This window comes from Burkholderia arboris, assembly GCF_902499125.1.
GTDB lineage: Bacteria > Pseudomonadota > Gammaproteobacteria > Burkholderiales > Burkholderiaceae > Burkholderia > Burkholderia arboris.
Window position 1 is genome coordinate 57,672 of sequence record NZ_CABVPX010000023.1, and the last position, 57,671, is coordinate 115,342.

General features: G+C 65.4%; 47 protein-coding genes and 4 pseudogenes (2 of these 51 cut by a window edge). 34 read left to right on the plus strand and 17 right to left on the minus strand.

Annotation, left to right across the window (positions count from 1 at the left end; translation table 11 throughout):
* From BLA15945_RS25290 to BLA15945_RS25300, 3 genes and pseudogenes are all read right to left on the minus strand, one after another.
* Positions 1-315 carry the start of an aldehyde dehydrogenase family protein gene (locus BLA15945_RS25290; RefSeq protein ID WP_174993645.1) on the minus strand. 1,158 nt of this gene lie to the left of the window's left edge, so the window shows 315 of its 1,473 coding nt (coding positions 1-315); the start codon lies at positions 313-315; its stop codon lies beyond the left edge, outside the window.
* Positions 312-2,006 carry a 5-guanidino-2-oxopentanoate decarboxylase gene (locus tag BLA15945_RS25295; RefSeq protein ID WP_217468168.1) on the minus strand — a complete coding sequence of 565 codons (1,695 nt, stop codon included), beginning with the start codon at positions 2,004-2,006 and terminating at the stop codon, positions 312-314. The genes BLA15945_RS25290 and BLA15945_RS25295 overlap by 4 nt, the downstream gene beginning before the upstream one ends.
* A gap of 253 nt (positions 2,007-2,259) precedes the next feature.
* Positions 2,260-2,493 (minus strand): annotated as a pseudogene (locus tag BLA15945_RS25300) (integrase core domain-containing protein); the annotation flags it as partial.
* Between the two features lie 128 nt (positions 2,494-2,621).
* Here BLA15945_RS25300 and BLA15945_RS25305 point away from each other — a divergent pair.
* From BLA15945_RS25305 to BLA15945_RS25345, 9 genes and pseudogenes are all read left to right on the plus strand, one after another.
* Positions 2,622-2,873: pseudogene (locus BLA15945_RS25305) on the plus strand (UTRA domain-containing protein); the annotation flags it as partial.
* Positions 2,874-3,261: 388 nt separating this feature from the next.
* A complete protein-coding gene (locus BLA15945_RS25310) occupies positions 3,262-4,758 on the plus strand; it encodes an MFS transporter (protein WP_174993646.1) in 1,497 nt (498 codons plus the stop codon).
* Between the two features lie 8 nt (positions 4,759-4,766).
* Positions 4,767-5,354 carry a hydrolase gene (locus BLA15945_RS25315; RefSeq protein ID WP_048246495.1) on the plus strand — a complete coding sequence of 196 codons (588 nt, stop codon included), beginning with the start codon at positions 4,767-4,769 and terminating at the stop codon, positions 5,352-5,354.
* A 58-nt stretch (positions 5,355-5,412) separates the two neighbouring features.
* On the plus strand, positions 5,413-6,576 hold the full coding sequence (locus BLA15945_RS25320; RefSeq protein ID WP_059242533.1) for a quinone oxidoreductase family protein: 1,164 nt from the start codon (positions 5,413-5,415) through the stop codon (positions 6,574-6,576).
* 103 nt (positions 6,577-6,679) lie between these two features.
* A complete protein-coding gene (locus BLA15945_RS25325; RefSeq protein WP_155627366.1) occupies positions 6,680-7,918 on the plus strand; it encodes a CaiB/BaiF CoA transferase family protein in 1,239 nt (412 codons plus the stop codon).
* The gene (locus BLA15945_RS25330; protein WP_059242321.1) at positions 7,915-8,787 is read left to right on the plus strand and encodes an HpcH/HpaI aldolase/citrate lyase family protein; all 873 of its coding nucleotides are present in this window, start codon (positions 7,915-7,917) and stop codon (positions 8,785-8,787) included. Before BLA15945_RS25325 ends, BLA15945_RS25330 begins: the two co-directional genes overlap by 4 nt.
* The gene (locus BLA15945_RS25335) at positions 8,784-10,265 is read left to right on the plus strand and encodes an MmgE/PrpD family protein (RefSeq protein WP_174993647.1); all 1,482 of its coding nucleotides are present in this window, start codon (positions 8,784-8,786) and stop codon (positions 10,263-10,265) included. The genes BLA15945_RS25330 and BLA15945_RS25335 overlap by 4 nt, the downstream gene beginning before the upstream one ends.
* Positions 10,262-11,281, plus strand: a complete 1,020-nt coding sequence (locus tag BLA15945_RS25340) for a cyclase family protein (protein ID WP_174993648.1) — start codon at positions 10,262-10,264, stop codon at positions 11,279-11,281. Before BLA15945_RS25335 ends, BLA15945_RS25340 begins: the two co-directional genes overlap by 4 nt.
* A gap of 292 nt (positions 11,282-11,573) precedes the next feature.
* A complete protein-coding gene (locus BLA15945_RS25345) occupies positions 11,574-12,503 on the plus strand; it encodes a LysR family transcriptional regulator (RefSeq protein ID WP_174993649.1) in 930 nt (309 codons plus the stop codon).
* 20 nt (positions 12,504-12,523) lie between these two features.
* Here the strand turns inward: BLA15945_RS25345 and BLA15945_RS25350 are convergent, their stop codons facing one another.
* From BLA15945_RS25350 to BLA15945_RS25360, 3 genes are all read right to left on the minus strand, one after another.
* Positions 12,524-13,993 carry an MmgE/PrpD family protein gene (locus tag BLA15945_RS25350; RefSeq protein WP_174993650.1) on the minus strand — a complete coding sequence of 490 codons (1,470 nt, stop codon included), beginning with the start codon at positions 13,991-13,993 and terminating at the stop codon, positions 12,524-12,526.
* Positions 13,994-14,037: 44 nt separating this feature from the next.
* Positions 14,038-15,120, minus strand: a complete 1,083-nt coding sequence (locus BLA15945_RS25355) for a porin (protein ID WP_059242314.1) — start codon at positions 15,118-15,120, stop codon at positions 14,038-14,040.
* Positions 15,121-15,310: 190 nt separating this feature from the next.
* Positions 15,311-16,213 carry an HpcH/HpaI aldolase/citrate lyase family protein gene (locus tag BLA15945_RS25360; RefSeq protein ID WP_174993651.1) on the minus strand — a complete coding sequence of 301 codons (903 nt, stop codon included), beginning with the start codon at positions 16,211-16,213 and terminating at the stop codon, positions 15,311-15,313.
* Positions 16,214-16,445: 232 nt separating this feature from the next.
* On the opposite strand from BLA15945_RS25360, the gene BLA15945_RS25365 reads away from it, so the two are divergent.
* The 4 genes from BLA15945_RS25365 (at position 16,446) to BLA15945_RS25380 (ending at position 21,238) form a co-directional block, all read left to right on the plus strand.
* Entirely contained in the window at positions 16,446-17,210 is a 765-nt protein-coding gene (locus BLA15945_RS25365; protein ID WP_059242310.1) for an IclR family transcriptional regulator, read from the plus strand.
* 70 nt (positions 17,211-17,280) lie between these two features.
* Positions 17,281-18,561, plus strand: a complete 1,281-nt coding sequence (locus BLA15945_RS25370; protein ID WP_174993652.1) for a CaiB/BaiF CoA transferase family protein — start codon at positions 17,281-17,283, stop codon at positions 18,559-18,561.
* An 86-nt stretch (positions 18,562-18,647) separates the two neighbouring features.
* Positions 18,648-19,667 (plus strand): cyclase family protein, encoded by a 1,020-nt coding sequence (locus BLA15945_RS25375; protein ID WP_174993653.1) that lies wholly within the window; start codon positions 18,648-18,650, stop codon positions 19,665-19,667.
* Between the two features lie 83 nt (positions 19,668-19,750).
* Entirely contained in the window at positions 19,751-21,238 is a 1,488-nt protein-coding gene (locus tag BLA15945_RS25380; RefSeq protein ID WP_174993654.1) for an MFS transporter, read from the plus strand.
* Between the two features lie 57 nt (positions 21,239-21,295).
* Here the strand turns inward: BLA15945_RS25380 and BLA15945_RS25385 are convergent.
* From BLA15945_RS25385 to BLA15945_RS25395, 3 genes and pseudogenes are all read right to left on the minus strand, one after another.
* A pseudogene (locus BLA15945_RS25385) lies at positions 21,296-21,571 on the minus strand (Rieske 2Fe-2S domain-containing protein); the annotation flags it as partial.
* Between the two features lie 129 nt (positions 21,572-21,700).
* On the minus strand, positions 21,701-22,015 hold the full coding sequence (locus BLA15945_RS25390) for a hypothetical protein (RefSeq protein ID WP_174993655.1): 315 nt from the start codon (positions 22,013-22,015) through the stop codon (positions 21,701-21,703).
* 251 nt (positions 22,016-22,266) lie between these two features.
* Entirely contained in the window at positions 22,267-23,169 is a 903-nt protein-coding gene (locus BLA15945_RS25395) for a LysR family transcriptional regulator (RefSeq protein ID WP_174993656.1), read from the minus strand.
* 99 nt (positions 23,170-23,268) lie between these two features.
* Here BLA15945_RS25395 and BLA15945_RS25400 point away from each other — a divergent pair, with 99 nt between their 5' ends.
* Both BLA15945_RS25400 and BLA15945_RS25405 read left to right on the plus strand, forming a co-directional pair.
* Entirely contained in the window at positions 23,269-23,991 is a 723-nt protein-coding gene (locus BLA15945_RS25400) for an SDR family oxidoreductase (RefSeq protein WP_174993657.1), read from the plus strand.
* 26 nt (positions 23,992-24,017) lie between these two features.
* Positions 24,018-24,791 (plus strand): annotated as a pseudogene (locus BLA15945_RS25405) (oxidoreductase).
* 52 nt (positions 24,792-24,843) lie between these two features.
* On the opposite strand, the gene BLA15945_RS25410 reads toward BLA15945_RS25405, so the two are convergent.
* On the minus strand, positions 24,844-25,446 hold the full coding sequence (locus BLA15945_RS25410; protein ID WP_174993658.1) for a LysE family translocator: 603 nt from the start codon (positions 25,444-25,446) through the stop codon (positions 24,844-24,846).
* Between the two features lie 50 nt (positions 25,447-25,496).
* Positions 25,497-25,925: a hypothetical protein gene (locus BLA15945_RS25415; protein WP_174993659.1), complete on the minus strand. Its 429-nt coding sequence runs from the start codon at positions 25,923-25,925 to the stop codon at positions 25,497-25,499.
* Between the two features lie 375 nt (positions 25,926-26,300).
* On the opposite strand from BLA15945_RS25415, the gene BLA15945_RS25420 reads away from it, so the two are divergent.
* The 5 genes from BLA15945_RS25420 to BLA15945_RS25440 all read left to right on the plus strand — a co-directional run bounded on the left by BLA15945_RS25420 (position 26,301) and on the right by BLA15945_RS25440 (position 32,918).
* Positions 26,301-27,917 (plus strand): tryptophan halogenase family protein, encoded by a 1,617-nt coding sequence (locus BLA15945_RS25420; RefSeq protein ID WP_059242296.1) that lies wholly within the window; start codon positions 26,301-26,303, stop codon positions 27,915-27,917.
* Positions 27,917-29,002 carry a monodechloroaminopyrrolnitrin synthase PrnB family protein gene (locus BLA15945_RS25425; protein ID WP_174993660.1) on the plus strand — a complete coding sequence of 362 codons (1,086 nt, stop codon included), beginning with the start codon at positions 27,917-27,919 and terminating at the stop codon, positions 29,000-29,002. The genes BLA15945_RS25420 and BLA15945_RS25425 overlap by 1 nt, the downstream gene beginning before the upstream one ends.
* Positions 29,003-29,060: 58 nt before the next feature.
* Entirely contained in the window at positions 29,061-30,761 is a 1,701-nt protein-coding gene (locus tag BLA15945_RS25430; protein ID WP_174993684.1) for an NAD(P)/FAD-dependent oxidoreductase, read from the plus strand.
* A gap of 24 nt (positions 30,762-30,785) precedes the next feature.
* On the plus strand, positions 30,786-31,922 hold the full coding sequence (locus tag BLA15945_RS25435; RefSeq protein WP_059242529.1) for a Rieske 2Fe-2S domain-containing protein: 1,137 nt from the start codon (positions 30,786-30,788) through the stop codon (positions 31,920-31,922).
* Between the two features lie 321 nt (positions 31,923-32,243).
* Positions 32,244-32,918, plus strand: a complete 675-nt coding sequence (locus BLA15945_RS25440; protein ID WP_059242527.1) for a lytic polysaccharide monooxygenase — start codon at positions 32,244-32,246, stop codon at positions 32,916-32,918.
* A gap of 414 nt (positions 32,919-33,332) precedes the next feature.
* On the opposite strand, the gene BLA15945_RS25445 is transcribed toward BLA15945_RS25440, so the two are convergent.
* The gene (locus BLA15945_RS25445; protein ID WP_059242290.1) at positions 33,333-34,736 is read right to left on the minus strand and encodes a GGDEF domain-containing protein; all 1,404 of its coding nucleotides are present in this window, start codon (positions 34,734-34,736) and stop codon (positions 33,333-33,335) included.
* A gap of 985 nt (positions 34,737-35,721) precedes the next feature.
* Here BLA15945_RS25445 and BLA15945_RS25450 point away from each other — a divergent pair.
* The 4 genes from BLA15945_RS25450 (at position 35,722) to BLA15945_RS25465 (ending at position 40,769) form a co-directional block, all read left to right on the plus strand.
* Positions 35,722-36,819 carry a glycoside hydrolase family 18 protein gene (locus BLA15945_RS25450; protein ID WP_407045113.1) on the plus strand — a complete coding sequence of 366 codons (1,098 nt, stop codon included), beginning with the start codon at positions 35,722-35,724 and terminating at the stop codon, positions 36,817-36,819.
* A gap of 58 nt (positions 36,820-36,877) precedes the next feature.
* Complete coding sequence (locus tag BLA15945_RS25455) at positions 36,878-37,138, plus strand: hypothetical protein (RefSeq protein ID WP_174993661.1); 261 nt, start codon at positions 36,878-36,880, stop codon at positions 37,136-37,138.
* A gap of 29 nt (positions 37,139-37,167) precedes the next feature.
* The gene (locus BLA15945_RS25460; RefSeq protein WP_174993662.1) at positions 37,168-38,049 is read left to right on the plus strand and encodes an endo alpha-1,4 polygalactosaminidase; all 882 of its coding nucleotides are present in this window, start codon (positions 37,168-37,170) and stop codon (positions 38,047-38,049) included.
* A 638-nt stretch (positions 38,050-38,687) separates the two neighbouring features.
* A complete protein-coding gene (locus BLA15945_RS25465; protein ID WP_174993663.1) occupies positions 38,688-40,769 on the plus strand; it encodes a bifunctional diguanylate cyclase/phosphodiesterase in 2,082 nt (693 codons plus the stop codon).
* 89 nt (positions 40,770-40,858) lie between these two features.
* On the opposite strand, the gene BLA15945_RS25470 is transcribed toward BLA15945_RS25465, so the two are convergent.
* From BLA15945_RS25470 to pdxR, 3 genes are all read right to left on the minus strand, one after another.
* Positions 40,859-41,269, minus strand: a complete 411-nt coding sequence (locus BLA15945_RS25470) for a cupin domain-containing protein (protein WP_174993664.1) — start codon at positions 41,267-41,269, stop codon at positions 40,859-40,861.
* Between the two features lie 4 nt (positions 41,270-41,273).
* Positions 41,274-41,753, minus strand: coding sequence for a carboxymuconolactone decarboxylase family protein (locus BLA15945_RS25475; RefSeq protein WP_174993665.1), 480 nt, complete (start codon positions 41,751-41,753; stop codon positions 41,274-41,276).
* A gap of 178 nt (positions 41,754-41,931) precedes the next feature.
* On the minus strand, positions 41,932-43,410 hold the full coding sequence (gene pdxR / locus BLA15945_RS25480; RefSeq protein WP_174993666.1) for a MocR-like pyridoxine biosynthesis transcription factor PdxR: 1,479 nt from the start codon (positions 43,408-43,410) through the stop codon (positions 41,932-41,934).
* A 194-nt stretch (positions 43,411-43,604) separates the two neighbouring features.
* Between pdxR and BLA15945_RS25485 the strand changes: the two genes are divergently transcribed.
* A complete protein-coding gene (locus BLA15945_RS25485; protein WP_174993667.1) occupies positions 43,605-44,348 on the plus strand; it encodes an SDR family oxidoreductase in 744 nt (247 codons plus the stop codon).
* A gap of 83 nt (positions 44,349-44,431) precedes the next feature.
* Positions 44,432-45,469 (plus strand): LysR family transcriptional regulator, encoded by a 1,038-nt coding sequence (locus BLA15945_RS25490; protein WP_059242276.1) that lies wholly within the window; start codon positions 44,432-44,434, stop codon positions 45,467-45,469.
* A 183-nt stretch (positions 45,470-45,652) separates the two neighbouring features.
* On the opposite strand, the gene BLA15945_RS25495 is transcribed toward BLA15945_RS25490, so the two are convergent.
* Both BLA15945_RS25495 and BLA15945_RS25500 read right to left on the minus strand, forming a co-directional pair.
* Positions 45,653-47,026: a DUF6687 family protein gene (locus BLA15945_RS25495; protein WP_174993668.1), complete on the minus strand. Its 1,374-nt coding sequence runs from the start codon at positions 47,024-47,026 to the stop codon at positions 45,653-45,655.
* Between the two features lie 69 nt (positions 47,027-47,095).
* The gene (locus BLA15945_RS25500; RefSeq protein WP_174993669.1) at positions 47,096-48,535 is read right to left on the minus strand and encodes an MFS transporter; all 1,440 of its coding nucleotides are present in this window, start codon (positions 48,533-48,535) and stop codon (positions 47,096-47,098) included.
* A 106-nt stretch (positions 48,536-48,641) separates the two neighbouring features.
* Here BLA15945_RS25500 and soxR point away from each other — a divergent pair, with 106 nt between their 5' ends.
* From soxR to BLA15945_RS25540, 8 genes are all read left to right on the plus strand, one after another.
* Positions 48,642-49,115 (plus strand): redox-sensitive transcriptional activator SoxR, encoded by a 474-nt coding sequence (gene soxR / locus BLA15945_RS25505; RefSeq protein ID WP_059242269.1) that lies wholly within the window; start codon positions 48,642-48,644, stop codon positions 49,113-49,115.
* 506 nt (positions 49,116-49,621) lie between these two features.
* Positions 49,622-49,810 carry a hypothetical protein gene (locus BLA15945_RS25510; protein WP_174993670.1) on the plus strand — a complete coding sequence of 63 codons (189 nt, stop codon included), beginning with the start codon at positions 49,622-49,624 and terminating at the stop codon, positions 49,808-49,810.
* A gap of 98 nt (positions 49,811-49,908) precedes the next feature.
* Positions 49,909-50,961, plus strand: a complete 1,053-nt coding sequence (locus BLA15945_RS25515; protein ID WP_059242267.1) for a sugar transferase — start codon at positions 49,909-49,911, stop codon at positions 50,959-50,961.
* 206 nt (positions 50,962-51,167) lie between these two features.
* On the plus strand, positions 51,168-52,787 hold the full coding sequence (locus BLA15945_RS25520; RefSeq protein ID WP_407045114.1) for a polysaccharide biosynthesis/export family protein: 1,620 nt from the start codon (positions 51,168-51,170) through the stop codon (positions 52,785-52,787).
* A 1-nt stretch (position 52,788) separates the two neighbouring features.
* The gene (locus BLA15945_RS25525; RefSeq protein WP_174993671.1) at positions 52,789-53,259 is read left to right on the plus strand and encodes an arsenate reductase/protein-tyrosine-phosphatase family protein; all 471 of its coding nucleotides are present in this window, start codon (positions 52,789-52,791) and stop codon (positions 53,257-53,259) included.
* Positions 53,246-55,468: a GNVR domain-containing protein gene (locus BLA15945_RS25530; RefSeq protein WP_059242263.1), complete on the plus strand. Its 2,223-nt coding sequence runs from the start codon at positions 53,246-53,248 to the stop codon at positions 55,466-55,468. Before BLA15945_RS25525 ends, BLA15945_RS25530 begins: the two co-directional genes overlap by 14 nt.
* 103 nt (positions 55,469-55,571) lie before the next feature.
* Positions 55,572-56,810 (plus strand): glycosyltransferase family 4 protein, encoded by a 1,239-nt coding sequence (locus BLA15945_RS25535; protein ID WP_155627363.1) that lies wholly within the window; start codon positions 55,572-55,574, stop codon positions 56,808-56,810.
* On the plus strand, positions 56,801-57,671 hold the 5' portion of the coding sequence (locus BLA15945_RS25540; protein WP_174993672.1) for a hypothetical protein. 518 nt of this gene lie beyond the right edge of the window; only the first 871 of its 1,389 coding nucleotides appear in the window; it begins with the start codon at positions 56,801-56,803; the stop codon falls past the right edge of the window. The genes BLA15945_RS25535 and BLA15945_RS25540 overlap by 10 nt, the downstream gene beginning before the upstream one ends.

The window sequence follows — 57,671 nt, forward strand, 5'->3', positions numbered from 1 at the left end:
TGGCTTGCCGTTGTTGAGCGACTGCAGTGTCGCGAGCCGCACGCGGCGCGCTTCGACACCGCGTGCGATCGCGCGGAGCAGGGCCGCGCGCACGGCGCCGGTTGTGCGTTTCCAGCCGGAAAACGCGCGCGATGCGGCTTGCACGGCACGCTCGACGTCTGCCTCGCCGCCCGCGCTAACGTCGGCGAGGACCGCTTCCGTCGACGGATCGACGACGGGCAGCGTCGCGCCGCTGAAGCTCGTGCGCCACGTACCGTCGATGAAATGGTGCGTGTGCAGAGGCGGATCGATCGCGAGATCGGGCGTCGTGCTCATTGCTGCACCTGACCGAACCAGGTTGCCTCGTCGATTTCGATCACGGTCGGAATCGCGCGTGTTGCGGCGTCGCGCAGCGCCATGGACAGCGCGTCGGGCGTCGCGGCTGCTTGCGCCGCGCAGCCGAAACCGCGTGCGAGTGCCTGGAAATCGGGCGTATAGGGATCGACGCCGACCGGCGTGATGTCGCGCGCGACCATGTATTTGCGGATCTCTCCGTAGCCGCGGTTGTTCCAGACGATCACGATCACCGGCACGCGTGCCTCGACCGCGCTCGCGAGCTCCGGCAGCGTGAACTGCAGGCCGCCGTCACCGATCAGGCATACGACCGGCCGCGCAGGCGCGGCAAGCTTGGCGCCGATCGCGGCGGGCAGCCCGTAGCCGAGCGTGCCGTAGCCGGTCGACGAGTTGAACCAGCTGCGTGGCGCCGGCGCATCGTGCGTGAAATTGCCGACGTAGACGGGGCTCGTCGAATCGCCCGCGACGATCGCGCCGGGCAGCGCCGCGACGATCGTGTCGATCAGCCGCGCCTGCGCGCGCGCGGGGCCGTCGTGGCCGGATGCGATCGCGGCGCGCACAGCGGCCACTCGAGGCGCGCCCCAGCCGGCCTCGGGTGTCGGCGCCGGCCGTTCGTGCAGTCGGGTCGACAGCGCGCCGAGCGCCAGCCGGGAATCGCCGGCGATGGCGATTTCCGCGCGTGCGTTGCGCATCAGCTGTTGCGCGTCGATGTCGATGCGGATCAACCGGCCGTCGATCGCGAAGCCGCCGTCGAACGTGACGTCGTAATCGGTTTCGCCAAGCTCGGTGCCGACGGCGAGCACCACGTCGGCGTCGCGGATCGCCGCGCGGGTGGCCGGCAGCGACTGGGTGGAGCCGATCAGCAACGGGTGGCCGGCCGGCAGCAACCCCTTTGCGTTGATCGTCAGCGCGACCGGCGCGTGCAGGCGTTCGGCGAGTTCGCGCAGTTCCGCCGCTGCGCGGATGGCGCCGCCGCCCGCGAGGATCAGCGGCCGGCGCGCGTGCGCGAGCAGGTCGGCGGCCGCCCCGAGCGCATTCGCATCCGGCGCGGGTCGCGCGGGCAGCGCGAGCGGCGCGGCGGGCAGCGCCGGTGCCGGCATCACGATCACGTCGAGCGGAATTTCGATATGCACGGGCCGCGGCCGCGCGCCTTCGAAAACCGCGAATGCGCGCGCGAGCACCTGCGGCAGGTCGGCCGCGTCGAGCAGCGTGTGCGAGAACGCGGTGAGTCCCGCAAACACGTCGCGCTGCGATGGCAGTTCGTGCAGGCGGCCGTCGCCGCTGCCGAGTTCGCGCCGTGCGTTGACGCTCGAGATCACCAGCATCGGGATCGAATCCGCGTAGGCCTGTGCCATCGCGGTCGCGATATTGGTCATCCCCGGCCCGGTGATGATGAAGCAGACACCCGGCCGGCCCGTGACGCGTGCGTAGCCGTCGGCCATGAAGCCGGCCCCCTGTTCGTGGCGCGGCGTTACATGGCGTATCGACGAGGCGGCCAGGCCGCGATAGAGCTCGACGGTATGCACGCCGGGAATGCCGAACACGCATTCGACGCCCTGGCGCTCGAGCAGGTCGACGAGCGCTTCGCCACAGGTGCGGGGGTGGGCAGTGAACGGTGCCGCCGTGGCCGTACGGGCCTCGGCGATGCAGGAGACGGTGGCAGGATGGTTCATGGATCGTGGGGTGTCGGTTGGGAGGGTGAGTGGCCCGTACCGCAAGCGAGGGGCATGAAGCGGATTGTCGGCGTCGATCCGGGGCGCCAACAATCGATTAGTTTTCATGCGCGGCATGAGCGCCGTGCATGGCGGAGACGACACATCGCCAAACCGCGGGAAAGTATTCCCGCGAAGAAATCACTGAACCGGCTTACGTCAGCAGCGTGCGCGCCCAGCGTGGATTTGACCTGCGGCGGAATTTTGTAGCCAATCAGGCAGTGAGTCTCGCGTCGATATTATCGGAATCCAGCCAGGCTCGACGGACCGTGGCGGGAGGTTGATAGCGATGTGCGCTATGGGGTCGACGCTCGTTGTAGAGCGGTCGCCAGCGTTCGATGAGCACCTTGGCTTCGGCGCGGCTGCGGAACCATTCCCGGTTCAGCAATTCGTCACGCAGTTTGCCGTTGAAGCTCTCGACGAACCCGTTTTGCCACGGACTGCCTGGCCTCTCGGCCTCTCGCAAGATGCGGATGATCTGCTCGTCGGTAAATCGCTTCTTCATCGAGTTCTCCTTGCTTCCAGGATAAAAGAGAACTCACTTGCCAAATGGCTACAAGAAACGCATCAGGTCATCCCGCGTATCTGGAACAGGACTTCACGGTCGAGACGCCGAATCACTACATGGTGCGGCTTGCGCCGATCCAGCGCGCGGAGTTCCGGATCTACGCGCAGAAGCCCGACGCGCAGGTGCGCCGGCGCCTCGTGATGGAAATCGGCGAGCCGTGTCTGTTATTGAGGCGCCCCACGTGGGTCGACGAGCATGTCGCGACGTCGGTGCGCTTGTGGCATCCGGCATCGCGGTTTCATCTGGCGGGGAAGGTGTGAGCCTGCAGGTTGCCACCCGGCGGCTCAATCCCACGTAGCGATATGCGTTTCATCGTGCCGGTCTAGAGCGACTGCTCTGAATTCTCGCCGCACTGCCGCATAAAACGGTCATCAGCCGGTGGGGGTACGCCGGGGCAAATCATTTCGTATGCACCCGGCAAGATTCGTCGCGCTCCCGGGATAAGGCCGTCCGACAAGGGGTACGGCGAGTTTTCCGTCGTTATTCCCGACCTGCCGTGGCCGCTTTTGCACATCCGGCTCGCGATCTGCATTCAAGCGACGAATCTGTGCATCGCAACAATCCATTTCATTCACGGCAATCGTCCCGGTAAGGTGAACGCACGTTCGAATTTGCTCGAACGAAGCGAATCCACTCCTTGACGATGCCATGAAAACGACTCCCGATCGACCAGCGGAAGCGTCACCCTCGCGCCCCGGCGTCCCGCCGGCAGGCGGCGGAAATGCACGCGCGGCGGGCCTGCGCCTGCCGACCCGGCTGGTGGGTCCGATTGTGCTCGGGACGCTGCTCAACGCGCTGAACTCGTCGATGATCGCGGTCGCGCTCGTCAGCATCCAGCAGGCGTTCAACCCGCAGGGGCATGAACGCATCGACACGATGTGGCTCGTGTCGGGCCTTTATCTCGCGACGGCGGTCGGCCAGCCGACGATGGGGCGGCTCGCCGACCGGTTCGGTGCGAAGCGGATTTTCTGCATCGGCCTTGCGATCGTATTGATCGCGTCCGCGCTCGCGCCGTTCGCGCCGTCGCTCGAGTGGCTGATCGCATCGCGCGTCGCGCTCGGCATCGGCACGTCCGCCGCGTATCCGGCCGGCATGGCGATGATCCGCACCTGGTCGCAGCGACACGCGAACGGCGCGACGCCGACGGGCGGCCTCGGCGCGATCTCGGTCGCGGCACAGGTGGCCGTCGCGTTCGGGCCGCCGCTTGGCGGCGCGCTCGTGCAGTTCGCCGGCTGGCGCGCGATCTTCTGGATCAACGTGCCGATCGTGCTGCTGGCCTTCGTGCTGGCGTGGCTGTGGATTCCGGCCGACGTCGTCCCGCGCGGCGCGCAGGAACGCCGCACGCTGCGGGGCACGCTGAAGGAGCTGGATCTGCCGGGCGTCGCGCTGTTCGTCCTGACGCTCGCGAGCCTGCTGCTGTTCCTGCAATCGGTAACGCACGAGCCCGACTGGCTGCTGCTGGTTGCGACGCTGGTTCTGTGCCCGATGCTCGTCGGGCGCGAGCGGCGGGCCGCGACGCCGCTGATCGACATCCGCATGCTGAGCGACAACCGTGCACTCACGAGCACGTACCTGCGCTGCGTCGGCACCTACGCGGTGTTCTACGCGATCTTCTATGCGCTGCCGATGTGGCTGCAGGAAGCCAAGCACCTGTCCGCCGCCGATGCCGGCCTCGTGATGCTGCCGGTCGCCGGGATCGGCACCGTGGCGACGATGTTCGCGACCCGCCTCGCACACCGTCACGGCTCGCGGCCGGTGCTGATCATCGGCTCCGCGATGCTGTGCGTCGGCAGCGTCGTGATGAGTCTCCTCACCAGCGCGATGCCGGTCTGGTCGATCGTGCTGCTGTCGATCGTGTTCGGCGTACCGAACGGCTTCAACAATCTCGGCAACCAGGCGGCGCTCTACCAGAGCGCGCCGCACGACCGGATCGGCACGGCCTCGGGGCTGTACCGCACCGCGCAGTATGTCGGCGGCAGCCTGTCGTTTGCGCTCGTCGGGCTGGCGCTCGGCCATCCGGCGAGCGATCGCGGCCTGCGCGAGCTGGCCATTGTCCTGGCGGTCATCAGCGTGCTGCTGCTGCTCAACGCGGCATCGAGCCGGCACCTGGATGCCGCCGCTTCTTCCATCTCCCAACAGAAGTGAGGTGTTACATGTCCATTCCGACGCTCAATCGCACGGTTGCCCTGGTCGCCATCGATCTGCAGAACGGCATCGTGTCGCTGCCGGTCGTGCCGTACACCGGTGCGCAGGTCGTGGCGAAGACGGTCGAGCTCGCGACCGCGTTCCGCGCGCTGCAGCTTCCCGTCATCTACGTGCACACAAGCTACCAGCCGGACGGCGGCGTGGCGCTGAAGGTCAAGACGGATGCGCCGTCGGCGCCGCCGAATCTCGATCCCGAATGGAGCGCGTTCGCGCCGGCGCTCGGCGTGGCGCCGTCCGACATCGTCGTGACGAAGCACCAGTGGGGCGCGTTCACCGGCACCGACCTCGACGTGCAGCTGCGCCGGCGCGGCATCACGGACATCGTGCTGACCGGGATCGCAACCAACATCGGCGTCGAATCGACGGCGCGCCAGGCATACGAGAACAACTACAACGTCGTCGTCGTCAGCGACGCGGTCAGCACGTCGTCCACCGACGCGCAGACCTTCGCGCTGACGCAGATCTTCCCGAAGCTCGGGCAGGTGGCCGCGACGGCCGACGTGGAGGCGGCACTGGAGCAGGCGTTTTCGCGCTGAACGAAGCGGCGTGTTCGGCGTGCACCATTCATACAGAGCCATTTAACGAGGCATGACGATGATCAAGACCGATGCATGGGTTCTTTACGCAGGACCGGAACCGAGCAAGAAGCAGGCGCCCGTGGCGGGCGAGCTGCGTCGCGAAACCTTCGAATTCTCCGATCTGGAAGCCGGCGAGGTGCTGGTCGAGCCGCTGTACGGATCGTGGGAAGCGAACCTCGACCACGCGCTGTCGCGCAATCCGGTCGACATCTGCCGGCAGCGCCGCGAGGACAAGATCGTGCTCGGCAACGGTGCGCTGGTGCGCATCGTCGAGCGCGGCCGCGGCGTGAAGACGCTGAAGGAAGGCGAGATCTGCATGGTGATGCCGTTCGGCAAGCGCGACGAATACGGGTTCGCCGAACTCGTCTACGCGTACGACGCGCCGGGCACGATCGGCGTGATGGCGCAGCGGACCAAGATGCGCGCCGACAACCTCGTGGCGGTGCCGACGGACAGCCGGCATTCGCTGCTGCAATGGGCGACGTACGGCCGCTACTTCACCGCGTGGGACAACTGGAAGGTGGCGTCGGCGTGCTGGCGCTCGCAGTTGCCGGACGTCGATCCGGCCGACTACCTGGTATTCGGCTGGGGCGGCGGCACGACGCTCGCCGAACTGCAGCTCGCGAAGCGCGAAGGCTTTCGCGTCGCGATGACGGCGAGCAACGACCGGCGCCTCGAGGAGCTCGCGAAGCTCGGCATCACGCCGGTCGATCGCCGCAAGTTCCCGAATCTCGCGTATGACGACGAGCGCTACAAGACCGATCCCGAGTATCAGGCGAGCTATCGCGAGTCGGAGCGCGTGTTCGCGGAGACGATCGCGGAACTGAGCGGCGGCCGCGGCGTCGCGATCTTCCTCGACAACCTCGGCGGCGCGCTGTATCGCTCGACGATGCGCGTGGTCGGCCGCACCGGCATCGTCACGACGGTCGGCTGGAAGACCGGGATGCGCCTGTGGAACCTGCGCGCGACGGAATGCATCAACCGCCGCCTGCACATCCACACGCACGCGTGGCGCTACGACGACAGCATCACGATCCGCGACTTCCAGGAAACGAGCGGCTGGATCGGCGAGGAGCCGACCGAGATCTTCGATTTCGACGAAGTGCCGAAGCTCGCGTCCGACTACCTGAACGGGAAGATCCAGACGTATTTCCCGATCTACCGGATCAACGCCGTCTGAGCGACAGGTCGCGCGCCGCGCCCCGCATCTTTGCATGTTGATTAGTCATGCAGACGATGCCGGCGCGCGGCGCGCCGTGCAATCCATTTGACTGGAGAACGGCATGGCCACTGTGGAAATCGGGGACGTCGACGCCGGCGCGGCGTCGGACACGTCCAAACGGGCGCCCCTCGACGGCATTCGCGTGATCGACGCCGCGACGCTGTTCGCGGGCCCGCTCTCGGCGACGATGCTCGCGGACTACGGCGCCGACGTGATCAAGGTCGAGCATCCGGACGGCGATCCGGCGCGCAAGTACGGCGCGCGTCGCGACGACGTGCCGTTGTGGTGGAAGGTGCTCGCGCGCAACAAGCGGGCGGTCACGCTGAATCTCGGCACGGCCGACGGCCAGCGGATCTTCCGCGAACTGGTGGCGCAGGCGGACGTGGTCGTCGAGAACTTCCGGCCCGGCACGCTCGAACGCTGGGGGCTCGGCTACGACGTGCTGTCCGCGATCAACCCGCGGCTCGTGCTCGTGCGGGTAACGGGCTTCGGCCAGTTCGGCCCGTATGCGAGCCGGCCGGGCTTCGGTACGCTGGCCGAGGCGATGAGCGGGCTCGCGTCGATCACCGGCGAGGCGGACGGGCCGCCGCTCCTGCCGTCGTTTCCGCTTGCCGACACGGTCGCGGGGCTGACCGCCGCGTTCGCGATCATGACCGCGCTGAAGGCGCGCGAGCAGACCGGGCGCGGCCAGGTCGTCGATCTCGCGATCATCGAGACGATGCTTGCCGCGATGGGCGCGCAAGTCGCGAGCTACGACCAGACGGGCCGGGTGCCCGAGCGTACAGGCAATCGTTCACCGAACAATTCGCCGCGCGGTGTCTACCGCACGTCGGACGGCAAGTGGGTCGCGCTGTCGACGTCTGCGCACAGCATCGCCGAGCGCGTGATGCGCCTCGTCGGCCGCGCGGACCTGATCGACGAACCGTGGTTCGCGAACGGCGCCGAGCGCGCGAAGCACGCGGACGAGCTGGATGCGGCGGTCGGCGGCTGGATCGGGCAGCGCACGCGCGACGAGGTGATCGCCGAATTCGAGCGCGCGCAGGCGGCGGTCGCGCCGATCTACGACGTCGCCGACGTGCTGCGCGATCCGCAGTACGCGGCGCTCGGCTCGGTCGTGTCGGTGCCCGACGCGGAGCTTGGCGCGTTCCGCACGCACAACGTGCCGTTCCGGCTGTCCGACACGCCCGGCGCGATCCGCTGGGGAGGACCTGCGCGCGGCACGCACAACGACGAAGTATTCGGCGCATTGGGACTGGAGCGGCGCGAGATCGCCGATTTGACCGAACGAGGCGTGATATGAAAACCAGCGCAACTTACCGCAGTTACCTTTACGTGCCCGCGCACAAGGCGCAGGTGGTGGAAAAGGCGTATGCAAGCGAAGCCGATGCCATCGTGCTCGACCTCGAGGATGCCGTGCCGGCCAGCCACAAGGCCGAGGCACGCCAGGCGGCCGCCGCGATTCTCGCGGAAGGCCCGCCGAAGCCGACCTACGTGCGGATCAACCCGATCGGCAGCCCGTGGTGCCGCGACGACGTCGAGGCGATCGCGCAGCCGGCGCTGCAGGCGCTGCGCCTGCCGAAATGCGACCTGCCGCAGCATATCCAGGAGGTCGCGGGCTGGCTCGACGCGCTCGGCTGCGAGGCTGGCATCCAGATCCTGATCGAGTCGGCGTACGGCGTCGAGACGGCTTACCAGCTCGCGACCGCGTCGCCGCGGCTCGAACGGATCGGGCTCGGCGAGAGCGACCTGCGCGCGGACCTGCAGATCGGCGTCGACAACTTCACGCTCGAGGTGTGCCGTGCGCGCTGCGTGGTCGTGTCGCGCGCGGCGGGGCTGAACGGGCCGATCCAGACGGTCTATCACACGCTGCCCGATCTCGACGGACTGAAGGAATCGACGCTGCGCGCGAAATCGATGGGGTTCCTCGGCCGCTTCGCGATCCATCCGTCGCAGCTCGCGGTGATCAACGAGGTGTTCACGCCGTCGGAGGACGAGATCCGCGCGGCCGAGCGCGTGCTCGAAGCGGTCGATGCGGCGGCCGGCAAGGCCTCGGCGTCGTCGGTGTTCGTGCTGCCGGACGGCCGCGTGGTCGCGCCGCCGCTGATCGCCAACGCACGCGTGACGCTCGCGCTCGCGAACAATCTTCGACTCAGTGGAGCACTGGCATGAGCACACCCGAAACGCTTTCCGCTCCGGCAGCGGCCGCGACGAACCGGCCCTTGCCGCCCGACGGCATCGTCGGCGCGCTCGGCCGCTTTGCGGCGGAGGTGCGCGCCGAAGGGCTGGAACGCAGGCTGCGCGTCGAGGCCGCCGCGCGCGTGCTGGACGTGGTCGGCAACAGCCTGATCGCGCACGACGAACCGGTCGCGCAGTCGGTGCTGCAGGTCGCGCGGCGCTGGGGCGGCACCGGCCCGGCGAGCGTGATCGGCGCGCCCGACCGGCTGCCGGCCGCGAGCGCCGCGCTCGTCAACGGCACGCTCGCGCATGCGATGGATTTCGACGATTCGCACATGCGCTCGGTGCTGCATCCGAGCGCGTCCGTGATTCCGGCCGCGCTCGCCGCCGCGCAGGCGAGCGGCGCGTCGGGTGCGGCGCTGCTCGATGCGATCACGGTCGGCACCGAGGTGTGCATCCGGCTCGGTGTCGCCGCTTACAACGAGCAGCTCGGCAATTCGGTGTTCTTCGAGCGCGGCCAGCACGCGACGTCGATCTGCGGCACGGTCGGCGCGGCGGCGGCCGCGGCGATGCTGTTCGGGCTCGACGCCGCGCAGATCGCGGCGGCGCTCGGCATTGCCGCGAGCATGGGCGCGGGCCTGCTCGAAGCGAACCGCACCGGCGGCTCGGTGAAGCGGATCCACTGCGGCTGGGCGGCGCACGCGGGCGTGAGCGCGGCGGAACTGGCGGGCGCGGGCGTAACCGCGCCGCCGACCGCGCTCGAAGGCCGCTTCGGTTTCTTCCACGCGTGGTGCGGCGACCTCGCCGACGTCGACGCGGTGCTGCGCGGCCTCGGCGACGAATGGGAGACGAGCCGGATCATCTTCAAGCCCTATCCGTGCAACCACTTCACGCATCCGGGCATCGACGCGGCGCTGCAGCTGAAGGCGCAAGGCGTGACGGCGGACGACGTGGTGTCGGCCGAGCTGCGGGTCGCGACGTCGACGCTGCGCACGATCGGCGAGCCGGCCGAGCTGAAGGCGAATCCGCCGACCGGTTATGCGGCGGCGTTCTCGGGGCCGTACACAGTCGCGGCGGCGCTGCTCGGCGGCGGCGGGCTCGGCGTCTGGTTCGACGATTTCGACGATGCGCTTGCGCAGCACCCCGCACGGCGCGCGCTGGCCGCGAAGGTGCGCTGCGTGGCCGATCCGTGGTGCGACACGCGCTTTCCGAACTTCCTGCCGGCCGTGCTGCGCGTCGAGCTGCGCGACGGGCAGGTGCGCGAGGCGCGGATCGAGTCGAGCAAGGGCACGAATTCGCGGCCGCTGACCGAACAGGAGCTCACCGCGAAATTCGTGCTGGCGGCGAGTTCGGCGCTCGGCATGGAGCGCGCGCTCGCGCTGCGCGACGCGGTGCAGGCGCTCGCCGACGATGCGCCGCTCGACCTGCTTGCGGCGCTGACGTCAGGTACTGAAGGAGGACACCGATCTTGAATGCACCGCGCTGGAAAAAGCGGCCGCCCGGCTCGAACTGGGGCGATTTCGGTCCCGACGATCAGAAGGGGCGGCTGAACTGGCTGACGCCCGACAAGGTGCGGCAGGGCGTTGCCGAAGTCCGGGAAGGACTGTCGTTCTCGCTGAGCCTGCCGCTCGACGTGCCGCGCGGCGGCGGGTTGAACGCGCGGCGCCGGCCGCCGGCGATCATGCCGGCGCTGCTCGGCGACAAGCCGTACTTCGGCTATCGGGCCGACGAACAGGTTGCGAACGCAACCGACGTGGTCTGCGACGACTCGTTCTGCATGCACTCGCAGTTCTCGACGCAATGGGACGGCCTGTCGCACGTGGGCGGCGTGTTCGACGCGGACGACGACGGCGTGCCTGAAATCGTGTTCTACAACGGTTTCCGGATGGGCGAACATCTGCGGGTGCCGCAGGAAGGCGACGCGACGGGCGGCGCGCGCGCGCTCGGCATCGAGGTGATGGCGCAGACGGGCGTGCAGGGGCGCGGCGTGCTGATCGACCTGCGGCGTCATTTCGGCGATGCGCGCACCAAGGTCGGCTTCGCGCAGTTGATGCAGGTGATGGAGGCGGACCGCGTGCAGGTCGAGCGCGGCGACATCGTCTGCATTCACACCGGCTTCGCCGATCTGCTGCTGAACGACGACGGCGGATCGCCGGCGACGGTCGCGAGCGCGTGCGTGCTGGACAGCAGCGATGCGCGGCTGCTGCAATGGATCGACGAATCGGGGCTGGCCGCGCTCGTGGCCGACAACCATGCGATCGAGGAACGTCCGCAGAATGCGCAGCCGCTCCCGCAGCCGGGCGCACTGATGCCGCTGCACGAGCTGTGCCTGTTCAAGCTCGGCATTCACCTCGGCGAGCTGTGGCACCTGACGCCGCTCGCGAACTGGTTGCATGCGCACCGCCGGAACCGGTTTCTGCTGACCGCGCCGCCGTTGCATATCCGTGGCCTGGTCGGCGCGCCGGCGAATCCTGTCGCGACCGTTTGAGCCTGCGGGCGGCGGCTGTGGCGGCCGCCGCCCGCATTTTTTTGCAACGCGACAGGGTTGCGAAAATCGCGAATTAAATGGCCGATTGGCACGGTATTCAGAAGAATCAACGTGAAACGGACCCATTAATTTGAAAACTTAACCAATATCGTCCGATACCTAAAAATATAGATACGTCAAGATTGGACTATTCTTGTGCATTGCACTAAATATCTGGGGATTGCTCCGATTGCAGAATTTCGCAATCGTAATCGGAGGCGGTGATTAACCTGTTTAGTGGATGGTCGCAAACATGAATCTACGTTCGATCGATCTGAACCTGCTGGTCATACTCGATGCGCTATTGACGGAGAAGCAGGTCACACGGGCCGGCCAGAAGGTCGGCCTCACGCAGCCGGCCGTCAGCAACGCGCTGGCGCGGCTGCGATTCCTGTTCAAGGACGAGATCCTCGCGCGCACGGCGGTCGGCATGGAGTTGACGCCGCGCGCGCAGGCGCTGGCCATGCCGATTCGACAAATCATGCAACAAATCGAGGAATTATTTGAATCGGATTATCAATTCAATCCATTTACGTCCGAGCGCCATTTTACGGTGCGCATGTCGGATCTCACCGAATTGCTTTTGCTTCCGGCCCTGCTGCGCTGCATGCGATTGACCAGCCCGAATATCGGCATGGACGTCGTGCATATGAGTGCCACCCGGACCGCCGACGCGCTCGAATCGGGGCTGCTCGACCTGGCGATCAGCGCCGGCCTCGAACATTCGGGCACGCTGTCGTCGCGCATCGTATTTCATGACCGGATGGTCTGCGTGATGAGTTGCAGCCATCCGGACGCGGCCGCGCCGCTGACGCTCGAACGATTCCTCGCGCTCGACTTCCTCAACGTGACGATCAACCCGGTCGACCACAGCCTGATCGACAACCTGCTCGCGACCATGAACTGCACGCGGCGTATCGTGCTCAACGTGCCGCACTGGCTCGTCGTGCCGAACATGCTGGATGCGCTGCCGTACGCGGTGATCATGTCGGAGCGGCACGCGCTGAGCCTCGACGATGCGCGGCTCGTGATCCGCGAACTGCCGCTCGCGATGGAGCCCGTCGCGTGGTCGCTGTACTGGCACCGCCGCTACGACGGCAGCAACGCGCACGCGTGGCTGCGCGGCCGCATCGTCGAGGTCGCGGAAGCGCTCGAGCGGCACGTCGTCGCGGCGGAGGCTTAGGCGTAGGCCGAGCACGCCGGTCAGCCGACGACGAGCAGCGGCGGCAGCGACGCGACGTCGGGCTGCTCGTCGAGCCGCCACAGGTAGTCGAGCGCCGCGTGGATCTGTGCCGGGTTCCAGTGCCGCCGGCAGTTCTTCGTGAACTTCGCGACGTAGTCGTCGCGCCGCATCGGCCGCGTCGGCGAGCCGGGCAGGTCGTCCACCTGCTTCGTGCAGGTCGTGCCGTCTTCGCACACGGCCGTCACGCGATTCGGTGCCTGCGCCGGATAACGCGCGGTCAGCGACGGGTCCTCGCGCACCGTGATCCGCTCGATCAGCGCGCGCAGCGCCGGATCCTGCAGCGCGTCGTGCCGGTAGCTCTCGGTCGTGATGTCGCCGTCGAGCATCGCGCGCGCGACGATGTACGGCAGGCTGTGATCGGCGGTCTCGTGGGTCGATGGCGCCCATTTTTCGCGGTCGCGGCCGGCCGTCACGTAGCCGACCTCGGTCGTGTCGATCTCGATGCGCTGGATGCGGCGCAGGTCGCCGACCTGCGCGGCGACGTCGACTGCGGCCGGAATCGCCGTTTGCGTGAGCCCCTGGGCGGGATAGAACTTCACGAAGCATTTGCCGATCCGGAACGCGCCGCCGCGCCCGCCGAATTCGCGTGTATCGACCGCGAACGGGCCGGACACCTGCGGAAAGAATCCCGCCATGCCTTCGAAGATCGGCGCGGGGCCGGTCAGCCCGGCGCGCGCGAGCTGCGTCGAGAACACCGCGTTGCGCGCGGCGTCCGCATCGGCGAGCGCCTTCCAGTTCGACAACTGCTGGACGCGTGTCTGGTTCAGCGCGAGATGGCTGTTGATCGACAGGTTCACCGCCTGCACCAGCTGCGGCGCGGGCATGCGCATCAGCTTGCCCGCGGCGAGCGCGACGGCGGGCAGGCTGTAGCACGTGTGGTCCCAGCCGCGCGGGCTGATCGCGGCGGCGTCCATCAGCCGGCACGCGATCTCGTACGCGATCGCGATCGACAGGATCAGGTCGCGGCCGTTCGCATGCTGCGCTTCGGCGACGGCGAGGCACGCGGACATGTTGTCGCTTGGATGGCCGGTCTCCTTGCCGGCGTAGGCGTCGTTGAAATCGTAGTAGCGCAGCGCGGTGCCGGTCGCGAACGCGGCGAGATCGGGGCTCGTGCGCTCGCGGGTGCCGACGATGGTCGACACGCCGCCCGGCGACGCAAGCGCCACATCGCGCGCGATCCGCACCGGGCGTTCGTCGTGAGCGGCGATCGCGCAGCCGAGCGCGTCGATCAGGTGCGCCTTGATCGTCTCGACCGTCGCGTCGTCGAGGTCGCGATACTGCAGCCCGGCCGCGTAGTCGGCGAGCTGCTGCGCGAGATCGGGGCGGCCGGTGGTGACGCCGGCGGCCGGCAGCGCGCCGGCGCGGGCGTGGGCGAACGGCAGCGCGAGCGCCGTGCCGGTCAGCGTGGAAAGGAAGTGGCGGCGGTTCATGGTGCGTGGCTCCGGAGGTTCCTGAAACGGGGGGAGAGGCGGGCTCAGAACAGCTTGCGCAGGCCGAGTGCCGCGCCCGCGCTGCTGGCGCGGTCGCCGGCCAGCGTGTAGTGGAGAAAGTTGTAGTTGTAGTTGTCGAAATCGAGCGCGGCGCGGCGTGCGTAGCCGCCTGCCAGGTACACCGTGACGGCCTTCGACAGGAAGTAGTTCAACTGCAGCGTGACCTGCTGCGGGTTCGCCGGGTGCGGTGCGGGCGTCTGCGCGTTCGGCGGATTCTGCGCGCGGATGTCCTCGTAATAGAACGCGCCGATGGCCTGCAGGAAAGGGGTGATCGCGTAGCGCACGCCGGCCCACCAGAACGTGTAGCTCGTCACGACCGATGGCGCGGCGACGCCGCTCTGTCCGTGCGTGACGCCGGCCAGCAGTTGCACGCGGTCGATCGACGCGATCGCGGCGGCGGCGTAGCGGCGGAAATGCGCGAAACCGCCCGGCTGCGGCGTGTTGACGTTGTCGAACGCGGCGGCGACCGAGAATGCGCCGCCGGCATAGTCGAAGCCGGCGCCGTAGGCGGCGTTCGACTGGAACGCGCCGGGCGTGCCGCCGAACGAATAGTGCATTTCGAGCGTCAGCGCGCCGATCTTCGCGAGGTACTTGGCGACGTTGTTCTCGCGGAAGTTGACACCGACGATCGCGCCGGCAGGCTCGTACAGCGTCGAGTACGCGCCCGTCGGCGAATAGTGCTCCATGACGTCGAACAGCGTCGTGTACTGGTGGCCGAGCCGCAGCGCGCCCCAGCGCTCGTGCTGCAGCCCGACCCACGCGGAGCGGTCGAAGCCGCCCGCGCCGGTGCCGGTGCCGTTGTTCAGGTTGATGCCGCTTTCGAGCCGGAACGCGGCCTGCCAGCCGCCGCCGAGCTCCTCGACGCCCTTCAGGCCCCAGCGCGAGCCGCTCTTGCCGCCCGACGCCATCCGCACGAGCGATGCCGACGCGTTATTGCCGGGCGCGGCCTGGTGGGTGAGGAATTCCGTATAGACGTCGGCCACGCCGTACAGCGTGATCGTGTTCTGCGCGCAGGCGCTGGCCGATACGAGGCCCAGTCCGCACAGTGCGGACATCCGCTTGCCCATGGCTTGTCTCCTTCGTGGGTTTATTTATTGGATTGCGGCGTCGCGCCGGTCGAGCGGCGCGACGGTGCTGCGGGGCGACGCTATCCGGGCCGGGCGGCGAACGGGTGGCGTCGTGGCGCGACGCACGCGCGCATTGCGCGACCTGCGCATGCACAGGGACGAAGCGCGGCCATGAAGGGCGGCACGTGCATCACCGGGGCGTGCCGCCGGTACGCGCCTGCACGGCTGCGTGACGCGCGAGCACGCGCTTCGCGCGGGCGACGCCGGGCGCGTCGACCATCCTGCCGTCGACGCGCAGCGCGCCGCGCCCGTTCGCGCGCGCGTCGTCGTAGGCGGCCAGCACCGCGTTCGCGTCGCGCACCGCGTCGTCGTCGGGTCGGAACGCGCGGTTGAGCGCACCGACCTGCAGCGGATGGATGCAGGTCGCGCCCGCATAACCGAGTTCCGCGGACATGCGCGCGATGCGCTCGAACGCGTCGAGATCGCGCAGCTCGTCGAGGCCGCCGACGAGGCCGAGCGGCAGGATGCCGGCCGCGCGCGCGGCGATGATCAGCAACTGCTTCGGCACGCGCAGCACGTCGGCGCTCGCGCCGCTTTCGCAGTTCAGCGCGAAGTCGCCGCCGCCCAGCATCATCGCGACGACGCGCGGCGACGCCCGCGCGATCCGGTCCATGGCCTGGAACGCGCGCGGCGTTTCGACGATCGCGACGATCCGCGTGCCGCCGGGCGGGGCGCCGGTTTCCTCTTCGAGCGCGGCCAGCAGCTCGTCGATCGCCTCGACGTGCGAGCTGCCGCGCACCTTCGGCAGCACGACGCCGTCCACGCCGGCCCGGACGGCCGCGCGCAGGTCGGGCACCAGCAGGTCGAGCGGGCCGTTGGCGCGCACCAGCACATCGCGGCCGGGCGTGCGCAACGCCGGCACGGCGTCGGCCAGCCCGTCGCGGGCGGCCGCCTTGCACGCGGCCGGGACGCTGTCCTCGAGATCGAGGATCAGCGCGTCGGCGTCGCTCGCGGTGGCCGATGCGACGAAACGGGGGATGTGGGCGGGGACGTACAGCAGCGAGCGCCAGGCAGGTTGATGCGAAGAATCCATCGTCGATCTCTAAAAATGAAAGTCACTTTCATTTTTGTGATGGATGATGGCATTCGTCAAGATTATCGTTAACGCCTAGTTTCCAAGGAGATTGCGCGACGATGAGCGAACGAAGCCGTGCGGATTCATGTTGATGCCATCGATGATCTGCGTATAATGAAAGTGACTTTCATTTTTTTGAGTGCCGGCCAACACGGCGCGGCACGGATGCCCGGCATCGCACGAGGTGGACATGAGCAAGGTGGAGACAAGCAATCCGGCAGAAGGCGGCGTGGCCGCGGTCAACCGCGCGCTGACTGCGCTGCTGGCGTTCGGCAACGCGCCCGGCGGGCTGATGCTCGCGCAGGTCAGCGAGGAGACGGGGCTCAACATGAGCACGCTGTTGCGGATGTTCGAGTCGCTCGAGCAGTTCCGCTTCATCAAGCGCCTGCCGGACGGGCGCTACGTGCTGGGGCCCGCCGTGTTCCAGCTGGGGATGATGTATCGCGAGTCGTTCCAGCTGCGCGAGTACGTGATGCCGATCCTGTCGACGCTGTCGGCGGAAACCGGCGAGACCGCCGCGTTCTACGTGCGCGAAGGCGACCAGCGCGTGTGCCTGTTCCGCATCCAGGCGCAGCGCTCGGTGCGCACGCATCTGCGCGAGGGCGACCGCTTCCCGCTCGACGTCGGCGCGGCCGGGCGCGTGCTGCTCGCGTTCAGCGGCACGCGCGGCGGTGAGTACGAGAAGACGGCCGAGCAGGGTTACGCGGTATCGATCGCCGAGCGCGACCCGGAAAGCGCGGCGATCGCGTGCCCGGCGTTCGGCGTTGGTCGCGTGCTGAGCGGCGCGATCTCGCTCGGCGTGCCGCGCTATCGCTTCAACAAGAAGGTGCTGGCCGACTACCTGCCGCGTGTGCAGGCGGCCGCCGCCGAGCTGACGCATGCGCTGGGCGGCGATCTGCCCGCCGCGGGCGCGGCGTTCCGCGCGGCCGACCAGCTCGGCGCGCTGCTCGAGTAGTGCCGCGCGCGGTTGAGCGCGCACTTCGAAGTCCGTATCGAACGACGCACACACCAACCAGGAGACAAGCATGTTCGTTCCCGACACGCAGGCCGCGCACGCGGCCGGCGCGCGCCGTCGCGCGTCCACCGGCCCGATCCGTCCGAAACCGTTCGACGCCAGCGCGCAGGGGCCGCTTGCGGGCGTGCGCGTCGTCGACCTGTCGCGCCTGATGGCGGGCAACATGCTGAGCGTGCAGCTCGCCGATTTCGGCGCGGACGTCGTGAAGGTCGAGAGCGAGCGCGGCGATACGCTGCGCGCGGTCGGCGCGGGCGGGATCAGCACGAACTGGAAGGTGTACGGGCGCAACAAGCGCAGCGTGTGCGTCGACCTGCGCACGCCCGAGGGGATCGACATCGTCCGCCGGCTGGTGCGCGACGCGGACGTGTTCGTCGAGAGCTTCAAGCCCGGCGTCGCCGAGAAGATGGGGCTCGGCCCGGATGACCTGCTCGCGATCCGGCCGGAACTGGTGATCGCACGGATCTCCGGCTGGGGGCAGACGGGGCCGTATCGCCACAAGCCGGGCTTCGGCACGCTCGCGGAAGGGTACGCGGGGTTCGCGGCGATCAACGGCTTCGCCGATCGCGAGCCGGTGCTGCCGCCGATGTTCCTCGGCGACATGACGGCCGGGCTGTCCGGCGCGCTTGCCGTGCTGGTCGCGCTGCATGCGCGCGACCAGCACGGCGCGGCGGGGCAGGTGATCGACGTGTCGCTGTTCGAGCCGCTGCTGTCGATCCTCGGGCCGGCCGCCGCGAACTACGTGATGACGGGCGAGATCAAGGCGCGCACCGGCAGCCGCTCGTCGAACACCGCGCCACGCAACGCGTATCGCACCCGCGACGGCAAGTGGCTGTGCCTGTCGAGCTCGACGCAGGCGATGGCCGAGCGGCTGTTCCGCGCAATCGGCCGCGCGGAGCTGATCGACGATCCACGCTATGCGACCAACGTGCAGCGCGTGCAGCACGCGGAGGCGCTCGATGCGATCGTCGGCGAATTCATCGCCGCGCGCGATCTCGACGCCAATCTCGCGTTTTTCGAAGAAGCGGGCGTGACGGTCGGGCCGATCCAGGACATCGCGCAGATCGTTCAGGATCACTACGTGATCGAACGCGAGGCGCTCGTCGAGCTGCCGGACGACGACGTCGGCAGCCTGCCGATGCACAACATCACGCCGCGCCTGTCGGCCACGCCGGGCACGTTCCGCCGGCCGGCGCCCGCGCTCGGCGAGAACAATCGCGAGATCCTGCTGCCGCTACTCGGCGAACACGAATACGAGCGGCTCGCCGGGCTGGGCGTGATCCGCACGCGCTAGCCGCGAAACCTCGGGCGCGACACGGCCGCGAAGGACGGCCGTGCGCGCCTGCCGCCACACCCTGGATATGGCATGGAGGAGACACCATGAAACCACGCTGGACCCATCGGCCGCCCGGCTCGAACTGGGGCGATTTCGGCCCGGACGATCAGAAAGGGCGCTTGAACTGGCTGACGGCCGACGCGGTGCTGCGCGGCGTCGCGGAGGTGCGCGAAGGCCGCGTGTTTTCTCTGAGCCTGCCGCTCGACGTGCCGCGCGGCGGCGGTCTGAACGCACGGCGCCGGCCGCCGGCGATCATGCCGGCGCTGCTCGGCGACAAGCCATACTTCGGCTATCGGGCCGACGAACAGGTTGCGAACGCAACCGACGTGGTCTGCGACGACTCGTTCTGCATGCACTCGCAGTTCTCGACGCAATGGGATGCGTTGTCGCACGTCGGCTCGCTGTTCGATCCGGCGGGTGACGGCGAGCCAGCCCGCGTGTTCTACAACGGCTACCGGATGGACGAGCACATCCACGTGCCCGAAGCGGGCGCGCCGCGCGGCGGTGCGGGTGCGCTCGGCATCGAGGTGATGGCACAAGCCGGCGTGCAGGGGCGCGGTGTGCTGGTCGACCTGCGCCGCCACTTCGGCGACGAGCGGCGCAAGATCGGCTACGCGGAATGGATGGCGGTGCTGCGCGCGGACGACGTGGTCGTCGAGCGCGGCGACATCGTGTGCGTGCACACGGGTTTCGCCGATCGTCTGCTCGACGCCGACGCGCGTGGCGAGCCCGGCGCGCCGGACCTGTGCTGCGTGCTCGACGGCAACGACCCGCGTCTGCTCGAATGGATCGCCGCATCGGGGCTCGCGGCACTCGCGGCGGACAACCACGCGGTCGAGGAGCGACCGCGCAATGCATCGGCGCGCGAGCGGCCCGGCGCGCTGATGCCGCTGCACGAGCTGTGCCTGTTCAAGCTCGGCATTCATCTCGGCGAGCTATGGCACCTGACGCCGCTTGCCGAATGGTTGCGCGCGCACCGGCGCAATCGCTTCCTGCTGACCGCGCCGCCGCTGCACCTGCGCGGGCTCGTCGGGTCGCCGGTCAACCCGGTCGCCACCGTCTGAACGCCGGCGCCGCGCGCACGCTGCGCCGGCGCCTTGTCCGCCGCTTCGCGCCGGCCGCGCGGGCGGATCATCGAGGAGTCGCCATGTCCCATTCCCATGCGGCGTCGATTGCCGCGCGCATCGACCGCCTGCCCGCGACGGCCAGCATCTGGACGCTCGTGTTGTTCCTGAGCGTCGGCGGGTTTTTCGAGGTCTACGACCTGTTCCAGATGACCTACCTGCCGCCGGGGCTGATCCGCGACGGCATCTTTCATGCGGGCTCGCACGGCGTGTTCGGCATGTCGGACCAGGGCGCGCTTGGCGCGGCGACGTTTGCCGGGCTGTTCGTCGGCGAGATGTTCGTGTCGCGCCTCGCGGACCGCTTCGGGCGGCGCGCGTTGTTCACCGGCGCGCTGCTGCTCTACACGGCGGCGAGCCTTGCGATGTGCGTGCAGACGCATGCGCTCGGCATCCTCGTGTGCCGCTTCATCGCGGGTTGCGGCATCGGCGCGGAGCTGATCACGATCGGCGCGTTCCTGACCGAGCTGGTGCCGAAGGCGGTGCGCGGCCGCGCGTTCGCGCTGTGCTTCGCGGTCGGTTATCTCGCGATGCCCGTGCTCGCGCTGGTGTCGTGGTTATGGGTGCCGCACGATCCGCTCGGGATCTCCGGATGGCGCTGGGTCGTGCTGCTCGGCGGCAGCGGCGCGGTCGTCGTCTGGTGGCTGCAGTCGCGGTTGCCGGAGTCGCCGCGCTGGCTCGCCCGCAACGGCCGCGAGGCCGAGGCCGAAGCCGTGCTGCAGCGTCTCGAGCAGGCGGTCGAGCGGGAATCCGGCCGGCCGCTGCCCGCGGTCCCGGCGCCGGCCGCAACTGCGCCGGCCCCGCAGCGCGCGCCGTCGATGTGGGATGCGCAACATCGCGGCCGCACGGCGATGCTGATCGCGTTCAATGCATTCCTGAGCATCGGCTTCTTCGGCTTCAGCCAGTGGCTGCCGACGCTGCTGGCCGCGCAGGGCGCGAGCGTCACGAAGAGCCTCTGGTATGCGTTCGTGATCGCGTTCGCGTATCCGGTGTCGCCGTTCGTGGCGGGCCTGCTCGCCGACCGGATCGAGCGCAAGTGGCTGATCGTCGCGTCGGCGTTCGGTGTCGCGCTGTTCGGCACCGCGTTCGCGATGTCGGCGCAGGCGCCGTTCGTGATCGCGTTCGGGCTGCTCGTCACGCTGTCCAATACGGTGCTCGCGAGCAACGGCACCGCGTACCAGTCGGAAGTGTTTCCGACCGAGATCCGCGGGCGCGCGCTCGGCTTCGTGCATTCGATCGGCCGCCTGACGGGAATCGCGAGCAGTTTCATCATCGCGCTGCTGCTCGAACGCGCCGGGGTGTCGGCCGTGTTCGTGCTGATCGGCGGCAGCATGGTGATCGTGATGGTGTCGATCGGTGTGTTCGGGCCGTATACCAACAACCGGGCGCTGGACGAGATCACGGGCCGCGGCGGGGAGGGGGGCGAGAGCGGGGCGGCGGTGCGCGGGCTCGCTGTTTTGCCGACTCGGCGTGTCGATGGGCCGCGTAAGGGCGCCGGGGATCGGGCGGTGTAATGGCGCCGGCGGCAGGTTTCATCACGCCGTCTCGGCCGCCGACTCACGCATCGCCGCTCACTCGCGGCGGCGCGGTCGAGCGGTCGCGTCGGCGACGCGGTCGACCCAGCCGCGGTAGAACGCGCGGTACTTGAGCACGAGCTTGTCGTACTTGCTGTACGCGCCGCCGCCGTCCGGCTTCATCCCGTTCCAGATCTTGACGTCGTACCCGACGGCCTGTCTGGTCTGGAGTCCGAACAACACGAAGTCGGTCGCGCGGTGCAGTACGCCGCCAACCTTCTTGATCGAGATGAGCATGTGCATGACGTTCTTGCCGTCGCTCACCGGCGTCACACGCCACCGTGGGCGCAAGCAACTGCGGCGTGAGGCGGGGACGGGCGACCGGTTGGGGGGCGCTCGCCTTTTGATCATCGACCGAAATCGGCCTGATCAGGCTGCGGGGGCTGGTTTTCGATTAGCGCGTCATGAATGGAAAACTTGCAATGCGCTCGTTGCTGCGCCGTCAGCGATTACGGTGGCGGCCTTCGGGCAGAAGCCGCTCGATCGGCGCGCGACACGGCGGGTCATGATCGCCGTGATGAATGCAAGTTGACATAAATACAACGGAAATTTTTTCGATTCCAACGGGCGACTGCCGGTATGTCGGCTGACGAGCATTGACAATTCCGCGGGGTTCCACGCTTCCTGGATGCCAGAATCATTGTCGTATAGGCGTTGTTGGTCATCGGATCGCCCCAACGTTCGGAATTGTCTTACGCAGACATCGGCGAACGGCATGAAAGGAACCTTACCACTACGGCACGATTGCCAATTCAAACTCGGGGGGGCGCACAACACGTGACCACTGCGGCTGGTCGCGGCAACACCATCGCGGGGAGTTGACACGGTCTTCGCGACGCCGCGCACGGCGACTACTTTATTTTTGCCTACGTCTACGAAGCGCTGAATTGCCGGCCAACGGGGGAGTATGTCGATCCGGGGCCGGTCCGGCGGTTGCACATCATCGTCTTCGCGTGGGGCGGCATGCGTCAATCGCAAGCGCCGAATGGTGCTTGCCATTTCCGCACATGATCGATCAACGCCCGCAGCTTCGGCACCATGTTGCGCCGCTGCGGAAAGTAGAGAAAGAAGCCGGGAAACGGCGGCAGGAACGCCTCCAGCAACGGCACGAGCGAGCCGTCGTCGAAATGCGCGCGCAGGCAGTCCTCGGGGGCGAACGTGATGCCGCCGCCCGCCAGCGCGAGACGCAGCATCAGGCGCAGATCGTTCGTCGTCAGTTGTGGTTCGACCGCGACGTCGAAAGGGCGGCCGTCTTCCACGAACTCCCAGCGGTAAGGCGCCAACTCCGGCGCCAGCCGCCAGCCGATACAGCGGTGCCGGACGAGCTCGTCGGGGTGACGGGGCGCGCCGTGCTTCTCGACGTAATCGGGAGAGGCCGCCGCCCGTTCGCGTTGCTCGCCGCCCAGCGGCACGGCAATCATGTCCTTCTCGATTACCTGTCCCAGCCGGATCCCGGCATCGAATCCGCGCTCGACGATATCGAATTCCTCGTCCGTCACGGTTACGTCGATGGTCATGTCGGGATAACACTCCGCAAAGCTTGCCAGCAACGGACCTGACAGGAAGGGTTCGGCGATCGACGTGGCCGTGAGCCGAAGATGGCCGCGCGGCGCGTCGGTCGTGCCCGTTGCATCGAGCGCGCTGCCGATGTCGACGAGCGGCCCTTCCAGCGATTGAACCAGCTGCATGCCCGCGTCGGTCAACTGAACCGACCGCGTGGTGCGCACGACGAGCGCGACGCCGAGCGTGTCTTCGAGCCGCCGGATGCCTTGGCTAACCGCAGAACGGGTGACGCCCATCCGGTCGGCCGCGGCGCGGAAATTCCGTTCTTTCGCGACGGCGAGGAGCAGCGGCAGAAGATTCAGGTCCATATCATTGTCCAGTTACGCTAACCAACCCATCCAGTATTCACCATCTACAAGCGACAGAGAAGCAACGATATCGTCCTGTCATCGAAACAGGGAGGTGTCATGGACAAAGTCATTCTCATCACCGGCGCGTCGAGCGGAATCGGCGAAGGCATCGCGCGCGAGCTGGGCGTACCGGGCGCGAAGCTCATGCTGGGCGCGCGGCGCACGGACCGGCTCGACGCCATCGCGCGCGATCTTCGCGTGGCAGGCGCGGCAGTCGAGACCTGCGCGCTCGACGTGACCGAGCGCCGTTCGGCGCAGGCGTTCGCGGATGCGGCACTGGAAACGTGGGGGCGGATTGACGTGCTGGTGAACAACGCGGGCATCATGCCGCTGTCGCCGCTCGCGGCCGGCCATCACGACGAATGGGACCGCATGATCGACGTCAACATCAAGGGCGTCCTGTGGAACATCGCGGCCGTGCTACCGCACATGGACGCGCGTGGCGCCGGGCAGATCATCAACATCGCGTCGATCGGCGCGCTGTCGGTGGTGCCAACCGCCGCCGTCTACTGTGCGACGAAGTTCGCGGTGCGCGCGTTGACGGAAGGCCTGCGCCAGGAGCATCCGGCACTGCGGATTACCTGCATCAATCCTGGCGTCGTCGAAAGCGAGCTGGCAGACACGATCACGCACGCGCAGACCCAGGCGTTCATGCGCGAATACCGTGCGATCGCGCTGCAACCGGCGGATATCGGGCGCGCGGTACGCCACGTGATCGAGTCGCCGGCGAGCGTCAGCGTGAACGAACTCACGATCCGGCCGACGGGCCAGACGAGCTGAACCACCGTTTCCCCAAGGAGCAACCGATGAACGATCAATCGCCCGTGTGGTTCATTTCCGGCGCATCGTCCGGCCTCGGCCGTGCGCTTGCCGACGCCGTGCTCGAACGCGGCCGGCGTGCGGTTGTGACCGCCCGCCGGCCCGACAGCCTGTCCGATCTCACCGGCCGGTACGGCGAACGCGCGCTTGCGTCGCCGCTCGACGTCACCGATCCGGCCTCGATCGCAAGCGCCGTCGAACAGGCGCGATCGCGTTTCGGCGCGATCGACGTGCTCGTCAACGGCGCCGGCTGCGGCTATCTCGCCGCGATCTAGGAAGGCGAGGAGCGCGAGATCCGCGCGCAGTTCGAGGTCAACGTGTTAGGCCTCAACGCACTGACGCAGCGGATCCTTCCCGGCATGCGGCAGCAGCGCCGCGGCCACATCTTCAACATGTCGTCGCTCGGCGGGCTCGTCGCGTTTGCCGCGACTGGCTACTATCACGCGACGAAATTCGCGGTCGAGGCCCTGTCCGAATCGCTGTCTCATGAACTCGCGCCGCTGGGCATTCGCGTGACGATCGTCGAGCCGGGCGCGTTTTGCACCGACTGGGCGGGGCGTTCGATGATTGAAGCCGCGAGTCGGATCGACGACTACGCGGAAACGGCGGGAAAGCGCCGCGCGGCGGCACGCGCGGTGTCGGGCAAGCCGCCCGGTGACCCGGCGCGCGCGGCTTTCGCGATCATCGGCGCGTACGACGCCGACGAGCCGCCGATGTTTACCGAGAACCGGTTCGCGCCGCGATTTTTAGTGTCGTTTTAGTGTTCGTGTTGACGAAGGCAATGCAAGGAGGAAAGCGCGCGCCATGACCGCCTCACCGATTGAGCACGGAACTCGCCAGCGTTGCTGCGAACGTCAGCAACACAAGCGAGGAGCACCGTAACACGATAGACGCCAGTCGACCTTCCGCACGATTCATGAGCAGCAGTCGCCCCGACCGGGACCATACCAGTCCTATCGGAATCAGGGTGATCAGAAATACGCCTGTCGACAACAAAAAAATATCGAGCGATCTGAATGCCGCCTCCGGGAAAATTGCGCTTGAAAATAACAAAGCCTTGGGATTCATCAAGGTCGCAAAGAAAAGCCCTCGGAACCCCAGCGGCGGTGAGTCAGTCGCATCGAAGTTGGCACCTTTGAACCACATACTCACTGCGAGGTAGAATATGAACATGGCGCTGATCAACTTTACGCAGCTGACAATCCATGGATATTGCGTCGCCAAAGACCAGAGAAAAAATCCCCATACGGTAATGGCTATCACGTAGCCTGACGCCTCCGCCGCGACCAGCCTGCACGCACCACGAAGATTCAGCTTGAGCCCGGCAGAAAGCAGCAGCGTGTTTGTCGGCCCGGGTACCAGCAGCACAATGGCGACGTAGAACGACATTTTTAGAATGGGACTCAATGTCAACATCGACTAACCTCGTCTTTCTAACGATTTGCTTTGTGAAATTATTGATTGTGCTATGGCTGAGAGTGACGAAGAGTGAATTTGTCATGGGCTGCCGGAATGTCGACGCACACGCGATAACTTGATTTTTCGACGACGAGAAAGAGCGCGATCGAGCTTGATCTGTTTATGTCCTTGAGAGATGAGCCGGCCAGCCGGGATCCTGACACCGTACCGCTGCCAGCCGGCTTGATTGCCGCCCCCGGGCCGAGTCCCGCCGGTCCGATGATCGCCATATTCGATAGCGCGGCGCCGACGGCACAAGAGAAAACTTTCTTCTTTGACTTCGCGTGGCATGCAAGGCGATGGTGTCGGTACCCATAATTGTCATGCCAAGTAGGTTCCCGGAATATTGTCAGGGAATCATAGGTGGTGGAGAGCGTCGCTGGCAACTCTTCTTTCTCGCGTTTGAAATTCTTAAACACCGGGGACGCTTGTTCCATTTACTCGTTGCGCGATATGGGCTCGGAGTTTGATTTTTTATGTATCTAATTAAAATCGGAGAAGGTGCAATAGTCATTGCTATTGACTCGGAATTTTTGAGAATTCGTCTGACGGGGGCAAGTGGGGACTGTTTGGTGATCATGCGCTAATCATCAGGCTGTTTACAAATATAAACTTCAATTCGAAATTATTTCACCCCGACGCTGATGGTGTGGAATTTCGATGGAATGCAATGAAATCTGGTGATCGAAAAATAAAAATACTGTCAAATATATCAGTTTGATTTAAATAATCGTCGGCTTATTCTGAATGCGGATCAATTGACCACCGTTGCAGAAGTCCATTCGGGTTTTGAATCCTATGGGAAGCGTGCCATGAGCAATCCGATCAAGAATATCGTCATCGTGGGCGGCGGCACCGCGGGCTGGATGTCCGCCTCGTACCTCGTCCGGGCGCTTCAGCAGCAGGCGAACATTACGCTCGTCGAGTCCGAGGCGATCCCCCGGATCGGCGTGGGCGAGGCGACCATCCCGAATCTGCAGAAGGTGTTCTTCGACTTCCTCGGGATACCGGAGCGGGAGTGGATGCCCCAGGTGAACGGCGCGTTCAAGAGCGCCATCAAGTTCGTGAACTGGAGGAAGTCTCCCGACCCCTCGCGCGACGACTACTTCTACCATTTGTTCGGCAGCGTGCCGAACTGCGACGGCGTGCCGCTTACCCACTACTGGCTGCGCAAGCGCGAACACGGCTTCCAGCAGCCGATGGAGTACGCCTGCTATCCGCAGCCCGAGGCGCTCGACGCCAAGCTGGCACCGTGCCTGCCCGACGGCACCCGCCAGATGCCCCACGCGTGGCACTTCGACGCGCACCTGGTGGCCGATTTTCTGAAGCGCTGGGCCGTCGGGCGCGGGGTGAAACGCGTGGTCGACGAGGTCGTGGAGGTCCACCTGAACGAGCGCGGTTACATCTCCAGCCTGTCCACCAAGGAGGGTCGGACGCTGGAGGCGGACCTGTTCATCGACTGCTCCGGCATGCGAGGGCTCTTGATCAACCAGGCCCTGAAGGAGCCCTTCATTGACATGTCCGACTACCTGCTGTGCGACAGCGCGGTCGCCAGCGCCGTGCCCAACGACGACGCGCGCGTGGGGATCGAGCCGTACACCTCCGCGATCGCCATGAACTCGGGGTGGACCTGGAAGATTCCGATGCTGGGACGGTTCGGCAGCGGCTACGTGTTCTCGAGCAAGTTCACCTCGCGCGACCAGGCCACTGCCGACTTCCTCAACCTCTGGGGCCTCCCGGACAAGCAGCCGCTCAACCAGATCAAGTTCCGGGTCGGGCGCAACGGGCGGGCGTGGGTCAACAACTGCGTCGCGATCGGGCTGTCGTCGTGCTTTCTGGAGCCCCTGGAATCGACGGGGATCTACTTTATCTACGCGGCGCTTTACCAGCTCGTGAAGCACTTCCCCGATGCCTCGTTCGATCCGCGGTTGAGAGACGCGTTCAACGCCGAGATCGTCTACATGTTCGACGACTGCCGGGATTTCGTCCAGGCGCACTATTTCACCACGTCGCGCGACGACACACCGTTCTGGCTCGCGAACCGGCACGACTTGCGGCTCTCGGACGCCATCAGGGAGAAGGTTGAACGTTACAAGGCGGGGTTGCCGCTGACCACCACGTCGTTCGACGACGCCACGTACTACGAAACGTTCGACTACGAATTCAAGAACTTCTGGTTGAACGGAAACTACTACTGCATCTTCGCCGGCTTGGGCATGCTGCCGGACCGGTCGCTGCCGCTCTTGCGGCACCGGCCGGAGTCGATCGACAAGGCCGAGGCGATGTTCGCCCGCATCCGGCGCGAGGCCGAGCGTCTGCGGACGAGCCTGCCGACGAACTACGACTACCTGCGGTCGCTGCGTGAGGGCGACGCGGGGTTGTCTCGCAGCCAGCCCGGGCCGGCGCTCGCAACGCCGGAGATCCTGTAGTGGAGCGCGCCCTGGGCCGGGCATGCGCATTCGCGGCCACGCACGCCACGGTGGCGGCCTGCGATCCGCTGCGGGCGAGGGCGCTCGTTCTGCAGTTGCCGGGCCTGAACCGCAAGAAGGACGTGCCCGGCATCGTCGGTCTGTTGCGCGAGTTCCTCCCGGCGCATGGGATGCCGTCCGGCTGGGGCTTCGTCGAAGCCGCCGCCGCGATGCGGGACATCGGATTCTTCCTGGGGTCGCTCAAACGGCACGGACACGAGCCCGTGGACGTGGTGCCCGGGCTCGAGCCGGTGCTGCTTGACCTGGCGCGCGCGACCGGCCTGCCGCCGCGCGAGACGCTCCTGCATGTGACGGTCTGGAACCCCGCGTCGGCCGACGCGCAGCGGAGCTACACCGGGCTGCGCGACGAAGCGCACCTGCTCGAGAGCGTGCGCATCTCGATGGCGGCCCTCGAGGCGGCCATCGCGTTGATCGTCGAGCTGTCCGACGTGCCGTTGCAGTCGCCCGCGTTCGCGGAAGGGAGCGACGAGCTGGCGGCCTATCTTCAGAAAATGGTCGAATCGATCGTTTACGCTTACCGCTTCATCTCGCCGCAAGTCTTCTACGACGAGCTTCGCCCCTTCTACGAACCGATTCGAGTCGGAGGCCAGAGCTACCTCGGCCCCGGTGCCGTCGAAATGCCCCTCTTCGTGCTGGAGCACGTCCTGTGGGGCTCGCAATCGGACCACCCGGCTTATCGAGAATTCAAGGAGACCTACCTGCCCTACGTGCTTCCGGCGTTCAGGTCGGTTTACGCCCGGTTCGCCGGGCAGCCGGCGCTCGTCGACCGCGTGCTCGGCGAGGCGCAAGCGGCCCGCGCGCGGGGCGAGTCTGTCGGGGCAGGGCTGGCGGCCCTAGAGCGGGTCTTCGAGGTCCTGCTGCACTTCCGGGCGCCTCACCTCAAACTGGCGGAGCGGACGTACGAAGCCGGGCGAAGCGGACCCGCAATCGGCAGCGGGGGGTACGCGCCCAGCATGCTCGGCGATCTGCTCACGCTCACGCGGGCCGCTCGGTCTCGCCTCCGTGCTGCGCTCGACGGGCCCTGACACCTGACACCTGACGCGCGCGGCCATGTGTTCCATCTCACCAGGAGAGCTTGCCCCCATGACTCAGAAGAGCACCGCGAACGAGCACGACAGCAACCACTTCGACGTGATCATCCTCGGCTCGGGCATGTCCGGCACCCAGATGGGGGCGATCCTGGCCAAACAACGGTTTCGTGTGCTGATCATCGAGGAGTCGTCGCACCCGCGGTTCACGATCGGCGAATCGTCGATCCCCGAAACGTCCTTGATGAACCGCATCATCGCCGATCGCTACGGCATTCCGGAGCTTGACCGCATCACGTCGTTCTACGCGACGCAGCGTTACGTCGCGTCGAGCACGGGCATCAAGCGCAACTTCGGCTTCGTGTTCCACAAGCCCGGCCAGGAGCACGACCCGAAGGAATTTACGCAGTGCGTCATTCCCGAGCTGCCGTGGGGGCCGGAGAGCCATTATTACCGGCAAGACGTCGACGCCTACCTGCTGCAAGCCGCCATCAAATACGGCTGCACGGTCCGCCAGAAGACGAACGTGACCGAATATCACGCAGACAAGGACGGCGTCGGCGTGGCCACCGCCCAGGGCGAACGGTTCACCGGCCGGTACATGATCGATTGCGGAGGACCCCGCGCGCCGCTCGCGACCAAGTTCAAGCTCCGCGAAGAGCCGTGCCGCTTCAAGACGCACTCGCGCAGCCTCTACACGCACATGCTCGGGGTCAAGCCGTTCGACGACATCTTCAAGGTCAAGGGGCAGCGCTGGCGCTGGCACGAGGGGACCTTGCACCACATGTTCGCGGGCGGCTGGCTCTGGGTGATTCCGTTCAACAACCACCCGCGCTCGACCAACAACCTGGTGAGCGTCGGCCTGCAGCTCGACCCGCGCGTCTACCCGAAAACGGACGTCTCCGCTCAGCAGGAATTCGACGAATTCCTCGCGCGGTTCCCGAGCATCGGGGCGCAGTTCCGGGACGCCGTGCCGGTGCGCGACTGGGTCAAGACCGACCGCCTGCAGTTCTCGTCGAGCGCCTGCGTCGGTGACCGCTACTGCCTGATGCTGCACGCGAACGGGTTCATCGACCCGCTCTTCTCCCGGGGGCTCGAGAACACCGCGGTGACCATCCACGCGCTCGCGGCGCGCCTCATCAAGGCGCTGCGCGACGACGACTTTTCCCCCGAGCGCTTCGAGTACATCGAGCGCCTGCAGCAGAAGCTTCTGGACCACAACGACGACTTCGTCAGCTGCTGCTACACGGCGTTCACGGACTTCCGCCTGTGGGACGCGTTCCACAGGCTGTGGGCGGTCGGCACGATCCTCGGGCAGTTCCGGCTCGTGCAGGCCCACGCGAGGTTCCGTGCGTCGCGTGACGAGGGCGACCTCGATCGCCTCGACGACAACCCCCCGTACCTCGGGTACCTGTGCGCGGACATGGAGGGGTACTACCAGTTGTTCAACGACGCCAAAGCCGAGGTCGAGGCCGTGAGCGCCGGGCGCAAACCGGCCGAGGAGGCCGCGGCGCGGATTCACGCCCTCATCGACGAACGCGACTTCGCCAAACCGATGTTCGGCTTCGGATACTGCATCACCGGGGCCAAGCCGCAGCTCAACAACTCGAAGTACAGCCTGCTGCCGGCGATGAAGTTGCTGCATTGGACGCAGACCAGCGCGCCGGCAGAGGTGAAAAGGTACTTCGACTACAACCCGATGTTCGCGCTGCTCAGGGCGTACGTCACGACCCGCATCGGCTTGGCGCTGAAGTAGTCGACCGACACCGGCACGAATATGATGAACGACGTTCAATTGGATCAAGCGGGCACCAGGGAGTATCCGTCGGGCGGGTACGACGCGACCACGCGCCTGGCCGCGAGCTGGTACGTCGCGATGCGCTCGGGCGACCTCAAGGACAAGCCGACGGAGTTGACGCTCTTCGGCCGGCCGTGTGTGGCGTGGCGCGGTGCGACGGGGCGGGCCGTGGTGATGGACCGCCACTGCGCGCACCTTGGTGCGAACCTCGCCGACGGGCAGGTCAAGGACGGGTGCATCCGGTGCCCGTTTCACCACTGGCAGTACGACGAGCAGGGCCAGTGCGTCCATATCCCCGGCCACAGCACGGCGGTGCGCCAGCTGGAGCCCGTCCCGCGCGGGGCGCGCCAGCCGACGTTGGTCACGGCCGAACGATACGGCTACGTGTGGGTCTGGTACGGCTCCCCGCAGCCGCTGCACCCGCTGCCCGAAATCGCCGCGGCCGACGTCGACAACGGCGACTTCATGCACCTGCACTTCGCGTTCGAGACGACGACGGCGGTTTTGCGGATCGTCGAGAACTTCTACGACGCGCAGCACGCGACCCCTGTCCACGCGCTCCCGATCTCGGCCTTCGAGCTCAAGCGCTTCGACGACTGGCGCCAGTGGCCGGAGGTCGAGTCGCTGGCCCGGGCCGGTGCGTGGTTCGGCGCCGGGATCGACTTCACCGTGAACCGGTACTTCGGGCCCCTCGGCATGCTGTCGCGCGCGCTTGGCCTGAACATGTCGCAGATGAACCTGCACTTCGATGGCTACCCCGGCGGGTGCGTCATGACCGTCGCCCTGGACGGAGACGCCAAATACAAGCTGCTCCAGTGTGTGACGCCGGTGAGCGAAGGCAAGAACGTCATGCACATGCTCATCTCGATCAAGAAGGTGGGCGGCGTGCTGCGTCGCGCGACCGACTTCGTGTTGTTCGGACTCCAGACCAGACAGGCTGCAGGGTACGACGTCAAGATCTGGAACGGGATGAAGCCGGATGGCGGCGGCGCGTACAGCAAGTACGACAAGCTCGTGCTCAAGTACCGCGCGTTCTACCGGGGCTGGGTCGACCGCGTCGTTCCGTCAGCCGCTAGCGAACATGCCGAGTGGCGTCACGGTCATCAGCGCGATTGTTGACGGGGCCGCCGTGCGATCAAGATTCAGCGCTTCCCGGGCTCGAGCGGGCCTCCGGGATTGCATGGGACGGAGCGTAGTTCCGGGTTGCGTTCAAGTTCGATACACGTGTTTCAAGGTTGCGAGGAAGGTGCGGGGCTCGCGCATCGTCGCTTACCGCGGTTTCATTCGACCTCTGCTTTTGCCGATCGGTGTGCGCGGCGACGCGCCGACAGGAATCTCGGTCAGGGATCTTGCGGCGGGCTCGATGTGCACACCTTCATTCCAACATCAATGCCATGAGGGATCATGAATCAGATCATCCGCAGATACGTTGCTTCCGTGATGCCACGCTCGTTGGCTGGCATGGCACTACTGGTCACAGCGGTCGGTGCGCATGCGCACGGCCGTTTGACCGAACCGCCTTCGCGCATCGTGCTGTGCACGCAAGGCCAGAATCCGGACTGTCCTGTCGACGCGTGGCACGCGAACGCGATGGAGAACGGCAAGTTCTTCCCTGCAACGCAAAGCGGCCTGTCGGATCCGTTCGCGCCGAACGATGCGAAGAATGCCGCGCCACCGATGGACGGCGAAATCGCCGGCGCCAGCACGAACGGCCCGCTGCCCGTGCTGAACGAGCAGTCGCCCGGCCGCTGGCAGAAGATCCCGTTACGTCCGGGCGCGTTGCAGAACTTCAAATGGGAATTCAGCGCCGTGCACAAGACGCGTCGTTGGAACTACTTCATTACACGCGCCGACTGGAATCCGTCGGAAAAGCTGACGCGCGCGCAGTTCGAGGCCACGCCTTTCTGCACGATCCAGAATCCCGGCCAGCCATACTGGGACCCGAATGCGAACCTGGTGCCCCAGCAACCGACCATTCATCAATGCCGGCTGCCGATGCGTAGCGGTTACCACGTGATCCTCGCGGTCTGGGAAGTGGCGGATACGGCGATGGCGTTTTATCAGGTCGTCGACGCGATGTTCACCAATGGCGATACGACACGCAGCCCGTTCTGATGTTGCTGCGCCATGACGCGTTCGGCGGTGCCCGGGGCGTCATGATTCGATTGAGTTCGAAAACGGAATTATCCCGGGCGCCCCGTCATTCTCAGCGTATTGGCGGGGCATCGAGAATGTCGGTGTACGATCCGTCGGCAGGCAGGCAGGGGCGAGGCCTGCGGAAGCGGTTTCGTCCGGTTGAGAAGCCCGGGGCGGAAACTAACCCGGGATTTTCGGGGGCGCGGACATGCCGGTACGTGACGAGGCGGTGTCTCTCGAACCCGGCCGCGCATTCCCTGGCGAAGGGGGCATGCGATTCACACTCTTGCGCAATCCAGGGTCGGCCCGGTTTTGGCATCGTGACCATGCGGGTCGCGCAAGAACGTCTGCCGGGGACGCGGTGGCGAGTACGGATACGAATACGGCAACCGGCTACCCGGCGACCACCTGGTTGCGACCTTGATGCTTCGCGCGGTACAGGCGTTCGTCCGCCTTGCGAAGGATCGCGTCGATCGTCTCGCCGTCCCGACCGAATTCGGAGGCGCCGACGCTTACGGTGACCTTGATCGGTTCGCCGATGCCTGCTTCGAACGGCTCGCCCGCGATCGCCGTGCGGATGCGCTCGCCGATCGATTGAGCGGTGTCCAGCGCGGCGTGCGGCAGCAGCACCATGAATTCCTCTCCGCCCGTCCGCGCGACGCCATCGTACGGCCGGATCGCATCGGCGCATTTGTTGACGAAGCGTTGCAACACCTGATCGCCCGTCTGATGCCCGTAACTGTCGTTGATCGCCTTGAAGTGGTCGAGGTCGAGCGCGAGCAACGAGAACGGCGCGCCGTTGCGCTTTGCCCGGTTGATTTCCGCTTCCACGCTTTCGATGAATTGCCGCCGGTTGGCGGCACCCGTGAGCGGGTCCGTGGCCGCGAGGTGCTCGAGCTTCTCGTTGGTACGTTGAAGCGCCTGCAGCGCTCGCTCCGTCCTTGCCATCGCTTCCCTCAACCGGGCAAACAGTTCTTCCTGGCTGTAGATCTTCGAAAACGAACGGGTTGTGTGAAAGGCCTGCACCACGCCGAAACTGAGCAGGAAGAAGCCGGCCGCAAAAATCGCATGCGCCAGCCACCACATGTGATTCCACGGCCGCGCGAGGATGAAAGCAAGCGAGGACAGTGCGAACGACGTCACCGAAATACCGTAGATCGTCATCAACGGCGAACGGATGCGGCGCACGGCCAGCGCGATGACGTTCACGCTGAAGAACAGCAGTGCGCCCCCCTCCATCGACAGGCGTACCCACAGGTTGCCGGCCACCGGCGAGTAGGCGACCGCGGCGACTGCGACGTCGACGAGTCCGAATACGGCGATCCAGGCAAGCCATGTGCGGCGCCGGCCGCGGATCGCTGCGCTGTCGGCCTTGCGACCATAAGTGAGTTGCCCGACAAAAGCGAAGATCGACATGGTCAGGCGCGAGGCCGGACCGTACAGCAGAAACAACCAGAGGTTGTGATGCGCCATGCCGGTGAACATGCCATGCAGCGCATAGATGAGGGAGAAGCCCAGAAAACCCAGCGTAAGCCAGCGTAGCAACGGCTCGCCCGACAGGCTGTAGCACCGCCAGCAGACATAGGTGACGAATGCGCCTTCAAGCGTGGCAGCCGCGATCGCAAGTTCGTGAAAGGCGTGGTTCTCGAATTTCAGTGACGGGTCCTGGAAGAAGTACAGGTAGGCAATCAGATACGCAGGCGTCAGCGCGAAGCCGACCAGCAGGAGTCTGGCGTACACCCGGGTGACCCGTTGGGCGGTGCCGGTCGATTCTTGGGCGGCAACATTGACAGTCATGTTCTGCCTCCGGTTTCGTTGAATGAATCAAGGATGGGAACGGCAACCATGGCGTCATGGCGGGGCGGTCGCCAATATGATGAAGCACGAGCGCATCGCCTGAATCTCGTCGACTTGAACAATAAGCCAAATGGCTGCGAGATACCGGTTTGAATTGTCGAATGGAGAAAATTGCAATATGGAAATGCAATCGATTGAATATTTCGGATTTCGATATTGTTTGAAGTAATCGATTCCAGGGTTGATGCCGGATGATTATGTAGTATAACCAGTAGCAGACCAGTTGAAATGCGGGTGCCGGATTGGGTCATCGCTCCATCATCCGCCGAAATATCGGTATCCGCCACTGTGCCGAAGGCATGCCATCACGGGCCGGCGTGACAACTTGACGATACCGCTTGCATCGCGTTCTTGCAGGCCTCCGATCTTGCGCGAACGTGAGGCATGACATGCTGCATCGGCATTGACCAGAGTCGGGGCGTTTCACGTCGTTGATATAAAAACAGCATCAATATCGAAATTTGTCTTCAGATGGCAATTTGTAAGGTCGATTTTTTGAATTCGACCTGAGCGGAGCTTTGCCAATCGAAAAGGGGGAAATCATGGACCAGTGACGGAGAGACAGGGTTCGAGAAATGAAACCAGCCGTAAGGCACATGCGGTTTCGCTTTCATTTGCGTTGCTTTCGATGTCTGGCGCAGCGATGCCAGCCTGTGCAGCAAGCTTCCACGATATTGCGAGCGGCGCCGCAGGCAGTTGCACGGCGGTGAAAGTATGACCTGGTCACCAGATGGGAAAGCCCCGGGGCTGATCTGATCACGATGTTTATTATGTAGTACAAATCAATGGTTCAAGTGATTGACGTCCATGTCACGTGTCGGTTTTCCGTTACGCCCGCATGGACGAAGCGCGTCTTCCTGAAATATTCCCCGGCATGGTTTGCGTGAAAGACCGGTGCCGGTAATGCGTATAACGCGATGAGGGCATGAACATGAAGAGCAACCAATCCGGATTCATGCAGCGATCGACCTTGAGGGGTGCGCTGGCGCTTCTGCTGGCATGGTCGTCTTTCGGCACTGGCGCTGCCACGGCGGGCGGGGCGGGTACCGGTACGGCGCCGGCATTCGTATATAGCCCGTACAAGGACGCGACGATTTCGATGAACTGGAACACGAACGTCATCTCGTCGAACGTGACCGGTCAATTGAGCCCGGTGCTGTCGGTGCTGCCAGCCGGTGTGCGTACGCTGACGCTCGCGTTTGCGACCGGCGAATGCGGCAGCGAGAACTGGGCGGGCGTTGACGGCGGCGCGATGGCGTCCGCCAATGTGCCGCTTTTCACCGCGGCCAACGTGAACTACGTGATTTCCACCGGCGGTGCGGCCGGTATGTTCACGTGCGGGACGGATGCGGGCATGGCGACCTTCATCAATCGTTATGCATCGGGCAACCTCATCGGGATCGATTTCGATATCGAAGGCGGGCAGACGCAACAGGTGATCAACGATCTCGTGCAGCGCGTGGCAGTCGCCCAGCAGAATTATCCCGGCCTGCGCTTCAGCTTTACGCTGGCGACACTGGCGCCTTCCCAGCAGGGAGCGACCACGGCCGGCTCCTGGGGCGCCAGCGCACCCGACAGCTTCAACGTGTATGGCGACTGGGTCATGCAGGCCATCCAGGCATCCGGCCTGAAGAACTACACCATCAACCTGATGACGATGGATTACGGGTCGGCCGGGGCGGGGAACTGCGTGGTCGCGAACGGCACCTGCCAGATGGGGCAGTCGGCGCTGCAGGCGGCGATGAACCTGCACGATCACTGGGGTGTACCGTACAGCCAGATCGAGCTGACGCCGATGATCGGCGGCAACGATGTGGCCGGCGAAACCTTTACGCCGGCGGATGCAGACACCGTTGCGCAGTTCGTGAAACAGAATGGCCTCGTGGGGGTCCATTTCTGGTCGTTCGACCGTGACGTCGATTGTCCGCCCGGTGCCGCGTCGTCGACATGCAACTCCATCGGCGGTGTCGGTACGCTCGGTTATACGAACCGGTTTGCCAACGGCCTGGCGCCCGGAAAATGAATGAAGTCTGGCCAGGGAGGAGACCGCGGGGGCCGTCCATATCACGACGAAGTTTCCCGTGGTTTCCGGTTTCCACGACCGGCAACCGGAGGAACGGCCGGGTGCCTACCTTGAACGGCAACTGCTGCTCAAGTGCGAGCTGATCTGCAGGATCGTGGCCGCCGCCGCGCCGACAAAAATCGACAAATCGGAACAGATCGGCGCGGCGTTCCCGCCTACCATCCGGACGTGCCTCGCGCATTCCCGTACCACCGCGGCATCGGCAGATGCATCGCCCGCATTCCGTTGCTCGCGTGTTCCTCGCACCCTCGCATCCTGACAAGCCGCCAAGAAAGCAAAGGATTCGCCATGTCTGCAAGATCACTCGCTTCAATTGCGCTGATGCTGCTGCTTGCCGCGTGCGGCGGCGATGGGGACGTGTCGGCACCGGGCGCCACCGTCGCGGCGACCACGATGCGCGTGTCGCCGGCCGCGGCCTGGAAGCCGCTCGCGCCCGGCACGAGCTGGCAATGGCAGATCGACGGCAACACGATCAACGAGACCGTGCTCGACCGCGTGAACAATTCCCGCAAGATGTTCGACGTCGACATGGAGCAGACCGATGCGGCGGCGATCCAGCGCTTGAAGGCGAAGGGCATCTACGTCGTCTGCTACATGGAGACCGGCGGCCGGGAAGACGGCCGCAGCGATGCGAACCAGTTTCCCGACAGCGTGCTCGGCAACCCCGTCGAAGGATACGAGGATCATGAGCGCTGGCTGGACATCCGTCAGACTGCGATCCTGATGCCCCTGATGCTGGCGCGTCTCGACCGGGCGAAGAAAAAGGGCTGCGACGGCATCGAACCGGATCTGGACGACAGTTATCGGCAGGAAACGGGTTTTCCGCTGACGCGCGACGACCAGTTGCGTTACAACACGGCACTGATCGCCGCCGCACACGATCGCGGGATGTCGATGGGCCTCAAGAACGGTTCGGGGATCGCCACCGCGATGGCGAAGGTCGCCGACTGGGCGCTCAACGAGCAGTGCAACAGGTTCCACGAGTGCGACGGCTACGCGAGCTTCATCGCGCTGAACAAGGCCGTGTTCAATGTCGAGTACACGCGCCCGGACGGCATGAGGCTCGCCGATTTCTGTCCGGCGGACAACCGCGCCAACTTCGACGGCCTTCTGAAATGGTCGAGCGACACGCTCGCGGCGCTGCCGCGCGCGGCATGCCGGTTCGAATGAGCGGCGCGCGGCGTGCGACGGTCGGGGCGATCCGCGGCACGTAAGTCGTGACGAAGCCGTGAACGCAGCCGCGCGAATCTGGGCGACAGATTCCGCGCGCGTGCCCAGGCCATTCAGGCTGAATGGCTTCCGGGCCCGGTTCGCCATCCGGACACGGCGCGGCGTTCTGCTTGTGCCGGGCTTCCTTGCCCGGAATCGTTGCGATGGGTGGTGTTCTCCCGGCGGGAGGGCATCACCGCATGGCAGTGCTGTCGGTGCATCTCGAGTTTCGCCGGTCGCGCGTCATCGTCCACGCCCACTTCGCGAAGATGCCGACGCCAGCATGACGCACGGTCTCCCGATGGCGTGCATGCCGATGCCCGTAAAATCTCCGCCTGGGCCAATCCAGGCACGGGCGTATCGCTTCCCGGCTGCGCGCTTCGCCGGCCCGCAGCGGTAAATCCTTCCCTGAACGGGAGGCCGCGTTTATGATCCGCCCTGCAAGCGGTGGTCGCTGGAATCGTCTGGTTGGTCGCACAACCAGTTCATTCCTTCGGGCACCGCTTTACTTTTGTGCCCAACCTTCACGCGAATTTGCGCAGACACCGGATAACCTGTGGTCTCGTCACCGTCGAATTGAAAGCGATCTGTAAATAACAATGCTGCCGACAAGTTATAACGCGTTGCTCGTTCTTCTTTCGCTCTTGATCGCCATTCTGGCGTCCTACACCGTGCTGGACATGGCCGGGCGTATCAAAACCGCTCGAGGGCACGCCGCACACTGGTGGCTGGTAGGCGGAGCCTGCGTGATGGGTACGGGCATCTGGTCGATGCATTTCGTCGGCATGCTCGCCTTCGCGTTGCCGATTCCAATTGGCTACGATCCGGCCATCACGGTGCTTTCGTGGCTGATCGCCATCGTCTGCTCCACGTGTGCGCTCTGGCTCGTCTGCCAGGACACGCTGAAGTGGCACCGACTGGGCGGCGGAGCCATGTTGATGGGCGCCGGCGTTGCGGGTATGCATTACACGGGCATGGCCTCCATGCGCATGTCGCCGGGCATCCAGTACGATCCGTTGCTCGTGTGCCTGTCGGTCGCGATTGCCGTGGTCGCGTCGGGCGCCGTGCTGTGGATCGTCTTCATTCGGCGGACCCACTCGAATCGCGTGCGCCTGCTCAATCTGGGCTCCGCCGTCTTGATGGGGGCCGCCATCGCCGGCATGCACTACACCGGGATGGCCGCCGCGCGGTTCCCGCTAGGCAGCATCTGCGGGGCAGCCGGCTCCCGCCTGGATGCCGGCTGGCTGGCGCTTGTCATCGTCGTTGCCACGTTGGCCATCCTCGCCATCGCGCTGGTCGTTTCCATCCTCGATCTGCGTCTGGAAGCCCGCACGGCGGTACTGGCGACGTCGCTGGCCGAAGCCAACCAGGAATTGACGTATCTGGCGCTGCACGACAACCTCACCAAGCTCCCCAATCGCGTGCTGCTCGAAGACCGGATCGATCAGGCCATCCAGAACACCGACCGCGAGAAGGGGCGTTTCGCGCTGATGTTCATGGATCTCGATGGATTCAAGGCGGTCAACGACGCCTATGGCCATCATGTCGGCGATCTGTTGCTGGTCGACGTGGCGCGGCGCATCGGCGCGAACCTGCGCTCGCAGGACACGATTGCCCGTCTGGGTGGCGACGAGTTCGTGCTGGTCGTGGCGGTGGACGAGCCCGCGGACGCGGCCGACGTGGCGGACAAGGTATTGGCGGTGATCCGGAAACCGTTCCGCGTGTCCGAGCACGAATTGCGCGTGTCGGCCAGCATCGGTATCGCGCTTTATCCCGGCAACGGCAGCGATTTCCGGGACCTGATGACCAACGCCGATGCCGCGATGTATCACGCGAAGGCGCTCGGCCGGAACGCGTACTGTTTCTTCGAAGCATCGATGAACGCGAATGTCCGCGAGCACTTGAAAATCGTGCAGGAACTCCGTTTGGCGCTGGAGCGGCGTGAACTGGTCCTGCATTACCAGCCGAAGTTCGACGTGCCCCACGGGCCGATCATCGGCGTCGAGGCGCTCTTGCGATGGATGCACCCGACGCGCGGCCTCATCGCACCCGATCAGTTCATCTCGATCGCGGAAAAGACCGGATTGATCGTGCCGATCGGCGAATGGGTCCTGGACGAGGCCTGCCGGCAGATGCGCGTGTGGTGCGATGCAGGCCGGACCGACTGGACGATGGCGGTCAACCTGTCACCGTTGCAATTCGGTCACGCGAGCCTGATCCGGGTCGTGCAGGCCACATTGGAACGGCACGCGCTGGAGCCGCACTGCCTGACGCTGGAGATCACCGAATCCACCGCGATGCGCGACGCGGACGCCAGCTTGAGAATCCTGCAGCAGCTTCACGACATGGGCGTGCGTATTTCCATCGACGATTTTGGAACGGGTTATTCGAGCCTGCTCTATCTCAAGCGCTTGCCGGCCAGCGAGCTCAAGATCGACCGGGGATTTATCCGCGATCTCGAACACGATACCGAAGATGCCGCGATCATTTCCGCGATCGTCGCGCTTGGCCGGGCACTCGACCTGAAGATCGTCGCGGAGGGCGTTGAAACGACCGCGCAGCAGCAGTTCCTGACCAAACTCGGTTGCAACTCGCTGCAGGGCTTCCTGCTCGGGCGTCCGATGCCGGCGGATCACTTCGTCGACGCGACCACGCAAGGTAATGCGATCAAGAACGTTTGAGCGTTTAACGCACGCGGCTCCGGCGTTGCCGCAGCGTACGCAGGTGCCCGCGCTCCGGGCGCCCTGCGAAGGCTGCGATGACGATCCTGCTATTTCACGGGCGTAAGGACCGGCGCGCCCTTGTTCTTGATCAGGAATACGACGAACTTTGCCGGCTTCGTGCTGCTGGCGTTCCGCCCGACCGTATGCACGTCCTCCGGGCCTTCGTGGAACGTGTCGCCGGCGTGGAGCGTGACCTCCTTCCCGCCGTTCAGGCCCATCACGATGCTGCCGTCGAGCACATAGACAAAGGTGTGCGCGTCGTGACGATGAACGGGGTCGACACTGCCGGGCGGATAATCGACCACGATCATTTCGACTTCCTTGCCCGGATACTCGGGCAACGGCTCCGTGGTCAGCTGCGTCACCCTGGCTTGCGGTGCGGCCGCTGCCGGCTGGGCTGGCATCAGCAGCGACAGCGCCAGCGCCAGCGGTGCGAGAACAAGCATGATGCGTTTCATGTCGTCACTCCAGGTCGGCCTTGTCGAGCCCGAACATCTTGTCGAACGAGCCGGGCACGATGCGGAATGCGACATTCAGCCGGTTCCAGCTGTTGATCGCGCCCACGAGGAAGGTGAGATCCGACAATTCCTTCTCCGAATAGTGGGCACGCACGCGTTCGTAGAGATCGTCCGGCACGCCATGCGCCGGGAGTTGCGTCAGTGTGTCGGTCCATTCGAGCGCGGCACGCTCGCGCGGCGAAAAGAGCGTCGACTCGCGCCAGATCGCCACGTGATGGAGACGCAGTTCGCGCTCGCCGTGGATTTTTGCCGTCTTGATGTGCATGTCGACGCAGAACGCGCAACCGTTGAGTTGCGACGCCCGAATCTCGACGAGCTCGCGGACCGGCGTCTCGATCGTCGTCTTCTGGAGCAACCCGTCGAGTTCCACGAGCTTCTTGGTCAGTTCAGGCGATTGCTGAAAGTAGTTGATGCGTTGCGTCATGATCCGTTCTCCTGATCTGTGGAAGCGGGACTACCGGGCCTGCGCATGGCGATTCATCGCAGGACCTGTCTGGCAACCATCGTAATCGCGGGTCTCGCGGGTCAGTAGTGCCGGGAACGTGCGCACTCTGTTGCCGCTTCGGCACCAATCCGGACTTGCGCACGATGCGTGCCGCGCGTCAACGGCCCAGGCACGCACGCAGCGTGTGTGCGTGACGTTGGGCTTCGTCCGCATCGGCGACGTTCGCGAACCCGATGACGAGGCCGCGCGGTGTTTGCTGCGTGTGGCTGTTCATGTACCAGATCGACAGCGGCAACACCGCGAGTCCCGCTTCGCGGGCGCGGGCAGCAACGGCGACGTCGTCGACCGGTCCGTCCGGGCCCTCGGTGAACCGCACCGCGAACTGGATGCCGCCGGGCGGCAATTCGACGATCAGCCGCTCGCCGAACACCTGTCGCAAGGCGTGCACGATCAGCGTGCGTCGCTCGCCGTACAGCGTGCGCATCCGCTTCAGATGCCGGGCAAAGTGCCCCTGTTCGATGAAATCCGCCAGGGCCGCCTGCAACAGCGTCGGCGAGCCGGCGTTCATGCTGCATGCCACGCGTTCGACGCGTTCCACCGCGCGCTCCGGCACGACCGCGTAGGCCAGCCGCAAGCCGGGATACATCGCCTTGCTGAAGGTACCGCAATAGATCACGTGATCCCGCCGGTCGAGGCTCTTCAGGGCCTGCAACGGGCGGCCAAGATAGCGAAACTCGCTGTCGTAGTCGTCCTCGACGATCCAGCCCGACATTTTTTCGGCCCAGTCGAGCAGCGCGATGCGCCGGGCAAGCGACAGCGTATGGCCAAGCGGGCTCTGATGCGACGGTGTCACCAGCGCGAAGCGTGCGTGCGCGTCCAGTTGCATGCCGCGCGCGACGTCGATGCCGTCGGTGTCCACCGGCACCGGGACGAGCTGCACGCCGGTCTCGGACAGAAAGCCGCGTGCGAGCAGATAGCCGGGATCCTCGAACCACACCCGGTCGTTCGGCCGTGCGAGGCTGCGCAGCACGAGTTCCAGCGTTGCGCGGTAGCCGCTGGTGATGAACACCTGCTCCGGCGCGCAGGCGACGCCCCGCGACAGCGTCAGATAAGTGGCGATGTGCTCGCGCAGCGGCCGGTAGCCGGCCGGATTCGGGTAGCCGAGCAGCGCGCGATCGCCGCCACGCGCGCGCTGCGACACGAGCCGATGCCATACCTTGCGCGGAAATGCGTCGAGCGCCGGGACCCCGGGTTGCAACGGGCGCGGCTCGCCGCTCATCGCGACGGCGATCGGCTGCGGACGCCGTGGCGGCGGGTGGTCGTGCCGTGCCGGCTCGTCGGCACGTGCGGGCGCCGACCGCGTCAGCGACGTCGGCAGCGACGGCGATACGAACGTGCCGGCCGCGCCGCGCATTTGCAGATATCCCTCGTCGACCAGGATCGTGTACGCCTGTTCGACCGTGCCGCGCGCCGTGTTCAGTTGGGTCGCCAGCCCGCGCAACGCGGGCACGCGATCGCCGGGGCGCAGATGACCCGCGGCGATCGCTGTTCTGAACCGCTCGCAAATCTGCAGATAGACGGGCAACTGGCGTTGCCGGTCGATTTCGATGGTCAGGGCGGGCGTTTGCGCAGACATCACGGTCTCGTGGGTAAGGGGAGCCGACGCGGCATGGATCAGTCTGATCGACGATTCTTGGCACTTCTGGATAGGACATGATTCTTCCACACTTGCGCCACGCGATGCGACGGTCATGGCCGGATTCACCGGATCCGGCGCCCGTCACGTACTCCGCACGTTTCAGTCAAATCCTTTCGTCAGGAGATTTTGCGATGAAGATCGTTGTCATCGGTGGTTCGGGCCTGATCGGCTCGCGGGTCGTCACGCTGCTCGGCGAAGCCGGCCATCAGGTGCTTGCTGCATCGCCGCGTACCGGCGTCAACACCGTCACGGGCGAAGGCCTGGCCGGCGTATTGACGGGCGCGGACGTTGTCGTGGACGTGGCGAATGCGCCGTCGTGGGAGCCGCAGGCGGTGCTGGACTTCTTCCGCACGTCGGCACGCAATCTCGGCAAGGCCGAAGTGGCAGCGGGCGTGCGCCATCACGTCGCGCTGTCGATCGTCGGCTGCGACCGGATGCCGGAGAACGGCTATTTCGCGGCCAAGGTGGCGCAGGAGCAGGCGATCGAGGCAGCGGGCGTGCCGTACACGATCGTGCGCGCCACGCAATTCATGGAGTTCATCGGCGGTATCGCCGATTTCGGCACCGAAGGCGGCACCGTCCGCATCGGCGACGGACTGTTCCAGCCGATCGCGGCGGAGGACGTTTCGGCACTCGTCGCGCAGATCGCGCTCGACGGGCCGCTGAACGGTACGGTCGAAATTGCCGGCCCGGATCGCGCGCCGTTCGCGGAGATCGTCGCACGCTATTTGAAGTCGGCCGGCGACTCGCGCGCGGTGGTGATCGATGGTGACGCCCGCTACTACGGCGGCCGCGTCGAGGAAGAATCGCTGGTCCCGCTCGGGCCTGCACGACTCGGCCGCATCGGACTCGACCAGTGGCTCGCGAGAAGCTGATTCGCATTGGCACGCGCGGCAGTTCGCCGGCGCAGGTCGGCGACGGGCAATCGGGGGGCGCGACATGTCTGGGGGCACGGGAAATGAATCGGTCGGAAACATCGGAGCACGGCGTTCGTCGCGATCTGGCCAGTCGCGCCGATGCGTTGTCGGCGAGCTTCGGTGCGAGCTATGCAGGCATCCTCGCATTCGTTGCAGTGGCGAGCGAGGGAAGCTTCACCAGGGCTGCCGAACGGCTCGGCGTCGGGCGGCCGGCCGTGAGCCGGAATGTCCAGAAGCTGGAGGCGCAGCTGAGCACGCGGCTGTTTCAGCGCACCACGCGCACGACCGAACTGACGCGCGAGGGCCAACGATTTTTCGAGAACTGCCATCAGGGCGTGGCCCAGATCGTGGAAGCCATGAACGACATGCTGGAGTTGCGGCAGGGGCCGCCGCGCGGCCTCATTCGCATCAGCGCGGCCGTGGGATTCGGCAGGAAGATCGTGGCGCCGCTGCTGGAAAAGTTTGCGGACGCGTATCCGGAAATCGTCATCGATCTGCTGCTCGACGACCGGCCGATTGACCTGGTGTCGGAGCGGATCGACGTATCGTTTCGCAACGGGCGCATCGAGGATTCCAGCATCATTGCCCGTCAATTGATTCCGATGCAGATGGCGCTTTGCGCGGCGCCGTCGTATGTGGCGAGGCACGGTCTCCCGCAGAGCATCGATGATCTCGGCCGGCACGAGTGCATCAATTTCCGGTTTGCGAGCGGGCGCCTGTTCGAATGGGAGTTCAATGTCGACGGGCGCGTGCAAAAGTACCTGCCGACGTCGCGCCTCACGTTCAACGACGCGGATCTGGTGTTGCGTGCGGTGCTGAACGGATCGGGCATCGCACAGATGGCGGGCTACCAGATTCGCGATCACCTCGCGTCGAACGAGCTCGTCGTCGCGCTGGCGAAGCACGTGCCGGAGGATCGCGGCCATTACATCTGCTATCTGAGCCGGCAACATCTTCCGACGCGCATTCGAATCTTCGTCGATTTCATGACCGAACAGATTCGCGCGCGCGATCTGAATTGCATGACCCGGTTCAATCCGGAGACGGCGGATCTGTCGTCGACGGGACTGGCGGCGTGACGCGTCGATGAAGAAAAACGCCCAGGGCCACGGCCGATCCGCCTGACGTCGGTCCCGGTTGAGCGTACGAAAATCGAGGCGCTGTGATGCGAACGGGATGATTCGACCTGATGAGCATGCAACCGACGTCACGTCGGCTCATGCGCTGGAATCCAAATGGAATCGGTATGTGCGCCATCGCGGTCACGCATCCATCAGCGCTTGCGCGTCCGGCGCTGTCGCGGGCACGGGCGACCACGCCGGTGGTGCGATCGCCAGCAACTGCTTCAACTCGTTGACGACCGTTTCCGCCGGCAGGACGCCGGCATGTTCGCCGGCGCGGCCAAGACGCGGCATGATGTGCTGGACGCCATCGTATTGCCAGTGGGATGTCCCCCGCTCGGCCGCCTGCAGCGCACGCAAGAGGATCGACAGGTCGCGCCGGGGGCGCGGCGATTGCGAGACGCGTGCGACCCAGCCCTCGTAACGCTGATGAATCATGACATCGTCGTGCGCGACGAGCGCGATCGTCGACAGGGCGGTCCGGTTGTGAAATCCGATCGGCGACAACCCGAAGTAGTGTTGCGATGCGCGCCCGCGAGGCGCGGCCGACGCAGGCAGCCGGAATACCGCGAGATCGAGTTCGGGATGCTGTTCGATGTGCGTACCCGGGTGATCGAGCAGGGCCTCGGTGCCGGCATGGTGACGCTCGGCGTCGCGCCACAGGGCGTCGGGTATCGATGGCGCATCGAGCCAGTCACGCAAGGTCGGCAACAGCGTGTCAAACACCGTCGCGATGCGCGCGCTGTCATCGCTGAACCCGTGGACATCCTGTAAAACCCGCGCGGCAACCGAGTCCAGTGCGAACGCGAGCCGGCGCGCGACGTCCGAGCGGCCGCGCGCGAAGTCGCCGAAGCGTGCAACGTCGACCAGCAGCGCCTGATGGCGCAACGCGTGGCCAGGCGCGATGAGTGCATAGATCGACGCGAGTCCGTCGAGATCGAAGTGATCGGTCGTCACGCAGTGCACGTCCGGATCGACGGCGCCTTCCGTCACGAAGCGAAGCACGCTTTCTGTCGAAAGGTTGGCCCGATAACGTGCCGGCGTGCGATTCGATGGCCAGTGCGACAGCGTGAGCCGCGTCGCCGCGTTGTGGATCGCGTCGGCCGCGATGTTCGGCACTTCGTCGGCGTGATCGAACGGCAGGAATGCGAGGCGATCGTGCGGCGACAGCCGCACGGCGTCGATCGGGGCGCGCGGGCGGACCGGGTGCGGTGCGAGTGCGGCACGCAACGCGGCATCGTTCCGTTCCGCATAGCGCTGTTCGAGTTCACCGTGCCGGCCGAAATCGTAATGCAGCGTGCGCAGATTGCTGCGCCTCAGGTCGAATGGCACACCGTTTTGCGTGATCGCGCCACGCCCTGCGATCAGGTTCTGAAGATCGTGGAACGTATTGTCGCGGATCGCGATGACGCGGCCGGCGAGCAGACGCAACGCGAAACCGTCGAGATGTGCGGCGACGTCGTCGTCGAATTGCGCTTCGTGGTCGCCGTCGTACAGCGGAACGAACGAGGTCATGGCAGGGATTCCGTCAAGTCGGGTTGTCAGTCATAAGGCGTCCGGGAGCGCAGGCGAGCGGCCCGGCCATCACCGGACAGGCACGCGGCGAGCGACGACGGCGGCCAGCAGGGGCGCGGCCGCGAACAGGCCGAACAACCATGCGGCCGCCTGCTGCGCGCCGGCGAGTCCTCCGGGCGTCGAGAAACCGGCGAGATTGGCGACGAGCCCGCCGAGCGCGGCGCCGATCGCGGTCGCATAGAGCTGCACGGTCGTGATCGACGTCGAAGCGAGGTCTTCCTGCCCGGCCGGTGCGTGCGTCAGAATCCGTGTGAGCAGGTGGGGCCAACCCACGCCGATGCCGCCCCCCACCGCCGTGAGCGCGATGCACAGGATGGTCACCCCGGCCCAGGTTCCGGGCGGGTGCTGCTGCGGGGCGACGAACGCGAGTGCGGCGAGCGCCAGCATCACGACCAGCGGCCCGCCGCGCACCAGCGCTTGCGCGGTACGCGCGCGTTGCCCCGAGCTGAAGACCGAGCCGACCGTCCAGCCTGCCGCCATCAGCGCGGTCAGATAGCCGGCGATCAGCGGCGGGTAGCCGTGAATGACCTGCAGGAAATACGGAACGAACACCTCCGTCGTGATCCCGATCACGAGCAGGCTCATGCACGCGTAGATGGCGCCGAGCGGTGTGCGGATGCTGTAGGCACCCGTCGGCAGCAGCCGGATCGTCGCGTCGCGCTCGACGCGCACGATCAGCGCTGCGATCGCAAGGCCCGCGGCGACACCCGCGATGTTCGCGGCGCGCGCCGTCGACAGGCTGGCCACGGACACGACCAGCACCGAGGCGGCAAGCAGCAGAATCCTGCCGAGCGCGAGCCGCGATGCCGGCTGGCCGGACGCCTCGTATGCGGGCAGCCTGACGATCACGATCAGCGCCAGCACGGCGGCAACGGGCAGCAATGCGACGAACGCGAGCCGCCAGGACCCCGTCTCCGCGAAGATTCCGCCGATTGCCGGCCCGCAAAGCGTCGCGACGCCCCACATGCCGGACACCATCGCCATTGCACGCGACCACAGGCGTGCGTCGAACACGACCCGGATCAACGCGTAGCTGAGCGCGAACAGGATCCCGCCGCCGAATCCCTGTGCGGTACGGCCGACGAGCATCCACGGCATGGTCTGCGCGCTCGCGCACGCGAGCGTGCCCGCGCAAAACACGACGAGCGCAATGAGGTAGGCGGCGCGCGGTCCGAAACGTCCGAGCACGTTGGCAGACAGCGGCGCGCCGACGATCGATGCAGCCATGAACAGCGTCGTATTCCACGCGTAGTATTCGAGCCCGCCGATATCCCGAACGACCGACGGCAGGATGGTCGTTGCGATGTAGATGTTGATCGCATGCAGCGCGACACCGCCGGCCAGCGCCAGCGACCGCATGCCGTTCGCGCCCGACAGCAGCGCACGCCAGCCCGCGGTCGACGGCGCGGCCGATGCAGGCGGCGCGTTCGTGACGTCGTCGATACTCATGTCTTCTCCGATGCGTGATCGCCTGTCCTGGCGACCGGATGCTTGAAAGGGTCATCGGTATCCGTTATAAAACCTCAACCATTGTTGAGGTCAACAGGCGGGGATCATGAAAATCGATATGCAGGTGCCGTTGTCCGTCGGTGAGGTCGCGCGGCGCAGCGGTATTGCCGTGTCGTCGATCCACTTCTACGAAGCCAAGGGATTGATTCACGGCTGGCGTAGCGACGGCAACCAGCGTCGTTATGCGCGCGACGTGCTGCGACGGGTCGCGGTCATCAAGGTTGCGCAGCGCGCGGGCATTCCGCTCGACCGGATCAAGGCCGCGCTGGACGAGCTGCCGTCCGGCAAGGCGCCGAGCGCGGCGGACTGGCGGCGGCTGTCGACAGGATGGCGCGACCTGTTGAACGAACGGATCCGGAAGCTTACCCAGTTGCGCGACCAGATGGACGGGTGCATCGGCTGCGGATGCCTGTCGATGAAGGATTGCCCGTTGAGGAACCCGGGCGATGCATTGAGCGAGCGCGGGCAGGGGGCCGTGCTGCTCGAGGACGAGCCGGGGCGCAAGCGCAGGTCGACGTGACGCGGACTGTCATGTGGACGTGACGATCGATTTCATCCCACCGACGCTGACGCGGGATGCGGATGCGCGCAGCACAAGTCTCCACGACGGTCGTCATATAACGGCGATTCGATTTCAGGCTGAAACCGGAAATGCACGGTCGTTTCCTTTTGTTCACCGGTGAACCGGGAATCCAGATTCGATGCATAAAAATAATTAGAAGAATTCCGGTGGCACTCAGATATTCCCTTCATTCATCTACGCGCGACACGTCGAATCGAATTGCCCGTGTTATTTCCATCGTGTGCGCGTTACGGCGTGCCGTTACGTAACGGGCGACACGATGATCGAGTCGCAAACGTTTTCCAATTGGAATTCGAATTAATCAGACGTTTTGAACAAAAATCATAGGTCATTGTTTTATTGGAATTTTTCTGCACTGCAGCAAGAAAATTCGGAACAGTGGCACGGATTGTGCATTAAACGATGCGTGCCGCAGTAACGAATACCAAGACGATAGACCAAACATGAATCGAAACCACATTCCGAAATCCGGACGCGACGCGGGGGCGAAGCGGTCGAATCCGGACATTCGCACCATTGATCGCTCCGGCAGGCCAATCGATTCAGGCCTGTCCGGGGGCGACGTCATCCTTGCCGCAACGGAACGTACCAGCAGGTTCCAGCAGAACCGATCTGCCGGCATGCGGGCGTAAGCGTAGCCATTTCTCGATTCGAATAATCCAGTCAGGTCATAAAATTAGTATTGCGAAATAAATAATTAATCGATATTTCGTACATGTCGGGGTAAATGATGGACGGGTTCTTCTTGCGCGTGATCGACGGTGCGTTGATCGTGGTCGGCGCCTTTGGCGCATTGCATTTCGGGTTTCCGGCGGACGGCCTGTCGCACGCCGGATTCGATGGCCTGCTCGTGGCTTTCGCGGTTGCGCTCGCGTTGTCCGTGTTTCCGGCATGCGGGCTGTATCGCGGCACTCGCGAACGCTCGGCGGTCAACCTGATGAGTCGAGCGATTGTCGCCTGGCTTATCGTGCAGGCCGGCGGATATGCATTGCTCTTCGTACTGCACCGATTGCATCTGGTGCGCGGACTATGGTTCGTCTACTGGACGATTACCAGCGGGCTCGGGATGCTGCTGGCCCGCACGCTCGCGCTCGCGGTACTGAAGCTGGTCGTGCGTTTCGGCCGGCGCGCGCGCAGTGTGGCGGCACAAGGGCCGGTGGTGGCTTCTCGAATGATGCGGCTCGTGTTCAAGCGCGTTTTCGACCTCGCGCTTTCGATTCCGCTTCTTTTTATTCTGGCTCCATTATTCGTAATACTAATTATCGTGGTGAAGCGTGATGGCGGTCCGGCAATCTTCGGGCACGTACGTGTCGGCCGTGACGGAACGCGTTTCCGGTGCCTGAAATTCCGCACGATGGTCGTCAATTCCGAAGAAGTGTTGCGCGACACGCTCGCCCGCGATCCGGAAGCGCGCGCGGAATGGATGAGGGATTTCAAGCTGAAGAACGACGTGCGCATCACGCCGGTCGGGCATTTCCTGCGACGGACCAGCCTCGACGAATTGCCCCAGTTGTGGAATGTGCTGCGCGGTGAAATGAGTCTCGTGGGCCCGCGCCCCATCGTCGACCAGGAACTCGCGCGCTATGGCAGCGACGCGCACTACTACCTCATGAGCACGCCTGGCATTACCGGGCTATGGCAAGTGAGCGGACGCAGCAATGTCGACTATGCGCAGCGCGTATCGCTCGACGTGTCGTACGTGAAGCAATGGTCGCCCCTGCTCGACTTCGGCATCTTGCTGCGAACCGTCAAGGTCGTGATGCGACGGGAGGGGGCGTACTGACGGTGGCATGTCGTGCGGGATCGATGTCGCGAGGCCGGCCCGCGACGCGGTGGCGTCACGGCGAAGTGGGGGCGGGATTCGCGTAAGCCGAAGATGCCGACCAGCCGTCGTACTGGTACGGGTCGCCAGCCGTGCTGCTTGCTGCGCCGCTGCTCCGGTCGCGGTAACGGGCAAGGTGCTGGCGACGTGTCAGCGGCGCGTGATGCTTGCTCGTCGTACCCGACAGCTTCGGTGCGGCGGGTCTGGCTGACGATGCGGCGTCGCTTGCCGCGCTGGCCGGAACCGGAAGCATCGCCTCGGTCTGCGTGATGCGGGCGGCGTGGGGCGCGCGTTTGGCGGCAGAGGTGGATGCAGGGAACTGTGCAAGGGCGGTGACGCTGAGCGAAATGCTCGTTGCAACAGCAAGCAGGTGCGGGATTTTCATGAAATGGCAAGAAGCGGGATCGTTTCGGGGTGAGTGCGGATATGCCAGGGCGTGCGGTTGCTTTGCGATGCGCGTGATTGACAGAAGACGGTGGAGGATCGATTCGACCCGCCATCCAACATATAGGCCAAAAAGGATGATTGACCCTCTGATCGGTGTTCGAACGATAGCACTGTCCGGCGTATCGAAGGAAGCGCGAAACGTACGCAGCCGGGTTGCACGATGCGGCGGAATCTTGTCGGTCGCACTCGCGCTGACGTGGCTCGGTGGCTGCGCGTTTGCGCCTGGCATGACTTTTCGCGGCGGGTGTCCGGCCGACGTCTCCGCGGATCCGTCGGGGGCCTGTGGCCGTGCGATGCATGCGGCGTCACTTGCGGCTTCGACGGGCGGCACGGCAACCGAAGATGCACCGCCCGCCGGCGCGCTCGTCGAGATCGATGCCGCGCTGATCGTCCAGACGCGAGCGCAGGCCGGGCCGTCGATCCCGAAGGATGTGCTTTCGCTGTTCCAGCAGGCGCGACCGTACACGCTCGGGCCCGGCGATGTCCTCAGCATCGTCGTGTGGGATCACCCGGAACTGAACATGCCCGTCGTCGCGACATCGAACGGCATCGATACGACCGGCTCGAACGCGATCGTTTCCGGCTATACGGTCGACACGAACGGGGTGGTGCAATTCGCGTATGTCGGCCCCGTCAAGGTCGGCGGGCTCACGGAGTTGCAGGCGCGCGACATGCTTGCGCGTCACCTGGCGCGTTATATCCGGGATCCGCAGGTGACCTTGCGGATTCAGGCGTATCGCAGCCGACGCATCTATCTCGACGGTGAAGTTCGCATTCCCGGCCTTCAGGTGATGAACGACCTGCCGATGACGTTGCCCGAAGCGATCAATCGCGCAGGGGGATTCACGTCGAACGGCGATCGCGCGCGCGTCGCGGTCACGCGCGGAGAGGCGACCGTGACCGTGAACCTGCCGCGCATGATCGAGCAGGGACTCAACCCCGACCGGATCCTGCTGCAAAGCGGCGATCTCGTCCGCGTCTATCCCGTGAGCGACAGCAAGGTGTTCGTGCTCGGCGAGGTCGGGCACACGATGACGGCGACGTTCAACAACGGCCGCCTGACGCTGAATGATGCGCTCGGCTATGCGGGCGGCGTCAGTCCGTATTCGGGCGATGCGAGCCAGGTCTATGTCGTGCGTAGCCGGCGCGGCGGGACGCCGACGGTCTTTCACCTGAATGCGACATCGCCGGCAGCGATGGCGCTCGCGAACGATTTCGACCTGATGCCGGACGACGTGGTCTTCGTCGATGCGTCGTCGCTGGTGCGCTGGAGCCGCGTGGTGGGAATGTTCCTGCCTAGCGCGCAGACGCTCGCGACCGGCCGCAATATCGCGTTCTGACATGGACCGTCTGCTCCTGGTTTGCACTGCGAACGTGTGCCGAAGCCCGATGGCGGAGGCGCTGTTTCGACGCGTGCTGGAGGGTGTGCATGTGATGTCGGCCGGCGTCGACGCGATGCCCGGAATGGGCGCCGATCCGGCGGCGATCGCCGTCATGCAGCGCATCGGCCTCGACCTCGGCCAGCATCGCTCGCAACTGCTGGCACGCTGGATGATCGAGTCGTCCGCTCTTGTGCTGACGATGAGCGAGCGTCAGCGCCAGGTCATCGTACACCGCTACCCGTCCGTCTCCGAACGCGTCTGCCGTCTGCTGCCGGACGGGGACGTGGCGGATCCCTATCGGCTCGACAGTGCTGCATACGCGGCGACGGTCGATCGATTGACGACGGGCGTCAGGCACTGGTCCGGCCTGCTGGCCGGTATCACCCGTCACACCCAAACATTGCAGGAAACGACCCATGAACCATCTTGATGCGCCGGTGCATTACGCGGAACCGGAAGACGGGCCGCCCGGGACGGTCGCGAGTTATCTCGACGCGCTTTACGACAACCGGCGGCTGATCGCGTTCGTCACGGGATTGATGCTGTTGATCGGCACGACCTATGCGTTTCTCGGGGTGCCGGTCTATCGGGCCGATATCCTGGTGCAGGTCGAAGAAAACACGAATTCGGCAAAGAGCATGCTCGGCGACATTTCGTCGATGTTCGACGTCAAGACCCAGGCATCGTCGGAAATCGAGGTGCTGAGGTCGCGTCTGGTGGCGAGCAAGGTGGTCGACACCTTGTCGCTGGCCATCGACGCGCATCCGCGCTACTTGCCGCTGATCGGGTCATTGCTGTCCCGGCACGCGACACGTGTGTCGGATCCGCTGCCGTTCGGCTATGTGACCGGCACCGAGCGCATCTCGGTTGCCCAGTTCGACGTGCCCGACAAGCGCTATGGCGAAACGTTCGTCATGGCGCTGCAGCCGGGCAACACGTACCGTCTGTCGGGCCCGGATGTCGACGCGGGCGGCACGATCGGCGTGCCGCTGAAGGTGGTCACGCCGGACGGCCCGCTCTCGCTGCTGGTCACGTCGGTCCGCGGCAAGCCGGGCGCCACGTTCGTGCTGCGCCGGTATTCGACATTGTCGACGATCGAGGATCTCCGGCAGAGCCTGAACATTGCGGAGAAAGGCAAGCAATCGGACGTGATCGGCGTCACGCTCGATGGGTCCGACCCGGTGAAGACGGCGATGATCCTCAACACGCTGGGTAGCGAATATGTTCACCAGAACGAGCGGCGCAAATCCGAGGAAGCCGAGCGATCGATCAGCTTCCTCAATGCACAGTTGCCGGAGTTGAGGAGCCAGCTCGAGCTCTCCGAAAATCGCTTCAACGCGTATCGCGCCAAGCACGGAACGTTGAATCTCGATGAGGAAGCGACTGCGCTGCTGCAGCGCTCGGTCGATGCGCAGTCACGCCTGACCACGCTGAAGCAGAAACGCGACGAACTGATGGCGCGCTTCACGCCGGAACATCCGGCCATCCGTGCGCTCGATGCGCAGCTCGATACGGCCCAGGCGGAAATTGGGGGTATCGAGCAACGTACGCGTGCGTTGCCGCCCGTCGAGCAGGACGTGTTGCGATTGCAACGTGACGTACAGGTCGGAACCGAGCTGTATACGAACCTGCTCAACACGCAGGAGCAACTGCGTCTCGTCAAGGCAGGGAAGGTCGGCAACGTGCGGCTGGTCGACACGGCGGCGGTTCCCGAGGAGCCGGTCAGGCCGAAGCGCCTGCTCGTGATCGTCGGGTCGGCAGTCTTCGGGTTGCTGATCGGCGCGACGGTTGCGTTCAGCCGCCGCCGCATGTTCGACTCGATCGACGACCCGATCGAGGTGGAGCACGTCTGCGGCGTACCCGTGTATGCGACGGTGCCGTATAGCCGCCAGGAAGCGTCGCTGACGCGTTTGCGTCGTGTCGCGAATACGCCGTCACGGGAGCTGATTCTCGCCCACAACGCGATGATGGACCCGGCACTCGAGAGCCTGCGCAGCTTCCGGACCGCACTCGAATTCGCGATGACCGACGTGCCGAACCGGATGGTGTTCATCACCGGCCCGACGCCTTCCGTCGGGAAATCCTTCATCTCGCTGAATTTCGCTGCCGTGCTGGGCTCGGCCGGAAAGCGCGTGCTGCTGGTCGATGCCGACCTGCGTCGAAGCGGACTCCAGCGGACGGTTCCCGTCGGTCCGGGAGCCGGGCTCGTCGAGCTGTTGCAGGGCACGCATCGCGTCGAAGACGTATTGCACCGCGAGATCCTGAAAGGCGTCGATTTCATCGCGACGGGCAGCGTGCAGATCAATGCGAGCGACGCGCTGTTCGATTCGGATCTGCGCACGATTCTGTCCGAACTGGGGGCGACCTACGACGTGATCGTGTGCGACGGCCCGCCGATTCTTGCGGTTCCGGACGCCGCGCAACTGGCCGGCCACGCTGGCGTGACGTTCCTGGTGGTGCGTCAGGGGGTGACGAAACACGGCGAGATCAAGGAATCGATCCGGCGGCTGCGTCACGTGGGCGTGTCCCCGCACGGATTGATCTTCAACGGGCTCAGCGTACGGCCGGGACGCTACGCGTACGGCTACGGGCGCTATCGCCACAATCGCGACAGTCACGCGTACTACGGCAAGGCATGACGGATGTCGGCATGGAACAGGCGACCGGCCGACATGACGGGCGGCCACGGACAACCATCGGGCGAGGATCTGCATGAACGATACAACTTCAATGTGTGACGCCATGACGCGTTCGCAGGCTGACGCGCGGCACACCGATAACGAGACGGGGCGGCATTTCAGTCGCGTCGCCGTCGTGCACGACTGGCTGACGACCTATGCGGGCGCCGAGAAAGTCCTCGCCGAGATCCTCAACATCTGGCCGCAGGCGGACCTGTTCACGGTGGTCGATTTCCTGCCGGACAGCGAGCGCGAGAAGCTGCTCGGCAAGGTCGCCACCACGTCGTTCATCCAGCGGCTGCCGCGCGCACGCTCGGCCTATCGTGCGTACTTGCCGTTGATGCCGTTCGCGATCGAGCAGCTCGACCTGTCCGGCTACGACCTGGTGATTTCATCGAGCCATGCCGTCGCGAAGGGAGTCATTACCGGGCCGGATCAGCTGCACGTGAGCTACGTGCACTCTCCGATCCGCTATGCGTGGGATCTGCAACATCGTTACCTGAACGAGTCGGGCCTGTCGACGGGGTTGAAAGGCTGGATCGCGCGCGCGATGCTCCACTACATTCGCATCTGGGATCAGCGTACCGCGCACGGCGTCGATGCGTTCGTGGCGAACTCCGGCTTCATCGCGAGACGCATCCGCAAGGTGTACGGCTACGATGCGGCGGTCGTCTATCCGCCTGTCGATATCGGGCGATTTTCGCTGGTCACGCAGAAGGAAGACTTCTATCTGACGGCGTCGCGCATGGTGCCGTACAAATGCATGCCGCTCATCGTCGAGGCGTTCGCCCGCATGCCGGAACGGCGCCTCGTCGTGATCGGCGACGGGCCGGATTTCGAGCGCGTCAAGGCCGCCGCCACGCCGAACGTCACGCTGCTGGGCTATCAGCCAGATGCGGTACTCGTCGACTACATGCAGCGGGCGAAGGCGTTCGTATTCGCCGCCGAAGAGGATTTCGGCATCACGCCGGTCGAGGCCCAGGCGTGCGGAACGCCGGTCATCGCTTACGGGCGCGGCGGCGCGCTCGAGACGGTGATCGCATCCGGGGATGCGAGCACACGCACGGGGTTGTTCTTCGAACGGCAGGCAAGCGCGGACATCGTCAACGCGGTGATGCGCTTCGAGGCGGCAGGCGGGTTCGATCCACGGGTGTGCCGCGCCAACGCGCAGCGATTCACGGTCGAGCGATTTCGCGACGGCCTGCTGGAGGTGATGGCCAGCGCGCTGCGCAACCGCGCATCTGCCGCCGGGGCGCGCGACACGGCCGGCGGCTCGGCGAGGGGCGAACCATCGTGGAGTTGAGCCTGTTCGGCGTGATCGTCATTGCGCTCGGCATCCTGACGTTCGTGCTGCCTTATCGGTGGGCGGTCTACGTGATGGTGGCCAGCACGCTGTTCGGGGCGACCGAGGCGGTTGCATTCGGCGGGCTGGGCGTGTTGCCGGCCAGCCTGATGATGCCGCTGTTCGTCGCACGCGCGCTGTTCCTCGAAGATTCGCGCGCGATCCGCAGCAGCCTTCGAGTCGGCTCGCCCGGGTTCTGGCTGCTGGTGCTGACCGGCTACGCGTGCATGACGGCTGTCGTGTTTCCGCGCATGCTGGCCGACACCACGTCGGTTTATTCCATCGATCGTTCCAACATCGGCACGACGCAACTCATGCTGCAGCCGCTCGGCCCCGTGTCCGGAAACCTGAGCCAGTCCGCATACCTGATCGGTGAATGCCTGCTCTATTTGGCCGCCTCGACGGTGATGCGGCGACGCGACGCCAGCCGGGCCGTGGCGGACGCGTTCCTGTTCCTGACCGCGTTGAATGCGATCGCCGCGGCGGCCGATCTGTTCGGCAGCGCTGCGGGCGTCAGTCTGCTGGATCCGCTGAAGACCGCGCAGTACTCGATCCTGGACGGCGCGGAGGTCGGAGGCATGCGGCGAATCAGCGGGACTTTCTCCGAGGCATCGGCATTTGCCGGCTTCTCGCTGCCGCTCTTTGCGTTCACCGCGAATCTTTGGCTGCTCGGCTATCGGCGGAGCCTGTCGGGATGGCTTGCGCTGTTGACGGCCGGTTTCGTGCTGCTGTCGACGTCGAGTACCGGGTACGTGGGGCTGTCGATCTATCTCGCCGTCTTCATGGCCAGTCGCTCCGGCGCGATCGCCCGTAACAGCCAGG

What these genes read in the sequence shown, in the direction of transcription:
- BLA15945_RS25325 (WP_155627366.1), top strand. Translation starts at nt 6,680, where the DNA reads ATGGCCACTGTGGAAATCGGGGACGTCGACGCCGGCGCGGCGTCGGAC.
- BLA15945_RS25355 (WP_059242314.1), bottom strand. Translation starts at nt 15,120, where the DNA reads ATGGGCAAGCGGATGTCCGCACTGTGCGGACTGGGCCTCGTATCGGCC.
- BLA15945_RS25495 (WP_174993668.1), bottom strand. Translation starts at nt 47,026, where the DNA reads ATGACCTCGTTCGTTCCGCTGTACGACGGCGACCACGAAGCGCAATTC.
- BLA15945_RS25390 (WP_174993655.1), bottom strand. Translation starts at nt 22,015, where the DNA reads ATGCCGTTCGCCGATGTCTGCGTAAGACAATTCCGAACGTTGGGGCGA.
- BLA15945_RS25370 (WP_174993652.1), top strand. Translation starts at nt 17,281, where the DNA reads ATGTTCGTTCCCGACACGCAGGCCGCGCACGCGGCCGGCGCGCGCCGT.
- BLA15945_RS25400 (WP_174993657.1), top strand. Translation starts at nt 23,269, where the DNA reads ATGGACAAAGTCATTCTCATCACCGGCGCGTCGAGCGGAATCGGCGAA.
- BLA15945_RS25470 (WP_174993664.1), bottom strand. Translation starts at nt 41,269, where the DNA reads ATGAAACGCATCATGCTTGTTCTCGCACCGCTGGCGCTGGCGCTGTCG.
- BLA15945_RS25440 (WP_059242527.1), top strand. Translation starts at nt 32,244, where the DNA reads ATGCCACGCTCGTTGGCTGGCATGGCACTACTGGTCACAGCGGTCGGT.
- BLA15945_RS25330 (WP_059242321.1), top strand. Translation starts at nt 7,915, where the DNA reads ATGAAAACCAGCGCAACTTACCGCAGTTACCTTTACGTGCCCGCGCAC.
- BLA15945_RS25490 (WP_059242276.1), top strand. Translation starts at nt 44,432, where the DNA reads ATGAATCGGTCGGAAACATCGGAGCACGGCGTTCGTCGCGATCTGGCC.
- BLA15945_RS25420 (WP_059242296.1), top strand. Translation starts at nt 26,301, where the DNA reads ATGAGCAATCCGATCAAGAATATCGTCATCGTGGGCGGCGGCACCGCG.
- BLA15945_RS25450 (WP_407045113.1), top strand. Translation starts at nt 35,722, where the DNA reads ATGAACATGAAGAGCAACCAATCCGGATTCATGCAGCGATCGACCTTG.
- BLA15945_RS25460 (WP_174993662.1), top strand. Translation starts at nt 37,168, where the DNA reads ATGTCTGCAAGATCACTCGCTTCAATTGCGCTGATGCTGCTGCTTGCC.
- BLA15945_RS25465 (WP_174993663.1), top strand. Translation starts at nt 38,688, where the DNA reads ATGCTGCCGACAAGTTATAACGCGTTGCTCGTTCTTCTTTCGCTCTTG.
- BLA15945_RS25415 (WP_174993659.1), bottom strand. Translation starts at nt 25,925, where the DNA reads ATGGAACAAGCGTCCCCGGTGTTTAAGAATTTCAAACGCGAGAAAGAA.
- BLA15945_RS25315 (WP_048246495.1), top strand. Translation starts at nt 4,767, where the DNA reads ATGTCCATTCCGACGCTCAATCGCACGGTTGCCCTGGTCGCCATCGAT.
- BLA15945_RS25395 (WP_174993656.1), bottom strand. Translation starts at nt 23,169, where the DNA reads ATGGACCTGAATCTTCTGCCGCTGCTCCTCGCCGTCGCGAAAGAACGG.
- BLA15945_RS25320 (WP_059242533.1), top strand. Translation starts at nt 5,413, where the DNA reads ATGATCAAGACCGATGCATGGGTTCTTTACGCAGGACCGGAACCGAGC.
- BLA15945_RS25310 (WP_174993646.1), top strand. Translation starts at nt 3,262, where the DNA reads ATGAAAACGACTCCCGATCGACCAGCGGAAGCGTCACCCTCGCGCCCC.
- pdxR (WP_174993666.1), bottom strand. Translation starts at nt 43,410, where the DNA reads ATGTCTGCGCAAACGCCCGCCCTGACCATCGAAATCGACCGGCAACGC.
- BLA15945_RS25445 (WP_059242290.1), bottom strand. Translation starts at nt 34,736, where the DNA reads ATGACTGTCAATGTTGCCGCCCAAGAATCGACCGGCACCGCCCAACGG.
- BLA15945_RS25475 (WP_174993665.1), bottom strand. Translation starts at nt 41,753, where the DNA reads ATGACGCAACGCATCAACTACTTTCAGCAATCGCCTGAACTGACCAAG.
- BLA15945_RS25510 (WP_174993670.1), top strand. Translation starts at nt 49,622, where the DNA reads ATGAATCGAAACCACATTCCGAAATCCGGACGCGACGCGGGGGCGAAG.
- BLA15945_RS25535 (WP_155627363.1), top strand. Translation starts at nt 55,572, where the DNA reads ATGACGCGTTCGCAGGCTGACGCGCGGCACACCGATAACGAGACGGGG.
- BLA15945_RS25485 (WP_174993667.1), top strand. Translation starts at nt 43,605, where the DNA reads ATGAAGATCGTTGTCATCGGTGGTTCGGGCCTGATCGGCTCGCGGGTC.
- BLA15945_RS25350 (WP_174993650.1), bottom strand. Translation starts at nt 13,993, where the DNA reads ATGAACCGCCGCCACTTCCTTTCCACGCTGACCGGCACGGCGCTCGCG.
- BLA15945_RS25345 (WP_174993649.1), top strand. Translation starts at nt 11,574, where the DNA reads ATGAATCTACGTTCGATCGATCTGAACCTGCTGGTCATACTCGATGCG.
- BLA15945_RS25410 (WP_174993658.1), bottom strand. Translation starts at nt 25,446, where the DNA reads ATGTTGACATTGAGTCCCATTCTAAAAATGTCGTTCTACGTCGCCATT.
- BLA15945_RS25375 (WP_174993653.1), top strand. Translation starts at nt 18,648, where the DNA reads ATGAAACCACGCTGGACCCATCGGCCGCCCGGCTCGAACTGGGGCGAT.
- BLA15945_RS25435 (WP_059242529.1), top strand. Translation starts at nt 30,786, where the DNA reads ATGAACGACGTTCAATTGGATCAAGCGGGCACCAGGGAGTATCCGTCG.
- BLA15945_RS25295 (WP_217468168.1), bottom strand. Translation starts at nt 2,006, where the DNA reads ATGAACCATCCTGCCACCGTCTCCTGCATCGCCGAGGCCCGTACGGCC.
- BLA15945_RS25360 (WP_174993651.1), bottom strand. Translation starts at nt 16,213, where the DNA reads ATGGATTCTTCGCATCAACCTGCCTGGCGCTCGCTGCTGTACGTCCCC.
- BLA15945_RS25335 (WP_174993647.1), top strand. Translation starts at nt 8,784, where the DNA reads ATGAGCACACCCGAAACGCTTTCCGCTCCGGCAGCGGCCGCGACGAAC.
- BLA15945_RS25365 (WP_059242310.1), top strand. Translation starts at nt 16,446, where the DNA reads ATGAGCAAGGTGGAGACAAGCAATCCGGCAGAAGGCGGCGTGGCCGCG.
- BLA15945_RS25530 (WP_059242263.1), top strand. Translation starts at nt 53,246, where the DNA reads ATGAACCATCTTGATGCGCCGGTGCATTACGCGGAACCGGAAGACGGG.
- BLA15945_RS25525 (WP_174993671.1), top strand. Translation starts at nt 52,789, where the DNA reads ATGGACCGTCTGCTCCTGGTTTGCACTGCGAACGTGTGCCGAAGCCCG.
- soxR (WP_059242269.1), top strand. Translation starts at nt 48,642, where the DNA reads ATGAAAATCGATATGCAGGTGCCGTTGTCCGTCGGTGAGGTCGCGCGG.
- BLA15945_RS25380 (WP_174993654.1), top strand. Translation starts at nt 19,751, where the DNA reads ATGTCCCATTCCCATGCGGCGTCGATTGCCGCGCGCATCGACCGCCTG.
- BLA15945_RS25515 (WP_059242267.1), top strand. Translation starts at nt 49,909, where the DNA reads ATGGACGGGTTCTTCTTGCGCGTGATCGACGGTGCGTTGATCGTGGTC.
- BLA15945_RS25430 (WP_174993684.1), top strand. Translation starts at nt 29,061, where the DNA reads ATGACTCAGAAGAGCACCGCGAACGAGCACGACAGCAACCACTTCGAC.
- BLA15945_RS25500 (WP_174993669.1), bottom strand. Translation starts at nt 48,535, where the DNA reads ATGAGTATCGACGACGTCACGAACGCGCCGCCTGCATCGGCCGCGCCG.